General features: G+C 67.1%; 56 protein-coding genes and 2 pseudogenes (1 of these 58 running past the window's edge). 22 read left to right on the forward strand and 36 right to left on the reverse strand.

Going from position 1 to position 55,649, the window contains the following annotated elements; all coding sequences use genetic code 11:
- From QZM72_RS19795 to QZM72_RS19820, 6 genes are all read right to left on the reverse strand, one after another.
- Positions 1 to 28 carry the start of a molybdenum cofactor biosynthesis protein MoaE gene (locus QZM72_RS19795; protein WP_089467602.1) on the reverse strand. Its footprint begins 449 nt before the window's first position, so the window shows 28 of its 477 coding nt (coding positions 1–28); its start codon is at positions 26 to 28; the stop codon falls past the left edge of the window.
- A 10-nt stretch (positions 29 to 38) separates the two neighbouring features.
- Positions 39 to 296 carry a molybdopterin converting factor subunit 1 gene (gene moaD, locus QZM72_RS19800; RefSeq protein ID WP_011352296.1) on the reverse strand — a complete coding sequence of 86 codons (258 nt, stop codon included), beginning with the start codon at positions 294 to 296 and terminating at the stop codon, positions 39 to 41.
- A 19-nt stretch (positions 297 to 315) separates the two neighbouring features.
- Entirely contained in the window at positions 316 to 1,563 is a 1,248-nt protein-coding gene (gene glp, locus QZM72_RS19805) for a gephyrin-like molybdotransferase Glp (RefSeq protein WP_301738997.1), read from the reverse strand.
- Positions 1,564 to 1,810: 247 nt separating this feature from the next.
- Complete coding sequence (gene thrC, locus QZM72_RS19810) at positions 1,811 to 3,262, reverse strand: threonine synthase (RefSeq protein ID WP_089467604.1); 1,452 nt, start codon at positions 3,260 to 3,262, stop codon at positions 1,811 to 1,813.
- Positions 3,263 to 3,271: 9 nt separating this feature from the next.
- Positions 3,272 to 4,600, reverse strand: a complete 1,329-nt coding sequence (locus QZM72_RS19815; RefSeq protein WP_089467605.1) for a homoserine dehydrogenase — start codon at positions 4,598 to 4,600, stop codon at positions 3,272 to 3,274.
- 53 nt (positions 4,601 to 4,653) lie between these two features.
- Complete coding sequence (locus QZM72_RS19820) at positions 4,654 to 5,892, reverse strand: pyridoxal phosphate-dependent aminotransferase (RefSeq protein ID WP_089467606.1); 1,239 nt, start codon at positions 5,890 to 5,892, stop codon at positions 4,654 to 4,656.
- A gap of 316 nt (positions 5,893 to 6,208) precedes the next feature.
- Here QZM72_RS19820 and QZM72_RS19825 point away from each other — a divergent pair, with 316 nt between their 5' ends.
- From QZM72_RS19825 to QZM72_RS19865, 9 genes are all read left to right on the forward strand, one after another.
- Positions 6,209 to 6,583 carry an Mth938-like domain-containing protein gene (locus QZM72_RS19825; RefSeq protein ID WP_012328660.1) on the forward strand — a complete coding sequence of 125 codons (375 nt, stop codon included), beginning with the start codon at positions 6,209 to 6,211 and terminating at the stop codon, positions 6,581 to 6,583.
- Positions 6,584 to 6,706: 123 nt separating this feature from the next.
- On the forward strand, positions 6,707 to 8,383 hold the full coding sequence (locus QZM72_RS19830) for a glycosyltransferase family 39 protein (protein WP_089467607.1): 1,677 nt from the start codon (positions 6,707 to 6,709) through the stop codon (positions 8,381 to 8,383).
- 13 nt (positions 8,384 to 8,396) lie between these two features.
- Entirely contained in the window at positions 8,397 to 8,768 is a 372-nt protein-coding gene (locus QZM72_RS19835) for an EamA family transporter (protein WP_050013231.1), read from the forward strand.
- A 129-nt stretch (positions 8,769 to 8,897) separates the two neighbouring features.
- Positions 8,898 to 10,049, forward strand: a complete 1,152-nt coding sequence (locus QZM72_RS19840; protein WP_301738998.1) for a DegT/DnrJ/EryC1/StrS aminotransferase family protein — start codon at positions 8,898 to 8,900, stop codon at positions 10,047 to 10,049.
- Positions 10,050 to 10,055: 6 nt separating this feature from the next.
- Positions 10,056 to 11,114 carry a glycosyltransferase gene (locus QZM72_RS19845; protein WP_179233393.1) on the forward strand — a complete coding sequence of 353 codons (1,059 nt, stop codon included), beginning with the start codon at positions 10,056 to 10,058 and terminating at the stop codon, positions 11,112 to 11,114.
- Positions 11,111 to 12,058, forward strand: a complete 948-nt coding sequence (locus QZM72_RS19850) for a formyltransferase (RefSeq protein WP_301738999.1) — start codon at positions 11,111 to 11,113, stop codon at positions 12,056 to 12,058. The genes QZM72_RS19845 and QZM72_RS19850 overlap by 4 nt, the downstream gene beginning before the upstream one ends.
- On the forward strand, positions 12,055 to 13,110 hold the full coding sequence (locus tag QZM72_RS19855) for a bifunctional UDP-4-keto-pentose/UDP-xylose synthase (RefSeq protein ID WP_301739000.1): 1,056 nt from the start codon (positions 12,055 to 12,057) through the stop codon (positions 13,108 to 13,110). The genes QZM72_RS19850 and QZM72_RS19855 overlap by 4 nt, the downstream gene beginning before the upstream one ends.
- 13 nt (positions 13,111 to 13,123) lie before the next feature.
- Positions 13,124 to 14,020, forward strand: a complete 897-nt coding sequence (locus tag QZM72_RS19860; protein ID WP_301739001.1) for a polysaccharide deacetylase family protein — start codon at positions 13,124 to 13,126, stop codon at positions 14,018 to 14,020.
- A gap of 109 nt (positions 14,021 to 14,129) precedes the next feature.
- The gene (locus QZM72_RS19865) at positions 14,130 to 14,591 is read left to right on the forward strand and encodes a peroxiredoxin (RefSeq protein ID WP_089467611.1); all 462 of its coding nucleotides are present in this window, start codon (positions 14,130 to 14,132) and stop codon (positions 14,589 to 14,591) included.
- Positions 14,592 to 14,804: 213 nt separating this feature from the next.
- On the opposite strand, the pseudogene QZM72_RS19870 reads toward QZM72_RS19865, so the two are convergent.
- A pseudogene (locus tag QZM72_RS19870) lies at positions 14,805 to 15,031 on the reverse strand (hypothetical protein); the annotation flags it as partial.
- Here QZM72_RS19870 and QZM72_RS19875 point away from each other — a divergent pair.
- On the forward strand, positions 14,927 to 16,729 hold the full coding sequence (locus QZM72_RS19875) for a PhoH family protein (RefSeq protein WP_301739002.1): 1,803 nt from the start codon (positions 14,927 to 14,929) through the stop codon (positions 16,727 to 16,729). The pseudogene QZM72_RS19870 and the gene QZM72_RS19875 sit on opposite strands and share 105 nt — an antisense overlap.
- Before the next feature lie 236 nt (positions 16,730 to 16,965).
- On the forward strand, positions 16,966 to 18,054 hold the full coding sequence (locus QZM72_RS19880) for a C40 family peptidase (RefSeq protein WP_301739003.1): 1,089 nt from the start codon (positions 16,966 to 16,968) through the stop codon (positions 18,052 to 18,054).
- Positions 18,055 to 18,186: 132 nt separating this feature from the next.
- Here the strand turns inward: QZM72_RS19880 and QZM72_RS19885 are convergent, their stop codons facing one another.
- The 10 genes from QZM72_RS19885 to QZM72_RS19930 all read right to left on the reverse strand — a co-directional run bounded on the left by QZM72_RS19885 (position 18,187) and on the right by QZM72_RS19930 (position 25,805).
- On the reverse strand, positions 18,187 to 19,197 hold the full coding sequence (locus QZM72_RS19885; protein ID WP_050013240.1) for an inorganic phosphate transporter: 1,011 nt from the start codon (positions 19,195 to 19,197) through the stop codon (positions 18,187 to 18,189).
- Between the two features lie 10 nt (positions 19,198 to 19,207).
- Positions 19,208 to 19,834 (reverse strand): DUF47 domain-containing protein, encoded by a 627-nt coding sequence (locus tag QZM72_RS19890; protein ID WP_089467615.1) that lies wholly within the window; start codon positions 19,832 to 19,834, stop codon positions 19,208 to 19,210.
- Between the two features lie 138 nt (positions 19,835 to 19,972).
- The gene (locus tag QZM72_RS19895; RefSeq protein ID WP_006486249.1) at positions 19,973 to 21,355 is read right to left on the reverse strand and encodes a replicative DNA helicase; all 1,383 of its coding nucleotides are present in this window, start codon (positions 21,353 to 21,355) and stop codon (positions 19,973 to 19,975) included.
- Positions 21,356 to 21,497: 142 nt separating this feature from the next.
- On the reverse strand, positions 21,498 to 21,950 hold the full coding sequence (gene rplI, locus QZM72_RS19900) for a 50S ribosomal protein L9 (RefSeq protein WP_006486256.1): 453 nt from the start codon (positions 21,948 to 21,950) through the stop codon (positions 21,498 to 21,500).
- A 27-nt stretch (positions 21,951 to 21,977) separates the two neighbouring features.
- Positions 21,978 to 22,253, reverse strand: a complete 276-nt coding sequence (gene rpsR, locus QZM72_RS19905; protein WP_004193360.1) for a 30S ribosomal protein S18 — start codon at positions 22,251 to 22,253, stop codon at positions 21,978 to 21,980.
- Positions 22,254 to 22,257: 4 nt separating this feature from the next.
- Complete coding sequence (gene priB / locus QZM72_RS19910; RefSeq protein ID WP_011549649.1) at positions 22,258 to 22,557, reverse strand: primosomal replication protein N; 300 nt, start codon at positions 22,555 to 22,557, stop codon at positions 22,258 to 22,260.
- A gap of 40 nt (positions 22,558 to 22,597) precedes the next feature.
- Positions 22,598 to 22,972, reverse strand: coding sequence for a 30S ribosomal protein S6 (gene rpsF, locus QZM72_RS19915; protein WP_006486255.1), 375 nt, complete (start codon positions 22,970 to 22,972; stop codon positions 22,598 to 22,600).
- Between the two features lie 232 nt (positions 22,973 to 23,204).
- Complete coding sequence (locus QZM72_RS19920) at positions 23,205 to 24,095, reverse strand: anti-sigma factor (RefSeq protein WP_301739004.1); 891 nt, start codon at positions 24,093 to 24,095, stop codon at positions 23,205 to 23,207.
- Positions 24,085 to 24,726: an RNA polymerase sigma factor gene (locus QZM72_RS19925; protein ID WP_301739005.1), complete on the reverse strand. Its 642-nt coding sequence runs from the start codon at positions 24,724 to 24,726 to the stop codon at positions 24,085 to 24,087. Before QZM72_RS19925 ends, QZM72_RS19920 begins: the two co-directional genes overlap by 11 nt.
- 167 nt (positions 24,727 to 24,893) lie before the next feature.
- On the reverse strand, positions 24,894 to 25,805 hold the full coding sequence (locus QZM72_RS19930) for a LysR family transcriptional regulator (RefSeq protein ID WP_089467618.1): 912 nt from the start codon (positions 25,803 to 25,805) through the stop codon (positions 24,894 to 24,896).
- A gap of 170 nt (positions 25,806 to 25,975) precedes the next feature.
- On the opposite strand from QZM72_RS19930, the gene gcl reads away from it, so the two are divergent.
- The 4 genes from gcl (at position 25,976) to lysM (ending at position 30,473) form a co-directional block, all read left to right on the forward strand.
- A complete protein-coding gene (gcl, locus tag QZM72_RS19935; protein ID WP_301739006.1) occupies positions 25,976 to 27,751 on the forward strand; it encodes a glyoxylate carboligase in 1,776 nt (591 codons plus the stop codon).
- A 44-nt stretch (positions 27,752 to 27,795) separates the two neighbouring features.
- Positions 27,796 to 28,605 (forward strand): hydroxypyruvate isomerase, encoded by an 810-nt coding sequence (gene hyi, locus QZM72_RS19940; RefSeq protein WP_301739007.1) that lies wholly within the window; start codon positions 27,796 to 27,798, stop codon positions 28,603 to 28,605.
- Positions 28,606 to 28,646: 41 nt separating this feature from the next.
- Positions 28,647 to 29,540, forward strand: coding sequence for a 2-hydroxy-3-oxopropionate reductase (locus tag QZM72_RS19945; protein ID WP_027813618.1), 894 nt, complete (start codon positions 28,647 to 28,649; stop codon positions 29,538 to 29,540).
- A 462-nt stretch (positions 29,541 to 30,002) separates the two neighbouring features.
- A complete protein-coding gene (gene lysM / locus QZM72_RS19950; RefSeq protein ID WP_089467972.1) occupies positions 30,003 to 30,473 on the forward strand; it encodes a peptidoglycan-binding protein LysM in 471 nt (156 codons plus the stop codon).
- Positions 30,474 to 30,561: 88 nt separating this feature from the next.
- Here lysM and QZM72_RS19955 read toward each other — a convergent pair whose 3' ends face one another.
- The gene (locus tag QZM72_RS19955) at positions 30,562 to 31,584 is read right to left on the reverse strand and encodes an asparaginase (RefSeq protein WP_301739008.1); all 1,023 of its coding nucleotides are present in this window, start codon (positions 31,582 to 31,584) and stop codon (positions 30,562 to 30,564) included.
- A gap of 270 nt (positions 31,585 to 31,854) precedes the next feature.
- Here QZM72_RS19955 and QZM72_RS19960 point away from each other — a divergent pair, with 270 nt between their 5' ends.
- From QZM72_RS19960 to QZM72_RS19970, 3 genes are all read left to right on the forward strand, one after another.
- A complete protein-coding gene (locus tag QZM72_RS19960) occupies positions 31,855 to 32,145 on the forward strand; it encodes a PsiF family protein (protein WP_059233960.1) in 291 nt (96 codons plus the stop codon).
- 258 nt (positions 32,146 to 32,403) lie between these two features.
- Positions 32,404 to 32,853, forward strand: a complete 450-nt coding sequence (locus tag QZM72_RS19965) for a hypothetical protein (protein WP_089467623.1) — start codon at positions 32,404 to 32,406, stop codon at positions 32,851 to 32,853.
- Between the two features lie 252 nt (positions 32,854 to 33,105).
- Positions 33,106 to 33,693: a YSC84-related protein gene (locus QZM72_RS19970; RefSeq protein WP_050013250.1), complete on the forward strand. Its 588-nt coding sequence runs from the start codon at positions 33,106 to 33,108 to the stop codon at positions 33,691 to 33,693.
- A gap of 113 nt (positions 33,694 to 33,806) precedes the next feature.
- Here QZM72_RS19970 and QZM72_RS19975 read toward each other — a convergent pair whose 3' ends face one another.
- The 9 genes from QZM72_RS19975 to mltG all read right to left on the reverse strand — a co-directional run bounded on the left by QZM72_RS19975 (position 33,807) and on the right by mltG (position 42,455).
- Positions 33,807 to 34,871 carry a glycosyltransferase family 4 protein gene (locus QZM72_RS19975; RefSeq protein WP_089467624.1) on the reverse strand — a complete coding sequence of 355 codons (1,065 nt, stop codon included), beginning with the start codon at positions 34,869 to 34,871 and terminating at the stop codon, positions 33,807 to 33,809.
- A gap of 288 nt (positions 34,872 to 35,159) precedes the next feature.
- A complete protein-coding gene (locus tag QZM72_RS19980) occupies positions 35,160 to 36,335 on the reverse strand; it encodes an AAA family ATPase (RefSeq protein WP_301739009.1) in 1,176 nt (391 codons plus the stop codon).
- 31 nt (positions 36,336 to 36,366) lie between these two features.
- Positions 36,367 to 37,539, reverse strand: coding sequence for a mechanosensitive ion channel family protein (locus tag QZM72_RS19985; RefSeq protein ID WP_089467626.1), 1,173 nt, complete (start codon positions 37,537 to 37,539; stop codon positions 36,367 to 36,369).
- Between the two features lie 89 nt (positions 37,540 to 37,628).
- Positions 37,629 to 37,985, reverse strand: coding sequence for a Rap1a/Tai family immunity protein (locus tag QZM72_RS19990; RefSeq protein ID WP_006485939.1), 357 nt, complete (start codon positions 37,983 to 37,985; stop codon positions 37,629 to 37,631).
- 121 nt (positions 37,986 to 38,106) lie between these two features.
- Complete coding sequence (locus QZM72_RS19995) at positions 38,107 to 38,817, reverse strand: ankyrin repeat domain-containing protein (protein WP_089467627.1); 711 nt, start codon at positions 38,815 to 38,817, stop codon at positions 38,107 to 38,109.
- A gap of 43 nt (positions 38,818 to 38,860) precedes the next feature.
- Positions 38,861 to 39,640 carry a TatD family hydrolase gene (locus QZM72_RS20000; protein ID WP_089467628.1) on the reverse strand — a complete coding sequence of 260 codons (780 nt, stop codon included), beginning with the start codon at positions 39,638 to 39,640 and terminating at the stop codon, positions 38,861 to 38,863.
- Between the two features lie 126 nt (positions 39,641 to 39,766).
- The gene (locus QZM72_RS20005) at positions 39,767 to 40,795 is read right to left on the reverse strand and encodes a DNA polymerase III subunit delta' (protein ID WP_089467629.1); all 1,029 of its coding nucleotides are present in this window, start codon (positions 40,793 to 40,795) and stop codon (positions 39,767 to 39,769) included.
- A 19-nt stretch (positions 40,796 to 40,814) separates the two neighbouring features.
- On the reverse strand, positions 40,815 to 41,435 hold the full coding sequence (gene tmk, locus QZM72_RS20010; RefSeq protein WP_089467630.1) for a dTMP kinase: 621 nt from the start codon (positions 41,433 to 41,435) through the stop codon (positions 40,815 to 40,817).
- Positions 41,436 to 42,455 carry an endolytic transglycosylase MltG gene (gene mltG, locus QZM72_RS20015; protein ID WP_089467631.1) on the reverse strand — a complete coding sequence of 340 codons (1,020 nt, stop codon included), beginning with the start codon at positions 42,453 to 42,455 and terminating at the stop codon, positions 41,436 to 41,438.
- 77 nt (positions 42,456 to 42,532) lie between these two features.
- Between mltG and QZM72_RS20020 the strand changes: the two genes are divergently transcribed.
- Positions 42,533 to 43,567, forward strand: a complete 1,035-nt coding sequence (locus tag QZM72_RS20020; protein ID WP_089467632.1) for a folate-binding protein YgfZ — start codon at positions 42,533 to 42,535, stop codon at positions 43,565 to 43,567.
- A gap of 76 nt (positions 43,568 to 43,643) precedes the next feature.
- On the forward strand, positions 43,644 to 44,489 hold the full coding sequence (locus tag QZM72_RS20025) for an NRDE family protein (protein ID WP_301739010.1): 846 nt from the start codon (positions 43,644 to 43,646) through the stop codon (positions 44,487 to 44,489).
- Between the two features lie 16 nt (positions 44,490 to 44,505).
- Here the strand turns inward: QZM72_RS20025 and QZM72_RS20030 are convergent, their stop codons facing one another.
- From QZM72_RS20030 to QZM72_RS20045, 4 genes are all read right to left on the reverse strand, one after another.
- On the reverse strand, positions 44,506 to 44,952 hold the full coding sequence (locus QZM72_RS20030) for a GNAT family N-acetyltransferase (protein ID WP_124554591.1): 447 nt from the start codon (positions 44,950 to 44,952) through the stop codon (positions 44,506 to 44,508).
- 41 nt (positions 44,953 to 44,993) lie between these two features.
- Positions 44,994 to 45,953, reverse strand: a complete 960-nt coding sequence (locus QZM72_RS20035) for an alpha/beta hydrolase (protein ID WP_089467635.1) — start codon at positions 45,951 to 45,953, stop codon at positions 44,994 to 44,996.
- Between the two features lie 163 nt (positions 45,954 to 46,116).
- Positions 46,117 to 46,596, reverse strand: coding sequence for a PaaI family thioesterase (locus QZM72_RS20040; RefSeq protein ID WP_089467636.1), 480 nt, complete (start codon positions 46,594 to 46,596; stop codon positions 46,117 to 46,119).
- The gene (locus tag QZM72_RS20045; protein ID WP_012328683.1) at positions 46,593 to 46,907 is read right to left on the reverse strand and encodes a Dabb family protein; all 315 of its coding nucleotides are present in this window, start codon (positions 46,905 to 46,907) and stop codon (positions 46,593 to 46,595) included. The genes QZM72_RS20040 and QZM72_RS20045 overlap by 4 nt, the downstream gene beginning before the upstream one ends.
- A 115-nt stretch (positions 46,908 to 47,022) precedes the next feature.
- On the opposite strand from QZM72_RS20045, the gene QZM72_RS35680 reads away from it, so the two are divergent.
- On the forward strand, positions 47,023 to 47,391 hold the full coding sequence (locus tag QZM72_RS35680; protein ID WP_367620038.1) for an Arm DNA-binding domain-containing protein: 369 nt from the start codon (positions 47,023 to 47,025) through the stop codon (positions 47,389 to 47,391).
- On the opposite strand, the gene QZM72_RS20050 is transcribed toward QZM72_RS35680, so the two are convergent.
- Positions 47,337 to 48,815 (reverse strand): sensor domain-containing diguanylate cyclase, encoded by a 1,479-nt coding sequence (locus QZM72_RS20050; RefSeq protein WP_089467652.1) that lies wholly within the window; start codon positions 48,813 to 48,815, stop codon positions 47,337 to 47,339. The genes QZM72_RS35680 and QZM72_RS20050 overlap by 55 nt on opposite strands.
- Before the next feature lie 178 nt (positions 48,816 to 48,993).
- Positions 48,994 to 49,272: pseudogene (locus QZM72_RS20055) on the reverse strand (IS3 family transposase); the annotation flags it as partial.
- Positions 49,273 to 49,864: 592 nt separating this feature from the next.
- On the opposite strand from QZM72_RS20055, the gene QZM72_RS20060 reads away from it, so the two are divergent.
- Positions 49,865 to 52,006 (forward strand): hypothetical protein, encoded by a 2,142-nt coding sequence (locus tag QZM72_RS20060; protein WP_089467653.1) that lies wholly within the window; start codon positions 49,865 to 49,867, stop codon positions 52,004 to 52,006.
- A gap of 97 nt (positions 52,007 to 52,103) precedes the next feature.
- On the opposite strand, the gene QZM72_RS20065 is transcribed toward QZM72_RS20060, so the two are convergent.
- The 3 genes from QZM72_RS20065 to pncA form a co-directional block, all read right to left on the reverse strand.
- A complete protein-coding gene (locus tag QZM72_RS20065; RefSeq protein ID WP_089467654.1) occupies positions 52,104 to 53,504 on the reverse strand; it encodes a sensor domain-containing diguanylate cyclase in 1,401 nt (466 codons plus the stop codon).
- A 262-nt stretch (positions 53,505 to 53,766) separates the two neighbouring features.
- Positions 53,767 to 54,945 carry an acetyl-CoA C-acyltransferase gene (locus QZM72_RS20070; protein WP_089467655.1) on the reverse strand — a complete coding sequence of 393 codons (1,179 nt, stop codon included), beginning with the start codon at positions 54,943 to 54,945 and terminating at the stop codon, positions 53,767 to 53,769.
- A gap of 39 nt (positions 54,946 to 54,984) precedes the next feature.
- Positions 54,985 to 55,617: a bifunctional nicotinamidase/pyrazinamidase gene (pncA, locus tag QZM72_RS20075; RefSeq protein WP_023475610.1), complete on the reverse strand. Its 633-nt coding sequence runs from the start codon at positions 55,615 to 55,617 to the stop codon at positions 54,985 to 54,987.
- Between the last annotated feature and the right edge of the window lie 32 nt (positions 55,618 to 55,649).

Consider the following 55,649-nt stretch of genomic DNA (forward strand, 5'->3'; position numbering starts at 1 on the left):
CGTCGGTCTGGACTCGTATCGTCGCCATCACGCCCGCCTCAACCGCCCGTCACCGGCGGGAAGAACGCGACCTCGCAGCCTTCGGTGAGCCGCGTGTCGGGATCGGTCATCTCGTGGTTGCACGCCATGCGCAACGCGCGCCCTTCGGCGAGCGTCTCGGCCCACGCACCGCCGCGCACGCGCAGCCACGCGCGCACGTCGCCGACGGTCGTCACGCTGTCTGGCACGTCGGCCTGTTCGTCGGCGACGCCCAGTGCCTCGCGCACGCTTGCAAAAAACTTCAGCTGAATCTTCATGGTTCGGGGAGCCGCCGCGTTACGACAGCAATTCGGAAAACGGAATGAAACGCACGGTCTCGCCTGCACTGATCGCGTGCTGCGGCGGATTGTCGATCAGCCCGTCACCCCAGACCGTCGACGTGAGCACGGCCGAGCTCTGGTTCGGGAACAGGTCGAGACCGCCGGCCGCATTGACGCGCGCGCGCAGGAATTCGTTGCGCCGGTCGCCCTTGCTCTGCGAAAAATCGGCACGCAGCGACAACGCGCGCGGCGCGACGTCGCGCACGCCGGACAGGCGCAGCAGGAACGGCCGCACGAACAGCAGGAACGTGACGAAACTCGAGACGGGATTGCCGGGCAGCCCGATGAAGTGCGCGTCGGCGCGCTCGTCGCCGCGGCGCACCGCGCCGTACGCGAGCGGCTTGCCGGGCTTCATCGCGATCTGCCACAGCGCGAGCCGCCCTTCGGCCTCGACGGCCGGCTTCACGTGATCCTCGTCGCCGACCGACACGCCGCCGCTCGTCACGATCACGTCGTGGTCGCGGGCGGCCTCGCGCAACGTGTCGCGCGTCGCGGCGAGCGAGTCGGGCACGATCCCGTAGTCGGTCACGTGGCAGCCGAGTCGCTCGAGCAGCCCGCGCAGCGTGAAGCGGTTCGAGTTGTAGATCGCACCGGGCTTCAGCGGCTCGCCCGGCATCGTCAGTTCGTCGCCGGTGAAGAACACCGCCACGCGAATCCGCCGCGCGACCGACAACTGCGCGCAGCCGACCGATGCGGCAAGACCCAGCGCCTGCGGCGTGAGCCGCGTGCCGGCCGGCAGGATCACCGAACCCTGGCGGATGTCAGCGCCCTGCGCGGTGATCCATTCGCCGGCCTTCGGCGTGTGCAGGATCTCGACCGCGTCGCCGTCTGCCGACGTCTGCTCCTGCATCACGACGGCGTCGGCACCGGGCGGCACCGTCGCGCCGGTGAAGATCCGCGCGGCCGTGCCGGCTGCCAGCGGCGCGGCCGGATGCCCGGCCGGAATGCGCTGCGACACCGGCAAGCGCCGATCGCCGTGCAGCAGGTCGGCGACGCGCACCGCGTAGCCGTCCATCGCGCTCGTATGCATCGGCGGCACGTCGAGCGGCGAGCTCACGTCGGCCGCCAGCACGCGGCCCAGCGCGTCGAGCGTGGCGACGGTTTCCGCGCCGGGCAGCGGCTTCGCGGCGTCGAGCAACGCGGCGAGCGCCTCGGCGGTCGACAGCATCGGCGCGCGCGGCGCCGCGGGATTCGGGTTCGACATCGATGGCATCGGGAATCGTTGGAGTCAGTACGTCATTGTAGCGACGCCGCCACGCGTACGCGCGATATGGCGAGCATGCGAAGACTGTGATCGGCGCGCACCTTCAGGTCTGGCACTTGTTTCGCACCGAATGCGATGTCCGCGGGCCAAACCCGCGGGCCAAACGAAACGGCCGGAACCCCGATCCGTTCGACGAATCGGCATTCCGGCCGTCGTGCGCCGCCGGGCCCGCAGGCCCGGCCATGCGTCATGCGCGCGTATGGGCGGCGATGAAGTCCTTTACCTGCTGCGCGTCGGCCTTCACGACCTCGAAACGCTGCGGCAGCGCCTCGAGCCCGTCGAAGGCGGCCGGCCGCTCGGCTTCGCGATCGAGCGCTTCGCGGATCGTCTCGCCGAACTTGATCGGCTGTGCCGTCTCGAGCACGACCATCGGCACGCCGGCCTCCAGATGCTCGCGCGCGACCTTCACGCCGTCGGCCGTATGCGTATCGATCATCGTGTCGTAGCGCGAGAATACGTCGCGGATCGTCGCGATGCGGTCGGCATGGCTGCTGCGGCCCGACACGAAGCCGAATTCGGCGACGCGCGCGAAATCGCCGCTCGCCGCGAGATCGAAGCCGCCCTTCTCCTCGACGTCGCGGAACAGTTGCATCACGCGGGCCGGATCGCGGCCGAGCAGGTCGAACACGAAGCGCTCGAAGTTCGATGCCTTCGAGATGTCCATGCTCGGGCTGCTCGTGTGATAGGTGTTCTCGGCGCTGCGCACGCGGTAGGCGCCGGTGCGGAAGAACTCGTCGAGCACGTCGTTCTCGTTGGTCGCGACCACCAGCTTCGCGATCGGCAGCCCCATCATCCGTGCGATGTGACCGGCGCAGACGTTGCCGAAGTTGCCCGACGGCACCGTGAACGACACGCGCTCGTCGTTGGACTGCGTCGCCGCGAAATAGCCCTTGAAGTAGTACACGACCTGCGCGACGACGCGCGCCCAGTTGATCGAGTTGACCGTGCCGATCTTCTGCTGCGCCTTGAACGCGTGATCGTTCGACACGGCCTTCACGATGTCCTGGCAGTCGTCGAACACGCCTTCGACCGCGAGGTTGAAGATGTTCGGATCCTGCAGACTGAACATCTGCGCCGTCTGGAACGCGCTCATCTTCTTGTGCGGCGACAGCATGAACACGCGCACGCCGGCCTTGCCGCGCATCGCGTATTCGGCCGCGCTGCCGGTGTCGCCCGACGTCGCGCCGAGGATGTTCAGCGCTTCGCCGTGCTTCGCGAGCGTGTACTCGAACAGGTTGCCGAGCAACTGCATCGCCATGTCCTTGAACGCGAGCGTCGGGCCGTTCGACAGTTCGAGCAGCGACAGCGCCGTGCCGTGCTCGGTGCCGAGCGTCTTCAGCGGCGTGATGTCGGACGCGTTCTCGCCGTGGCGCGTGTTGCTGTACACGGCGGCCGTGTACGTGCGGCGCGTGATCGCGCGCAGGTCGTCGGCCGGCACGTCATCGCAGAACTTCGACAGGATCTCGAACGCGAGATCCGCATACGGCAACGTGCGCCAGCGCGCGAGCTCGTCGGCCGACACCTTCGGATAGTCGGCCGGCAGGTAAAGCCCGCCGTCCTTCGCGAGACCGCCGAGCAGGATGTCGGAGAACGTATGGCGCTCGCCGATGCCGGCGCCGCGCGTGGAAATGTAGTTCATGTCGTCACCTCAGTTCAGCGCTTCCATGCGCAGCTTCGTCACCTTCGACACGACGGTCGCGAGGCTCTCGATTTGCGCGATCGCCGCATTGACGTTCTTCTCGACCGTCTCGTGCGTGATCAGGATGATGTCGGTTTCGCCGTTCGCGCCGTCGATCTGCTCCGATTCCTTCTGCAGCAGCGCGTCGATCGAGATCCCCGATTCGGCGAGGATGCGCGTGATCGCGGCGAGCACGCCGGTTTGATCCGCGACGCGCAGGCGCAGGTAGTAGCCGCTCGTCACTTCCTCGATCGGCAGGATCGGCGTGTTCGACAGGCTGTCCGGCTGGAATGCGAGGTGCGGCACGCGGTGCTCGGGGTCGGCCGTATGCAGGCGCGTGACGTCGACGAGATCCGCGACGACCGCCGACGCGGTCGGCTCCGCACCCGCGCCCTTGCCGTAGTACAGCGTCGTGCCGACCGCATCGCCGTGCACGACGACCGCGTTCATCGCGCCCTCGACGTTCGCGAGCAGCCGCTTTTCCGGGATCAGCGTCGGGTGCACGCGCAGCTCGATGCCGTTTGCGGCGCGGCGCGCGATGCCGAGCAGCTTGATCCGGTAGCCGAGCTCTTCCGCGTAGCGGATGTCGGTCGCGTCGAGCTTGCTGATGCCCTCGACGTACGCGCGGTCGAACTGCACCGGCACGCCGAACGCGATCGCGCTCATGATCGTCGCCTTGTGCGCGGCGTCGACGCCCTCGATGTCGAAGGTCGGATCGGCTTCCGCGTAGCCGAGCTCCTGCGCGGCCTTCAGCGCGGTCGCGAAGTCGAGCCCGCGGTCGCGCATTTCCGACAGGATGTAGTTCGTCGTGCCGTTGATGATGCCGGCGATGTACTGGATGCGGTTCGCGGTCAGGCCTTCGCGCAGCGCCTTGATGATCGGGATGCCGCCGGCGACGGCCGCCTCGAACGCGACCATCACGCCTTTCTCGCGCGCGGCCTCGAAGATCTCCGTGCCATGCACCGCGAGCAGCGCCTTGTTCGCCGTCACGACGTGCTTGCCGTTCGCGATCGCGCGCAGCACGAGCTCGCGTGCGATGCCCGTGCCGCCGATCATCTCGGCGATGATCGAAATCGACGGGTCGTCGACGACCGCATTGAAATCGTCGGTGATCTGCGCGGTGCCGGCGTCAGCGCCGAGCGCCGCCTGCGCCTTGGCCGGGTTGCGCACGGCAATGCGCGCGACCTCGATGCCGCGCCCCGCGCGTCGTTTGATTTCTTCCTGGTTGCGGTGCAACACCGTGAAGGTGCCGCTGCCGACGGTGCCGAAGCCCAACAGGCCAACTTTGATCGGTTCCATGCTGCGTGTGATCGATGAGTAAGAAGTAGTGAGTTCCGTGTGACGCTGCCCGCTCAGACCGAATGGCGCTTGCGGTAGCCGTCGAGGAAGCGTGCGATCCGGTTGATCGAATCGGTCAGGTCGTCGAGGTTCGGCAGGAAGACCACGCGGAAGTGGTCCGGCGCCCCCCAGTTGAAACCCGTGCCCTGCACCAGCAGCACGCGCTCCTCGAGCAACAGGTCGAGAATGAACTGCTGGTCGTTCTGGATCGGGTAGAGCTTCGGGTCGAGGCGCGGGAACATGTACAGCGCGGCCTGCGGCTTCACGCAGGTCACGCCCGGGATCGACGTCAGCATGTCATACGCGAGTTCGCGCTGCTTGTACAGGCGCCCGCTCGGCACGATCAGCTCGTTGATGCTCTGGTAGCCGCCGAGCGCCGTCTGGATCGCGAACTGGCCGGGCACGTTCGCGCACAGGCGCATCGACGACAGGATGCCAAGCCCTTCCAGGTAATCCTTCGCGCGCCGGCGGTTGTCGCCGCCGAGGCCCGACACGGCCATCCAGCCCGCGCGATAGCCGCACGACCGATAGCTCTTCGACAAACTGTTGAACGTGACGGTGATCACGTCCTCCGACAGCGAACCCAGCGCCGTGTGCTCGAGGCCGTCGTAGACGATCTTGTCGTAGACCTCGTCGGCGAACACGATCAGCCCGTGCTGGCGCGCGATCTCGAGCAGCTCCAGCAGCAATTCGTCGGAATAAAGCGCGCCGGTCGGGTTGTTCGGGTTGATCACGACGATCGCCTTCGTGTTCGGCGTGATCTTGCTGCGGATGTCGTCGAGATCGGGCATCCACGCGTTCTGCTCGTCGCACACGTAGTGCACGGGCGTGCCGCCCGACAGGCTCACGGCCGCCGTCCACAGCGGATAGTCGGGCGCGGGCAGCAGCACTTCGTCGCCGTCGTTCAGGAGCGCCTGGGTCGCCATCACGATCAGCTCGGACGCGCCGTTGCCGATGTAGATGTCGTCGAGACCGACGCCGACGACGCCCTTTTCCTGCGTGTAGTGCATCACGGCCTTGCGCGCCGAGAACACGCCCTTCGAATCCGAATAGCCGGACGACGCCGGCAGGTTGCGGATCATGTCCTGGATGATTTCGTCCGGCGCGTCGAAACCGAACGGCGCGAGGTTGCCGATGTTCAGCTTGATGATGCGGTGGCCTTCTTCCTCGAGGCGCTTCGCATGCTCGAGCACCGGGCCACGGATGTCGTAGCAGACGTTGAGCAGCTTGTTCGACTTCTGAATCGGTTTCACGACGACACGGTTCCTGGGTTGGCCTTGCGGCCGGGGGGACGGGATCAAAACTGGAAAGCGGCCGGTCTGTGCGCGCTGTCTAGACTGGGAAAAAGCGGCGGTCGGACGCGGCTTGTGGCGACGCACGACGCAAGTGGCGCCCGCAGGCGACCAAAAAGTTATAATTTAGCGGATTTTGGCCGACTTTCGCAATGCACCATAGCCGCGCCGGGCCCGCGCCGTCGGGCGTCCGCGCGTGCCGGGGCGCGCGAAACCGGCCCGCCGGGCCCCTGCGGCCCGGCCAATCCATTCCCCTACGGAACCGCGGAATACCGATTTGAAACTGCACCAGGACACGAGCGGCGCGCTCAACACCGTTACGGGCTACGGCCCCGATTATGTCGACGTCAACCTCGAACGCCATGAAACGAGCGTCATCGTGCTGCCCGGCGCGCCGGTCCAGGCGTGGCCCGTGTCGTCGTTCGACGCGCTCGCGCCCGAGCATTTCGCGATGCTGCTCGACCCGACGCCCGAACTCGTGATCTTCGGCAGCGGCGCGCGGCTGCGCTTCCCGCACCCGCGGCTCGTCGCGGCGCTCACCGCGAAGCGCATCGGCGTCGAGACGATGGATTTCCAGGCCGCTTGCCGCACCTACAACATCCTGATGGCCGAAGGCCGCAAAGTCGCCGCCGCGCTCTTGATTGAACGTTAATCCCCGATGCGGTAAAACACGGGCCGGCGCAGCGGGTCGATCCCCCGATCGCCCCGGCCAGACCGCCCGCCCCCGGCGCACCCCGCCGGCGGCCCGTCACACCAACCAACAGGCTGAAAACCCATGAACGATACGCCGTCGAGGCTACCGCTCAATCGCATCACGCTCGTCCTCCTGCTCGTCGCGTTCGCGATCGTCTGGTTCGCGCCGCTCGGGCTGCGCCACCTGATCCCGAGCGACGAAGGCCGCTACGCGGAAATGGCGCGCGAGATGTTCGTCACCGGCGACTGGATCACGCCGCGCTACAACGGCTACAAGTACTTCGAGAAGCCGCCGCTGCAGACCTGGCTGAACGCGCTGACGTTCGCGTGGTTCGGCATCGGCGAATGGCAGGCGCGCCTGTACACCGCCGTTGCGAGCTTCGCCGGCGTGCTGCTCGTCGGCTACACCGGCGCGCGCCTGTTCAATCCGCTGTCGGGCTTCCTCGCGGCCGTCGTGCTGGCCAGCGCGCCGTACTGGAACCTGATGGGCCACTTCAACGCGCTCGATATGGGGCTCGCGTTCTGGATGGCGCTGTCGCTGTGCTCGCTGCTGCTCGCGCAGCGGCCCGGGCTACGCCCCGCCGCGGTGCGCGGCTGGATGTGGGCGTGCTGGGCCGCGATGGCGTTCGCGGTGCTGTCCAAGGGCCTCGTCGGGCTGATCCTGCCGGGCGCCGTGCTCGTGCTGTATACGCTGATCGCGCGCGACTGGGCGCTGTGGAAGCGCCTGTACCTCGTCAGCGGCCTCGTGATCTTCTTCGCGATCGTCACGCCGTGGTTCGTGCTCGTCCAGCAGCGCAACCCCGAATTCTTCAATTTCTTCTTCGTCGTCCAGCAATTCCGCCGGTACCTGACCCCGGAGCAGAACCGCCCGGGCCCGCTGTACTACTTCGTGCCCGTGCTGCTGGTCGGCTTCCTGCCGTGGCTGTCGGTCGCGTGGCAGAGCATCCGCCACGCGCTGCGCATGCCGCGCCAGCCGAACGGTTTCGCGCCGATGCTCGTGCTGCTGATCTGGAGCGCGTTCATCTTCCTGTTCTTCAGCGCGTCGCATTCGAAGCTGATCTCGTACGTGCTGCCGGTCGCGCCGGCGCTCGCGCTGATCATCGGCGCGTACCTGCCGCTGATGACGGCCGACCGCTTCCGCCGCCACCTGCTCGGCTATCTCGTGTTCTTCGTCGCCGCGGCGTTCGGGATCATCTTCCTCGCGTACCAGGGCGACGCCCGCACGCCGAACGCGCTGTACCGCGCGTTCCAGATGTGGCTGTACGCGGGTCTCGCGGTGTCGGCCGCGCTGACGCTCGCGGCCGCATGGCTGAACCGCCGCGCGGGCGTAGCCGCCGCCCTGGCCGCGTTCGGCGCCGCATGGCTCGCGTTCGGGACGATCGGCGGCACCGGGCACGACGAGTTCGGCCGCTACAGCTCGGGCGCGCTGCTCGCGCCGGCCGTGCGTGCCGAACTGGCGAAACTGCCGCCCGACACGCCGTTCTACTCGATCGAAATGCTCGATCACACGTTCCCGTTCTACGTGGGCCACACGACGATCATGGTGCAGCGCCAGGACGAGCTGGCGTTCGGGATCTCGGTCGAGCCGAACAAATGGATCCCGACCGTCGGCGAATGGGTCACGCGCTGGAAGCAAGACGCCCATGCGCTCGCGATCATGCCGCCCGGCCAGTACGACGCGCTGGTCAAGGAAGGCGTGCCGATGCGCGTGATCGCGCGCGACAACCGCCGCGTGATCGTCGAGAAACCGCAATCGTAAGGACGTCCTTCGCATGAATCCCGTTTCGTTCGTCTGCATCATCACCGGCGTGATGCTCAACGCCTGTGCGCAACTTCTGCTGAAAGCCGGCGTCAACGCCGTTGGACACTTCGAATTCAGCCGTGCGAACATCATCCCGGTCGGGTTCAAGATCGCGACCCAGTTGCCGATCATCGGCGGGCTCGGCTGCTACGTGCTGAGCGTCGTCGTATGGATCGTCGGGCTGTCGCGGGTCGACGTGTCGATCGCGTACCCGATGCTGTCGCTCGGCTACGTCGTCAACGCGTTCGCGGCGTGGTACCTGTTCGGCGAGGTGCTGTCGATCCAGAAGTTCGTCGGCATCGGCATCATCCTGATCGGCGTGCTCGTGCTCGCGCGCAGTTGAGCACGGCCGCGGCGTTAAGCGTCCGCCTACAAAAAATCACGGTGCGAATCGGCCAACCGGTGTTTAATGCCGGTTTCGGACGGATCGCCCGACCCTTTTATTACACGCCATTACAGGCCCAACGCGTTCATGAGCCAGACTACCGCTCCGTTTCTGCCGTTCACCCGCCCCGAGATCGATGAGGAAACCATCCAGGGCGTCGTCGACGTGCTGCGCTCGGGCTGGATCACCACCGGCCCGCAGTGCCAGAAATTCGAAGCCGCGCTGTCCGAGTACTGCGGCGGCCGTCCGGTCCGCGCGTTCAATTCGGGCACCTGCACGCTCGAGATCGGCCTGCGCATCGCGGGCGTCGGCCCCGGCGACGAGGTGATCACGACACCGGCGTCGTGGGTCTCGACCAGCAACGTGATCATCGAAACCGGCGCGACGCCCGTGTTCGCGGACATCGATCCCGTCACGCGCAACACCGACCTCGACAAGCTCGAGCAGGCGATCACGCCGCGTACGAAGGCGATCATCCCCGTGTACCTGTCCGGCCTGCCGGTCGACATGGACCGCCTGTACGCGATCGCCCGCGCGCACAACCTGCGCGTGATCGAGGATGCCGCGCAGGCGTTCGGCTCGACGTGGAACGGCAAGCGCATCGGCGCGATCGGCGACATCGTGTCGTTCAGCTTCCACGCGAACAAGAACCTGACGACGATCGAAGGCGGCGCGCTCGTGCTGAACAACGAGGACGAAGCCGTGCTCGCGCAGAAGTACCGGCTGCAGGGCATCACGCGCACCGGCTTCGACGGGATGGACTGCGACGTGCTCGGCGGCAAGTACAACCTGACCGACGTCGCCGCGCGCGTCGGCCTCGGCCAACTGCCGCACATCGAGCGCTTCACCGCGCAGCGCCGCGCGCTCGCCCGCGCGTATTTCGCCGCGTTCGACGGCGGCGCGGCCGTGAAGCTCGGCCTCGGCCTGCCGGTCGCCGAATTCGAGAACGGCAACTGGCACATGTTCCTGGTCACGCTGCCGCTCGAGCGGCTGACGATCACGCGCGCCGAATTCATGGCGCAACTGAAGGAACGCGGCATCGGCACGGGCATCCACTACCCGGCGATCCATCTTTTCACGCTGTACCGTGCGCGCGGTTTCAAGGAGGGCATGTTCCCCCACGCCGAACGGTACGGTGCGTCGACCGTCACGCTGCCGCTGTTTACGCAGATGACGGAAGGCGACGTGCGTCGCGTGGCCGACGCCGTCAATCAGATTTGCGAACAATACGGAAAATAAGCGTACATGAGTCACCTTGAAGCACGCGCCGGGCATCCGGGCGCCGGGCACCCGGGCGCCGCGCACCTGGACGCCGGCCGGCCCGAAGTATCGGTCATCATCCCCGTGTACAACGAGGAAGACGGCCTCGCCGCGCTGTTCGCGCGACTGTATCCGGCGCTCGACGCACTCGACACGTCGTACGAAGTGATCCTGATCAACGACGGCAGCCGCGACCGCTCGGCGGCGATGCTCGCCGATCAGTTCCACGTACGGCCCGACACGACGCGCGTCGTGCTGCTCAACGGCAACTACGGCCAGCACATGGCGATCCTCGCGGGCTTCGCGCAGTCGCGCGGCGAGATCGTGATCACGCTCGACGCCGACCTGCAGAACCCGCCGGAGGAAATCGGCAAGCTGATCGCGAAGATGCGCGAGGGCTACGACTACGTCGGCTCGATCCGCAAGCAGCGCCAGGACAGCCTGTGGCGGCGCAAGGCGTCGCAGATGATGAACCGGCTGCGCGAGCGCATCACGCGCATCAAGATGACCGACCAGGGCTGCATGCTGCGCGCGTACAGCCGCCGCATCATCGACACGATCAACGTGTGCGGCGAAGTCAACACGTTCATCCCCGCGCTCGCGTACACGTTCGCGCAGAACCCGACCGAGATCGAGGTCGCGCACGAGGAGCGCTTCGCGGGCGAATCGAAGTATTCGCTGTACAGCCTGATCCGGCTGAACTTCGACCTCGTGACGGGCTTCTCGGTCGTGCCGCTGCAGTGGCTGTCGTTCATCGGCGTGATCCTGTCGCTCGGCTCCGCGGCGCTGTTCGTGCTGCTGCTCGTGCGCCGCTTCATCGTCGGCGCGGAAGTGCAAGGCGTGTTCACGCTGTTCGCGATCACGTTCTTCCTGCTCGGCGTGATCATCTTCGCGCTCGGCCTGCTCGGCGAATACGTCGGCCGCATCTACCAGCAGGTGCGCGCGCGCCCCCGCTACCTGATCCAGGCCGTGCTCGAGCAGCACGACGGCATGCCGCCGGTGCCGGCCGCCGCGAATCGCCCGGGCCCGGGAGCCGCGCAATGAAGCCGCGCGCGGTCGTCTTCGCATATCACAACGTCGGCGTGCGTTGCCTTCAGGTGCTGCTCGCGCGCGGCGTCGACGTCGCGCTGGTCGTCACGCACGAGGACAATCCGAACGAGAACATCTGGTTCGGCAGCGTCGCGTCCGTCGCGGCCGAGCACGGCATTCCGGTGCTCACGCCGGCCGACCCCGCCGATCCGGCGCTGCGCCGCGCGGTGGCCGACGCGCGGCCCGATTTCATCTTCTCGTTCTACTACCGTCACATGTTGCCGGTGGACCTGCTCGCGATCGCGCCGCGCGGCGCGTACAACATGCACGGTTCGCTGCTGCCGAAATACCGGGGTCGGGTACCGACCAACTGGGCCGTGCTGAACGGCGAGACCGAGACCGGCGCGACGCTGCACGAGATGGCCGCCAAGCCCGACGCGGGCGCGATCGTCGCGCAGACCGCGGTGCCGATCCTGCCGGACGATACGGCCGCGCAGGTGTTCGACAAGGTCACGGTGGCCGCCGAACAGACGCTGTGGCGCGTGCTGCCCGCGCTGCTCGCGGGCGAGGCGCCGCACCTGCCGAACGATCTCGCGACCGGCAGCTACTACGGCGGGCGCAAGCCCGAGGACGGCCGCGTCGACTGGTCGAAGCCGGCCGCGCAGGTTTACAACCTGGTGCGCGCGGTCGCGCCCCCGTATCCGGGCGCCTTCACGGACATCGACGGCGCGCGCTTCATCATCGCGCGTGCGCGCCTCGCGGCGCCCGGCAGCGCGGCAGCGGCCGCCGCGGCAGATTTGCCGCCCGGCCTGCACGTAAGCGATAATGCGCTATTCGGCGTCTGCGGCGACAGCCGCGCCCTATCCATTCTCGAACTCCGGCAGCAGCGCGACGGCAGCGAAACCGTCGTGACGCCCGCGGAATTCGCGCAGTTCATTCATTCTTCCCGTCATTCATGAAAGCAAAAAAAGTCCTGATCCTGGGTGTGAACGGCTTCATCGGCCATCACCTGTCGAAGCGCATTCTTGAAACCACCGATTGGGAAGTGTTCGGCATGGACATGCAGACCGACCGGCTGGGCGACCTCGTCAACCACGAGCGGATGCATTTCTTCGAAGGCGACATCACGATCAACAAGGAGTGGGTCGAGTATCACGTGAAGAAGTGCGACGTGATCCTGCCGCTCGTCGCGATCGCCACGCCGGCCACCTACGTCCAGCAGCCGCTGCGCGTGTTCGAACTCGACTTCGAGGCGAACCTGCCGATCGTGCGTTCGGCCGTCAAGTACGGCAAGCACCTCGTGTTCCCGTCGACCTCCGAGGTCTACGGCATGTGCTCGGACGAGCAGTTCGACCCGGACGCGTCGGCGCTCACCTACGGCCCGATCAACAAGCCGCGCTGGATCTACGCGTGCTCGAAGCAGCTGATGGACCGCGTGATCTGGGGCTACGGGATGGAAGGCCTGAACTTCACGCTGTTCCGTCCGTTCAACTGGATCGGCCCGGGCCTCGACTCGATCTACACGCCGAAGGAAGGCAGCTCGCGCGTGGTCACGCAGTTCCTCGGCCACATCGTGCGCGGCGAGAACATCAGCCTCGTCGACGGCGGCTCGCAGAAGCGCGCGTTCACCGATATCGGCGACGGCATCAGCGCGCTGATGAAGATCATCGACAACAAGGACGGCGTCGCGTCGGGCAAGATCTACAACATCGGGAATCCGAAGAACAACTTCTCGGTTCGCGAACTCGCGCACAAGATGCTCGAACTGGCGGCGGAATTCCCCGAGTACGCCGATTCGGCCAAGCAGGTGAAGCTCGTCGAAACGACGTCCGGCGCCTACTACGGCAACGGCTACCAGGACGTGCAGAACCGCGTGCCGAAGATCGAGAACACGATGCAGGAACTCGGCTGGGCGCCGCAAGCGACGTTCGACGACGCGCTGCGCAACATCTTCGAAGCGTATCGCGGCCACGTCGCCGACGCGCGCGCGCTCGTCGAACAGCAAGGCTGATCGGGACGTTCGCTTGGCTCGCATCGTCCTCAAGATCGACGTCGACACGCTGCGCGGCACGCGCGAAGGCGTGCCGAACCTCGCGCGCATCTTCGACCGCTTCAACGCGCGCGCGACTTTCCTCTTCAGTCTCGGGCCCGATCACACGGGCTGGGCGCTGCGACGCGTGTTCCGCCCGGGCTTCCTGAAGAAGGTGTCGCGCACGTCGGTGGTCGAACACTACGGCGTGAAGCAGCTGATGTACGGCGTGCTGCTGCCCGGCCCCGACATCGGCCGCCGCGCGATCGCCGACATGCGCGCGATTCACGAGGCCGGCTTCGAATGCGGGATCCACACGTGGGATCACGTGGTCTGGCAGGACAACGTGCGCGCACGCGATCGCGACTGGACCGCGCGTGAAATGCAGAAGAGTCACGCGCGCTTCGTCGAGATCTTCGGCGCGCCGCCCGTCACGCACGGCGCGGCCGGCTGGCAGATGAACGACGCCGCGTTCGAGCAGATCGACGCATGGGGGATGCGCTACGCGTCCGACGGTCGCGGCCATTCGCCGTACCTGCCCGTCGTCGGCGGCCGCACGCTGTCGCACGTGCAGATGCCGACCACGCTGCCGACGCTCGACGAAGTGCTCGGCGTCGACGGCATCGACACGCACAACGTCGCCGCGCACATCCTCCAGTTCACCGAAACCAATCCGCACGACCAGGTGTTCACGCTGCATGCGGAGCTGGAAGGCCAGAAGCTCGCGCCCGTGTTCGAGCAACTGCTCGCCGGCTGGCGCGCGCAAGGCCATACGTTCGCGACGATGGGCGACTACCACGCGACGCTGGACCGCGGCTCGCTGCCATCGTACCCTGTCGCGTGGGGCGAAATCCCCGGTCGCTCCGGCGAACTGGTCGTCCAGCCCGACTGAGTCCGCGCGCGAGCCGGCGTCGCCGCTCCGCCCTTGCGGCGCGCTGCCGCGACGCCCCGCCGAACCGCGCCGCCGCAGCGGCGCCATTCCATAACAACAGGAGAAACACGTGTCCGTCGAAGTTGACCGTCAAGTTCCCGATTTCACCGCACCGGCCACGGGCGGCGACATTTCGCTGTCCGGCCTGAAGGGCAAGAAGCTCGTGCTGTACTTCTATCCGAAGGACAACACGCCCGGCTGCACGACCGAAGGGCTGCAGTTCCGCGATCTCTATCCGAAGTTCAAGAAAGCCGGCGCGGAAGTCATCGGCGTGTCGCGCGACAGCCTGCGCTCGCACGACAATTTCAAGGCCAAGCTCGAGCTGCCGTTCCCGCTGATCTCCGATGCCGACGAAGCGCTGTGCGCGTTGTTCGATGTCATCAAGATGAAGAAAATGTATGGCAAGGAAGTACGCGGAATCGAGCGCTCGACGTTCCTGCTCGACGCCGACGGCGTGCTCCGCCAGGCATGGCGCGGCATCAAGGTACCGGGTCACGTGGACGACGTGCTAAAGGCTGTACAAGCGCTTTGAGGCGCGTTATATTGGGCCGCAATGAATGCCCGTTCGCCCCATATTTCTCGTAGCTGCGCCGGTGCCCGTTGCATTGTCTCCCGGCACCTGACGCGCATCACGACGGCATCAGCCGAGCCGCATGTCCCTGTCGACGGGGCAGCGGCTTTTTTTATGGAACGCGCGCCGGCCCTCCCCGGTCCGGCCTTTACCGCATCGAGGAGCTGATCGACACTTAGGCGAACCGGCTAGACGAAATTCCTGTGCGCCACCGCGCGCAAACTGCATGCGTCTACGTCACGCAGGATGCGATCAGCGGCGCACGCCATGCGACACGATTCCTCCCGAGGGACACCATGCCTTTGCCTACTCCCCCCAGCAAGCTCGGCAGCCTGCTGCCGCCCGACGAATACAAGGCGAAAGCGCGGCCCGCGAAAGCCGCGAAGAAATCCGCCGAAGGGGACGCATCCACAGCCGGTGACTATGGTCCGGCCAGCGTGGCCCAACCGATGATCGAAGCCGCGAACACGGCCGCGCCGCTGCGCGCCGTCGCGTCTTCGGCGCCCGACGCCGCGAGCACACCCGCGCGCGGCCGCAAGACCAAACAAACGGCCGCGCTGCTGCAGCCGCTGCAGGCGCCCGCCGAAACCGCGGCGCCGGTCGTCGCACGCAACGACAAGCCGGCCGCCGGCAAACCGGCCGCCGCGCCCGCGCGCGATGCCGGCGCCGCGACGAAGTCGCGCAGCCGCAAGCCCGCCGAAACCGAACAGCAGAAACTGTTCGTGCTCGACACCAACGTGCTGATGCACGACCCGAGCAGCCTCTTCCGCTTCGAGGAACACGACGTCTATCTGCCGATGATGACGCTCGAGGAACTCGACAACCACAAGAAGGGGATGTCCGAAGTCGCGCGCAACGCCCGCCAGGTCAGCCGCACGCTCGACGCGCTCGTCGCCGACGGCGGCCCGATCACGGGCGGTATTCCGCTGTCGCGCCTCGGCAGCCGCGACGCGCTCGGCCGCCTGTACTTCCAGACGAAGCTCGCCGACATCGCGCCCGTCGAAGGCCTGCCCGAAGGCAAGGCCGACAACCAGATCCTCGGCGTCGTGCGCGCGCTGCAGCGCGACCGGCCCGACCGTCAGGTCGTGCTGGTGTCGAAAGACATCAACATGCGGATCAAGGCGCACGCACTCGGCCTGCCCGCGGAGGACTACTTCAACGACCAGGTGCTCGAGGATTCGGATCTCCTGTACAACGGCGTGCGCGAACTGCCGCAGGATTTCTGGACCAGGCATGCGAAGGGCATGGAGAGCTGGCAGGACACGAAGACGGGCACCACGTACTACCGCGTGACCGGCCCGCTCGTCGCGTCGATGCTCGTCAACGAGTTCGTCTATCTCGAGCCGCAGAACGGCGAACCGACGTTCCATGCGATCGTCCGCGAGTTGAACGGCAAGACGGCGCTGTTGCAGACGCTGCGCGACTACAGCCACCACAAGAACAACGTGTGGGGCATCACCGCGCGCAATCGCGAGCAGAATTTCGCGCTGAACCTGCTGATGAACCCCGAGATCGACTTCGTCACGCTGCTCGGCCAGGCCGGCACCGGCAAGACGCTCGTCGCGCTCGCGGCCGGCCTCGCCCAGGTGCTCGACGACAAGCGCTACAACGAGATCATCGTGACGCGCGCGACCGTGCCCGTCGGCGAGGACATCGGTTTCCTGCCCGGCACCGAGGAAGAGAAGATGCAGCCGTGGATGGGCGCATTCGACGACAACCTCGAAGTGCTGCAGAAGACCGACGACGCGGCCGGCGAATGGGGCCGTGCCGCGACGCAGGAGCTGATCCGCTCGCGTCTGAAGGTGAAGAGCATGAACTTCATGCGCGGCCGCACGTTCGTCGACAAGTATCTGATCATCGACGAGGCGCAGAACCTGACGCCGAAGCAGATGAAGACGCTCGTCACGCGCGCGGGCCCCGGCACGAAGATCGTGTGCCTCGGCAACATCGCGCAGATCGACACGCCTTATCTGACCGAAGGCAGCTCGGGCCTGACCTACGTCGTCGACCGCTTCAAGGGCTGGGGCCATAGCGGCCACGTGACCCTCGCACGCGGCGAACGCTCGCGGCTCGCCGACTACGCGTCGGACATTCTGTAACGCGCCCGCCGGCCGATCGGCCGGCTTTCGACGCCACGCGGCGCTCCATTTTCGGAGCGCCGTTTTTATTTGGGGTCGAATACCGAGGTAACACTTCGTCACGCAACAACCCCGTTTACGCGCGAAACTTCAAGTAAATTCTCAAGAATGGTTGCTTAAGCCCCGCCGGAGCGTCTACCATCGGGTCTGTCTGTTGTCATACGATTCGCGAGCGCGTCGCGCTCGCCCGCCTTGCCATGCTTCGAATCTGGGTTCCCGTCGCCGTCGTCTCCCTGCTTGCGGCCTGTTCCAGCGTGCCGCCGCAGTCGGCATCGCGTTCCGCGTCGGGCATGAAGATCACGACGCCGCGTGCGTTCCCGGCGCCCGCCAATTTCCCGAAATTCGTCGACCACAGCGTCGGTCAGGAAGAAATCTCGATCCAGGCGATGAGCCTCGTCGGCGTCCCGTATCGCTGGGGCGGCAACACGCCGACGAGCGGCTTCGACTGCAGCGGGCTCGTGCGCTACGTGATCGGACGCGCGGCCGACGTGAACCTGCCGCGCACGACCGCCGACATGAGCGGCCGCGGCGTGTCGGTCGAACCCGACGAGATCGCGCCGGGCGACCTGATTTTCTTCAATACGACCGGGCGGCCGCATTCGCACGTCGGTATCTATGTCGGCAAGCTGCGCTTCGTCAACGCGCCGTCGACAGGCGGCACCGTGCGGCTCGACTATCTGACGAACCCGTACTGGGCCAAGCGATTCGACGGCATTCGCCGCGTCGCGCCGCCGCGCTCGGCCCCGACGCCGTTCGATGCACCGACCTACGAGGCCAAGCGCGACGCGCCGCGCAATGCGCCGGCGGTCGCGGCCGCTCCGGTGGTCGTGACGGCCGCGGCCACGCCGCGACAGTCGGCGACCGTGCCGTCGCAAGCGAGAGCGACGCAGGCGCAGGCATTCGCGCCGAGCACGCCCGTCGTGACGGCTGCCGCAACTGCCCCGGCAGCCCAGACCGCCGATCCGTACGAACCGCCGCCACCGCGGATGCGGACGGCCCAGCAGCAGGCCACGTCGGCAAATGACGACGCGACCGCGATGACGGCCAATGCCGCACCGGCCGCGCCGGCGGAAGTCGGCACGCAGATTCCGACGACCGCGCTGACGGCCGCCCAGGCCGCCGCGTTCGATGCCGAACCGCCGCCCGCTGCCGCGTCGGCGCCCCCACGCAGTATCGAGCCCACGCCCGTTCAGGTGTGGCGTGCGTCGACGCAATCCGCGCCCGTCAGCCCGCGTACGAGTACGGCTGACGATCCAATCGCGCGGTTCGCGAACGGCAGTTACTGAGCGGTTGCCCGAACCCCAACCGCCGCGACGTTGGCGGCATCCCCCCCTCCATCTCGGCGCCGCCCCCAAAGAAAATGCGCCGCAGCCTTTCGGCTTGCGGCGCATTTCAGGTCGATCCGGCAGCGTCGGCGCTCAGAAGATCTGATGCCCGAGCCACCACCCGCCGGCCGCGAACAGCGCGGCCGCCGGCAGCGTCAGCACCCACGCCCACACGATGTTGCCGGCGACGCCCCAGCGCACGGCCGACAACTTCTGCGTCGCGCCGACCCCGACGATCGCGCCGGTAATTGTGTGCGTGGTCGACACCGGAATGCCGAGGAACGACGCGACGAACAGCGTGATCGCACCGCCGCTTTCCGCGCAGAAGCCGCCAACCGGCTTGAGCTTCGTGATCTTCTGGCCCATCGTGCGCACGATGCGCCAGCCGCCGAACAGCGTGCCGAGGCCCATCGACAGGTAGCATGCGCCGATCACCCATGCCGGCGGCGCATCGGCGGTGGCCGACGCGTAGCCGCTCGCGATCAGCAGCATCCAGATGATACCGATCGTCTTCTGTGCGTCGTTGCCGCCATGGCCCAGGCTGTACAGGCCGGCCGACAGCAGCTGCAGCCGGCGGAAGCGCCGGTCGACCTTGCTGGGCGCGGTACGGAAATACAGCCACGACACGCCGAGCATGAACAGCGAACCGAGGATGAAACCGAGCAGCGGCGAAATGAAGATGAACGCGATCGTCTTCAACAGACCGTCGACGTTCAGCGCACCCCAGCCGGACTTCGCGAGCGCCGCGCCGACGAGGCCGCCGATCAGTGCGTGCGACGAGCTCGACGGAATCCCGTAGTACCAGGTAATCACGTTCCAGCCGATCGCACCGACCAGCGCGCCGAACACGACGTAATGGTCGACGATCTCGGGATCGATCGTGCCTTTACCGACGGTCTGCGCGACTTTCAGGTGGAAGATGAAGTACGCGATCACGTTGAACGCGGCCGCGAACACCACGGCCTGCTGGGGCTTCAGCACCCCGGTCGACACGACGGTGGCGATCGAGTTCGCCGCGTCGTGAAAGCCGTTCATGAAGTCGAATACGAGCGCGACGAGCACCAGCGTCGCGACCATCCATAGGGCGAGTTGTATCGAATGCATCGTGGTCCGCTCAGGCGTTTTCCAGCACGATGCCTTCGATGATGTTCGCGACGTCCTCGCACTTGTCGGTGATCTCCTCGAGCAGCTCGTAGATCGCCTTCAGCTTGATGAGCGTCTTCACGTCGTCTTCCTCGCGGAACAGCTTCGACATGGCCGAGCGCAGCACGCGGTCGGCCTCCGACTCCCAGCGGTCGATTTCCTCGCACTGCTTGAGGATCTGCGCCGACTGCTTCATGTCGGACAGCAGGCCGACGGCCTGCTGCACGTGTTGCGCCGACTGCGTGACGATGTGCGCGAGCTGGCTCGCCTCCGACGTGACGGACTGCACGTCGTACAGCGACACGGCCGTCGCGACGTCTTCCATCAGGTCGAGGATGTCGTCCATCGTCGTGATCAGCTTGTGGATCTCGTCGCGATCGAGCGGCGTGATGAAGGTCTTGTGCAGCAGATCGATCGCCTCGTGCGTGAGCTTGTCGGCGGCCTTCTCGGCGATTTGCACGTTTTGCTTGTGAATCTCGGCGTCGGCGAGATTGTCGATCAGCAGTTCGAGCTCGCGGCCACCGGAAACGATGTGCTTCGCGTGCGCGTTGAAGAGTTCAAAGAACTTGCCCTCGGTGGGCATGAATCGACCGAACATGGGATTCCTGAGAGATTGTCAAACTACTGTCACGAAAACGGGCGACATTGTACCGGTTTCGGTCGCGACGCGACGTGCGCATATGCGCACGCCGGGATGGGATACAACAATTGGCGAAATAGATGTTTACAACCGGCGTTACTCGCCGTAGAAAGTTTGCGCCCCGGCAAAATTGTCGAACTTCGTGTATTGCCCCAGGAACGTGAGCCGAACGGGCCCGATCGGGCCGTTACGCTGCTTGCCGATGATGATTTCGGCCGTCCCCTTGTCAGGGCTGTCCGGATTGTAGACCTCATCGCGATAAATGAACAGGATCACGTCCGCATCCTGTTCGATTGCGCCCGATTCGCGCAAATCCGACATCACCGGACGCTTGTTCGGGCGCTGTTCGAGGCCGCGGTTCAGCTGCGACAGCGCGATCACCGGCACGTCGAGTTCCTTCGCGAGACTCTTCAGCGATCGCGATATTTCCGAAATTTCGGTCGCGCGGTTCTCGCCCTGCGACGAACCCGACATCAGTTGCAGGTAGTCGACGATGATCAGGCCGAGCTTGCCGCACTGCCGCGCCAGGCGCCGCGCGCGCGAGCGCAGTTCCATCGGGTTCAACCCGCCCGTCTCGTCGATGAACAGCTGCGCCTCGCTCATCTTCTGCACCGCGTGCGTCAGTTTCGGCCAGTCCTCGTCGGTCAGGCGGCCGGTACGCATCCGGTGCTGGTCGAGCCGGCCGATCGAGCCGAGCATACGCATCACGAGCTGGGTGCCCGGCATTTCCATCGAGAACACCGCGACCGGCAACCCGTACTCGACCGCGACGTATTCGCCGATGTTCATCGAGAAGGCCGTCTTACCCATCGACGGTCTTCCGGCCACGATGATCAGCTCGCCGCCATGCATCCCCGACGTCATCCGGTCGAGGTCGACGAAGCCGGTCGGCGTGCCGGTGACGTCGCTCGGGTTCGCGGTGTGATACAGCGTGTCGATGCGCTCGACCACCTGCGTGAGCAGCGGGCCGATCTCGAGGAAGCCCTGGTTGCCGCGCGCGCCCTCTTCGGCGATCGAGAACACCTTCGATTCGGCTTCGTCGAGCAGCTGGCGGACTTCCTTGCCCTGCGGATTGAAGGCGTCGGCCGAGATCTCGTCGGCGACCGACACCAGCCGGCGCAGCACCGCGCGGTCGCGCACGATTTCCGCGTAGCGGCGGATGTTCGCCGCGCTCGGCGTGTTCTGCGCGAGCGCGTTCAAGTACGCGAGCCCGCCGACGTCGTCGGCCTTGCCGGACGTGGTCAGCGCTTCGTACACGGTCACGACGTCGGCCGGGCGCGTCGACGCGATCAGGCGGCCGATGTGCTCGTAGATGATCCGGTGGTCGTAGCGGTAGAAGTCGCCCTGCGACAGGAAATCGGCAATCCGGTCCCATGCCGCGTTGTCGAGCAACAGGCCGCCGAGCACCGACTGCTCGGCTTCCACCGAATGCGGCGGGACTTTCAGCGATTCGATTTGGGGATCTTGCGGCGCGTTCATGGGTTGGGATTATCGCGAATAGATGGCGGCAGCGCTACCACCGCTTGCCGGCGAGCGGGCAACAAAAAAGGCAGGCCCCGGTTACCCGGGCGCCTGCCCTTGTCCGGACGGCGGAAGCCGCCCGGCAAGCTTGCGTCTGCGCTTACGCGTGGTCGCCGATCACGTTGATCGTGACGTCGACGACGACGTCCGTGTGCAGCGCGACTTGCACGTTGTGCTCGCCGATCATCTTCAGCGGGCCTTCCGGCATGCGCACTTGCAGCTTCTCGACTTCGTAGCCTGCCTTCTTCAGCAGTTCCGCGACGTCGCCGTTCGTGACCGAGCCGAACAGACGGCCGTCGACGCCCGACTTCTGCGTGATTTCGAACGACTGGCCGTTCAGCTTCTCGCCGACCGCCTGCGATGCCGCCAGCTTTTCAGCGGCGATCTTTTCGAGTTCAGCGCGGCGCACTTCGAATTCGGCGATCGCTTCCTTCGTTGCACGGCGAGCCTTGCGGTTCGGGATCAGGAAGTTGCGGGCGTAACCGTCCTTGACCTTGACGATGTCGCCGAGGTTGCCCAGATTGGCGACTTTTTCCAACAGAATGATTTGCATTCGAATTCTCCTTATTGCGTCGCCTGATTACGCCTTGTGCTGATCGGTGTACGGCAGCAGCGCGAGGAAACGCGCACGCTTGATCGCCGTATCCAGCTGACGCTGATAGTGCGCCTTCGTACCCGTCAGGCGAGCCGGCGTGATCTTGCCGTTTTCGCCGATGAAGTCCTTCAGCGTTTCCGTGTCCTTGTAGTCGATCTGCTCGACGCCGGCAGCCGTGAAACGGCAGAACTTCTTGCGCTTGAAGAGCGGGTTTTGTTGCTGACGACGCTTGTCGAATTTCTTACCAGTCGGGCGGGCCATGATTTCAGTCCTTTCCTGTGTCCTGCAATGCAGTGATGTGAAACACCAAGGTTCTCGCGTTGCGGCTTTTCTTGGCCAGGAAGCCCGTGAACAGCGTTTCGACGCCCATTTCACGACTTTCCAGCTTGCCGCTCGCCTCACCGGCCGCCACCGCCTCGATCGTCATTTCGACCTGACGGGGAATGCCTGCTTCGACGACTTCCGTGCGGTGATGCAACGTGGCGCTTGCGATCGGAACACCAGCCGGCGTATATCGCACCGGTGCGCGTTCGACGACGCTCGCCGTCAATTGCAACCTGTTCACGTGAGTGGCGCGCTCCTTGATGGCTTAATAAGTGACGAACTTAAGCCTGCGCTTCGGCCGGCTGAGCAGCAGCCGCCTTCTTGGCTTCTTCGCGCTGAACTTCCTTCATCATCGGCGACGGGCCGGTTTCGGCCTTCTTCATCTTGACGATGAGGTGACGCAGCACGGCGTCGTTGAACTTGAACGCGTGTTCGAGTTCGTCGAGCGTCGTCTGGTCGCACTCGATGTTCATGCAGACGTAGTGAGCCTTCGCGAGTTTCTCGATCATGTAGGCCAGCTGGCGACGGCCCCAGTCTTCGACACGGTGGATCTGGCCGCCGTGCGACGTGATCGTGGACTTGTAGCGCTCGATCATCGCGGGCACCTGCTCGCTTTGATCCGGGTGCACGATGAATACGATTTCGTAATGACGCATTACACACTCCTTGTGGATTAAAGCCACCCGGGCGTCTGAACCGGTGTGGCAAGTGAGAAGCCGAAGATTTTAACCCGGTTACGGGGCACATGCAAGGCCAATCGACGATTCGCCACCGGATTCGGCCGTGTTTTCAAAGACTTGAGCAGGTATTGCCCCGGCAAGCGGCGATGGCACGGCCTCGCGAGGGCCGGGGTCGGAACGTCAATGCGCCCGCCCGCCGCCGCCACGGTCATTCGTCAGGCGCGCCGGCAAGCCGCGCATCGAGCGCCGTGCGGAACGCCGCGAGCGCCGACGGCTCGGCGTCGGTCACGGCCCACCACGTCATGCCGGCCGCGTTCCAGCGATCCAGCGCATAGCCCTGCGACACGGTCGCGTAAGGGGCCGCCGGCCGTTCGCCCGCCGGCTGCACGTAGACGTCGACCACGTGCTGCCGGTGGCGATAGACGAGCACCGCGACACGGCGCCGCCCGACGTAATCGAGCCGGCCGCCGACCAGTGCGAAACCGTCCTTGGCGAGATCCTCGACCGGCGGCGCGTAATCGAGCCGGCCGTTGAACCACGGCTTGACCGTGTGCTGGTCGGTCGAGATCACGTCGATGTCGCGCGCCGACAGGTCGGCCCGCACGTGGCTTGCGACCAGTTCGTCGACCGTTCGGTCGGTGTCCGCGTGGCGGGCGGACCACGCCATGCCGCCCGCCGCCGCGACCGCCATCAGCAACGCGACGCCCCAGCCGAGGCCCGGCCACGCGGCCACGCGCGGGCCGGCGCCGACCGGGCCCGGTCGTGCCGGCCCGCCCCGCCCGGCCAGCCACGAGAACCATTCGCGTCCGGGCGGCGGCCGCCGCGGCGACGGGGGCTCGGGCCGCGGCTCGGATCGCGACGGTTCGTGAACAGGCGCGACCGCTGCCGGCAGGCTCGCGAGAATGCTCGCCCGCAGTGCGTCCGGCGCGCGGTGATAATCGGCCTGCCGCACCGCCTGCACCAGCGTGACGATCCGCGCGCGTTCGCGCCGGCACGCCTCGCACCCTTCGACATGCTGCTGGACCCGCAACGCATCGGGCGCCGACAGCTCGCGGTCGACGTCCGCGTCCAGCAACGCTCGCGCTTCGTTACAGTCCATCGATCGCCTCCGATGCGGTTCCGCCCGCCGACGCACGGCCCGGCCGGCCTTCGGTCGTCGGCGCCGGCTCGCCGCCCAGCAGCGCGGCGAGCTTGCGCCGGCCGCGTGCGAGCCGCGACATCACCGTGCCGACCGGCACGTCCGCGATCGCCGCGATCTCGCGGTAGCTCAGGTCTTCCATTTCGCGCAGCACGAGCACCTCGCGGTATTCGGTCGGCAGCTTCGCGAGCGCCGCGTTCACGAGCCGCACGTTCTCGCCGCGCAGCAGGTGCGCGAGCGGGTCCTCCGTCGCCGGCTGCCAGTCGTCGGGCACGTCGGCGTCGTCGAGCGTGTCGGGCAGCGCGACCTCGTGCGCATGCGTGCGCCGCCGCCATTCGGTGTACCAGGTGTGGCGCACGATCATCAGCAGCCACGGCCGCGCGTTGTCGCCGCGACACGAATCGACGAAGCGCAGCGCGCGCATGCACGCGTCTTGCACGACGTCGTCCGCGTCGCCGGCGCTGCCGCTCAGCCAGCGCGCGAGGTTGTAAGCGGCGTCGAGATGCGGCAGCACGAGCGCGCGAAACCGCTCGCCGCGCGCGAGCGCATCGTCCGCCGCCCGTTCATCGACCGCCTGTCCGGCTTGCCCCACATGGCCTCCCTGGTCCCGGCGGCCGACGCCGCGCCCGTTCCGCGCACGGCGCCCGGACAGACCGGCAACGTGCGCGCTCGATGACCTTACCGCTGCTGCGTCGAGTTTATTCCCGCGCCGCGTGCATGAAGCGTAAAAAATCGCCGGGCGGCCGGGCGGGCCGCCCGTTACGGCGTGGTGCTCCAGTAGCCGGGGCGCGCGTACGCTTCGCGCAGGTAGTCGATGAAGTAGCGCACGCGCGCCGGCACGTAGCGCTGCTGCGGGTAGACCGCGAGGATGTCGTAGTCGGGCAGCGCGTAGTCGTCGAGCACGGTCTCGAGTTCGCCCGTCTCGAGCTGCGCGGCGATTTCCCACGTCGAGCGCCAGCCGAGCCCGAGCCCTTCGGCCACCCAGCGGTGCAGCAGCTCGCCGTCGTTGCAGTCGAGATTGCCGGTCACGCGCATCGTCGCGATCTTGCCGTGGCGCTGGAAATACCAGCCGCGGTTCTGCCCGCCCTGCAGGTTGAACGCGAGACAGTTGTGCTTGAGCAGGTCGTCGAGCGACTTCGGGCGGCCGTGCTGACGGAAATAGTCGGGCGTGCCGCACACGACGCGCCGGTTCGACGCGAGCTTCACCGCGACGAAGTTCGGATCGACCGCGCCGCCGATCCGGATCGACAGGTCGTAGCCTTCGCGCACCAGGTCGACGACGCGGTCGGTCAGGTTGAACGACAGCTGCATCTCCGGCTTGTCGGCCAGGAAGCCAGGCGCGTGCGGCGCGACGTGCTTGCGCCCGAACGCGGCCGGCGCCGACACGATCAGGTGCCCGCTGACCGCGCGCCGCCCGGCGGCCAGCTCGTTCTCGGCCTGATCCCATTCGGACAGCAGCCCGCGGCAACGCTCGAGAAACGCGGCGCCCTCCTCGCTGACCACCAGCCGCCGCGTCGAGCGGTACATCAGCTTCACGCCGAGGCGCTTCTCCAGCGCGTCGATGCGCCGCCCGAGCACCACCGGCGACACACCCTCCTCGAGCGCCGCCGCCGCGAGGCTGCCTGCATCGGCCACCCGCACGAACGTCTCGATCTGCTTGAAACGATCCATCTGCTGTCTCCATCCGGCTCCGGCACCGGCGGGAAGCCCCGTCCGGCCGTCATTCCATACTTTTAGTTTCGAAATAAGCGACTTCGGCTGATCTTATCAAACCTTTCCTGCATCCCTAAAGTGTCCTCAACAGATCGATTCGCAAGATTCCACCATTCAAGGAGACATTCATGGCCAAGATGAGAGCCGTCGACGCTGCCGTACTCGTGCTGGAGAAGGAAGGCATCCAGACCGCGTTCGGCGTGCCGGGCGCCGCGATCAACCCGTTCTACTCGGCCATGCGCAATTCGGGCGGCATCAGCCACGTGCTGGCGCGCCACGTCGAAGGCGCATCGCACATGGCCGAAGGCTTCACGCGGGCGGCGCCGGGCAACATCGGCGTGTGCATCGGCACGTCGGGCCCCGCCGGTACCGACATGATCACCGGCCTCTACTCCGCGTCCGCCGACTCGATTCCGATCCTCGCGATCACGGGCCAGGCGCCGCGCGCACGTCTCTACAAGGAAGACTTCCAGGCCGTCGACATCGAATCGATCGCGAAGCCGGTCACGAAGTGGGCCGTCACCGTGCGCGAACCGGCGCTCGTGCCGCGCGTGTTCCAGCAGGCGTTTCACCTGATGCGCTCGGGCCGTCCGGGCCCGGTGCTGGTCGACCTGCCGATCGACGTGCAGCTCGCCGAAATCGAATTCGACATCGACACGTACGAACCGCTGCCGGTCTACAAGCCCGCGGCCACCCGCGCGCAGATCGAGAAGGCGCTCGCGATGCTCAACGACGCGGACAAGCCGTTGATCGTGTCGGGCGGCGGCGTGCTCAACGCGGCGGCCGAGGACCTGCTCGTGCAGTTCGCGGAAACGGTCGGCGTGCCGGTCATCCCGACGCTGATGTCGTGGGGCGCGATTGCCGACGACCACCCGCTGATGGCCGGCATGGTCGGCCTGCAGACGTCGCACCGCTACGGCAACGCGACGATGCTCGCATCCGACTTCGTGCTCGGCATCGGCAACCGCTGGGCGAACCGCCACACGGGCAGCGTCGAGGTCTACACGAAGGGCCGCAAGTTCGTGCACGTCGACATCGAGCCGACGCAGATCGGCCGCGTGTTCGGCCCGGATCTCGGCATCGTGTCCGACGCGAAGGCCGCCCTCGAGCTGTTCGTCGCGGTCGCGCAGGAATGGAAGGCCACCGGCAAGCTGAAGGATCGCAGCGCGTGGGTCGCCGACTGCCAGGCACGCAAGCGCACGCTGCAGCGCAAGACGCACTTCGACAACGTGCCGGTCAAGCCGCAGCGCGTGTACGAGGAGATGAACAAGGTGTTCGGCCGCGATACCTGCTACGTCAGCACGATCGGCCTGTCGCAGATCGCCGCCGCGCAGTTCCTGCACGTGTTCAAGGCGCGCAACTGGATCAACTGCGGCCAGGCGGGCCCCCTCGGCTGGACGATCCCCGCCGCGCTCGGCGTGCGCGCGGCCGACCCGAGCCGCCCGATCGTCGCGCTGTCCGGCGACTACGACTTCCAGTTCATGATCGAGGAGCTCGCCGCCGGCGCGCAATTCAAGCTGCCGTACGTGCACGTCGTCGTGAACAACTCGTACCTCGGGCTGATCCGCCAGGCGCAGCGCGCGTTCGACATGGACTACTGCGTGCAGCTCGCGTTCGACAACGTGAACGCGCCGGAGCTGAACGGGTATGGCGTCGACCACGTGGCGGTGGCCGAAGGCCTCGGCTGCAAGGCGCTGCGCGTGTTCAAGCCGGAAGAGATCGAACCGGCGCTGCGCCAGGCGCAAACGCTCGCGGAAGAATTCAGCGTGCCGGTGGTCGTCGAGGTGATCCTCGAGCGCGTGACGAACATCTCGATGGGCACCGAAATCGACGCGATCAACGAATTCGAGGATCTCGCCGAAAAGGCCGAGCACGCACCGACCGCGATCTCGACGCTCGACTGAACCGCACGCCATTTTTTGACTGACCGACCGAAGAGGCTTAGCTCATGCCGAAGTTTGCTGCAAACCTGACCATGCTGTTCAACGAAGTGCCGTTCCTCGACCGCTTCAAGGCGGCCGCGGACGCGGGCTTCGACGCCGTCGAATTCCTGTTCCCGTACCCGTACACGAAAGAGGAACTCGCCGAACGGCTCGAGACGCACCGCCTGCGCCTCGTGCTGCACAACCTGCCCGCCGGCAACTGGGATCAGGGCGAGCGCGGCATCGCGTGCCTGCCCGATCGCGTCGGCGAGTTCCAGGAAGGCGTCGGCCGTGCGATCGAGTATGCGAAGGCGCTGAAGGCGCCGCAACTGAACTGCCTCGTCGGCATCCCGTCGGCGAGCACCGCGCGCGACAAGACGTTCGTGACGATCGTCGACAACCTGCGCTTCGCCGCCGATGCGCTCAAGCGCGAAGGCATCCGCCTGCTCGTCGAACCGTGCAACCGCTTCGACATCCCGGGCTTCGCGCTGAACCGCTCGTCGGAAGGCCTCGACGTGATCCGCGCGGTCGGCTCGGACAACCTGTTCCTGCAGTACGACATCTATCACATGCAACGCATGGAAGGCGAACTGGCCGCGACGATCGAACGCAACCTCGCGTCGATCGGCCACGTCCAGCTCGCGGACAACCCGGGCCGCAACGAGCCGGGCACCGGCGAGATCAACTATGCGTTCCTGTTCGCGCTGCTCGACCGGCTCGGCTATGCCGGCTACGTCGGCTGCGAATACAAGCCCCGCACCACCACGACGGAAGGCCTCGGCTGGCTGCAAAGCGTGGCCGGCTGCGCACCGGCCTCGGCGCGTCGCGCCGCCTGAGTCGCGCCCTTCCCGTTTTCAGCCCCACAGGAGACTTTCACATGGCAACCATCGGTTTCATCGGCCTCGGCATCATGGGCGCGCACATGGCGCGCAACCTGCTCAAGGGCGATCATCAGCTCGTCGTGAACGGCGCGTTCCCGGTGCCGGACGATCTGCGCGCGAGCGCGAAGGTCGTCGCGAACTCGACCGAAGTCGCGCAGCACGCGGACATCATCATCTCGATGGTGCCGGACACGCCCGACGTGCGTAACGTGCTGTTCGCCGACGACGGCGTCGCGAAGGGCCTGACAGCCGGCAAGCTCGTGATCGACATGAGCTCGATCTCGCCGCTCGACACGCAGGCATTCGCGAAGCAGATCAACGCGCTCGGCTGCGACTACCTCGACGCGCCGGTGTCCGGCGGCGAAGTGGGCGCACGCGAAGCGACGCTGACGATCATGGTCGGCGGCCCGGAAAAGGCGTTCGAGCGCGCGAAGCCACTGTTCGAGAAGATGGGCAAGAACATCACGCTCGTCGGCGACAATGGCGCGGGCCAGACCTGCAAGGTCGCGAACCAGATCATCGTCGCGCTGAACATCGAAGCCGTTGGCGAAGCGCTGCTGTTCGCCGCCCGCTCGGGCGCCGATCCGGAGCGCGTGCGCCAGGCGCTGATGGGCGGCTTCGCCGCGTCGCGCATCCTCGAAGTGCACGGCGCGCGGATGACCAAGCGCACGTTCGATCCGGGCTTCCGCATCGAGCTGCACCAGAAGGACCTGAACCTCGCGCTCGACGGCGCACGCAAGCTCGGCCTCGCGCTGCCGCACACCGCGAGCGCGCAGCAGTTGTTCAGCGTGTGCGCCTCGCACGGCGGCAAGGCATGGGATCACTCGGCCCTCGTGCGCGCACTCGAGATCATGTCGAACTTCGAGATCGGCCAGACGCCGGCCGCGTAACGCGGATGCAACAGCGCGCGTTTCGCTGCAACGGCAAACGCGCGCGACGAACACACGCGAGCCGGCCGCGGCCGGTCGCATCGATGCGCGATGCACGCGCGCATCACGGTGGGGCGCCCCGCCGCGCATCGCAAAAACGCGTGCGCGACGGGGCGAAAAAACGCCGCTCTGGGCTGAGAGCGGCGTGGTGGGGTCCGCAGCGGCACCCGGCGGCGCCGGGGAAGCCTTGGTCGGTCAGACGTCGTCGTCGGGTGTCCGCCTGTCGGATTTCGCGTATTACATTTCTTTACGTTCGAGCGAGCGATTTTTCATGCATTCGTCGCGTCGAACGCCTACACTTTCGCCACGCCTTTCGAGAAAACCGCCGCGCCCGCGCGCCCCTTCCGGGGCCCGCACCCAGCGCGGTGTTTTTTTCGCCACTTCACGGCGCGTTTTCTTTTCAACCACCTAAGGAGTGCAACGATGGGTCTTCTTTCGTTTATCAAGGAGGCGGGTGAAAAACTGCTGGGTCACGCCGATGCACAGGCAGCGGAAGATCCGAATGCCGCGAACCAGACCGCGGCCGATGCGATCAAGCATTACATCAACTCGCAAGGGCTCGACACGTCGAACCTGACCGTCGCGTTCGACGGCGCATCGCGCACCGTCACGCTGTCGGGCAGCGTCGCCGATCTCGACACCAAGGCGAAGGTCAAGGTCGCGGCCGGCAACGTGCAGGGTGTCGCGGGCGTCAACGACGACGATCTGCAGCCGGACGATCCGGAAGTGCAGTACCACGACGTGAAGCCGGGCGACACGCTGTCGGCGATCGCCAAGGAAGTGTACGGCGACGCGAACAAGTATCCGGTGATCTTCGAGGCGAACAAGCCGATGCTGTCGAGCCCGGACCGGATCTACCCGGGCCAGAAGCTCGTGATTCCGCCGCAGTCCTGAGCATTCGCGCAGCACTGACGCAAAAATGGCAGGCCATTGGCCTGCCATTTTTTTATGCTCTACGCGCCGCCCGAGCGGCGGCCATCGGTCACAGCGTGTCGAATGCGCGTTGCAGTGCGTCGCGATCGTGAATGCCGTTCGCGAGCGCGAGCATCAGCAGCACGCGCGCCTTGAACGGGTGCAGCGAGCCCGCGCTCACGAAACCGAGCGCATCGTCGCTCGCGGCGCCGTTGCGCATCACGTGCCCCGACCCGACGCGCGACGCACGGACCACGGCCACGCCCGCGCTCGCCGCCTCGGCGAGTGCCGCCTGCAGCGTCGCATGGATCGACCCGTTGCCGGTGCCCGCGACGACGAGGCCGCGCACGCCGGCCGCGACGAGCGCGTCGACGGCCGTGCGCGTCACGCCCGCATAGCTCGCGACGACTTCGACCGGCGGCCAGGTCGCCGCGATCGCCAGTTGCGCGTCGCGCGTGCGCGTGACGCGGCGGGCGAATTCGACGCGGCCGTCCTGCACCCAGCCGAGCGCACCGAGCTCCGGCGACTGGAACGCGTCGACCGCGTACGTGCTCGTCTTCACGACCTCGCGCGCGCCATGGATCCGGTTGTTGAACGCGACCAGCACGCCCTGCCCGCGCGCGGCCGGATGGGCGGCCACCGTCACCGCGTTCAACAGGTTCAGCGGGCCGTCGGACGACAGCGCGGTTGCCGGCCGCATCGCGGCCGTCAGCACGACGGGCTTGTCGCCCCGGACGACCAGATGCAGAGCATACGCGGTTTCCTCGAGCGTATCGGTGCCGTGGGTGATCACGATGCCGTCGATGGCCGGATCGGCCATCAGCGCGTCGATCCGCGCGGCGAGCGTGTTCCACAGCGGCAGCGCGAGATCCTTGCTGTCGATGCTGGCGACCTGCTCGGCGTCGATGCGTGCGACCGATGCGAGCGCCGGCACGGCGTCGACCAGAAAATTGACGCCGAGCGCGCCGGCCTGATAGCCGGCCGTGCTGGCCGCGTCGGGCGCGGCGCCGGCGATCGTGCCGCCGGTGGCGAGTACGGCGATGCGCGGCAGCGCCGCCGCGGACGGAGAAGATGCGGAGTTCGGAGTATTCATGGCCGCGATTGTAATGGCTCGCGGCCGCGAGCCGGCAGGTTCCCGCGCGGCGGCCGTGGCCGGCCGTCGCGCGTCATGGTTTGTCCCGATCTCCGGCACGCGCGCGCCGTCAACGGCCGTGGCGTCCGCAACGTTATAGAAAGTGCCGTTTTGGTGTTTTCACATTGATTTGCCATAATCGGAACGCGTGGTGCGATGTGGCCCCGTCCTCATCGCGTCGTGCTTCGTGACGCGTCGATCACACGCAATTCACCCCATGGGAGTGTCGAAATGAAAATTCAATCGCTCGTAGCCGCAGTGCTTCTCGGCGGCATGCTGGCTTCCCCCGCATTCGCGGCGAACAGCCAGCAGGACAAGATGAAGGCCTGTAACACGCAGGCCACCGGCAAGACGGGCGATGAACGCAAGGCGTTCATGAAGGACTGCCTGTCGGCGAAGCCCGCGAAGGCGATGACGCAGCAGGAAAAGATGAAGGCGTGCAACACGCAGGCCACCGGCAAGAAAGGCGACGATCGCAAGGCGTTCATGAAGAGCTGCCTGAGCAACCAGCCGGCCGCCTGAGTTCCGGCGCTCCCGTCTCGAATGCCGCGCACCGCTTCGGCGGGCGCGGCATTTTCGTTTTCGTTGCACGCGCATCGACCCCCGCATTCCCGCCCTTCCCACCCCGTTTTTCCGGCCCGCCGCCGCGGCGTCGCCACATGGTGCGGCAATTCGCCGCGTTTTCTTCTATGATGGCTGCAACGCGGCCCACCCAAGACCAAGAAGCGCCATCGGGCCGCCCTCGAGACGGACGCGCACGCGCGTCAAACGGAGGCTTGGATGGCATGGAGACAACACCGCTGGTTCCGCCGCTGGCTGATCGTGATCGTGTTCTGGGCCGTGCCCGTCGCGATCGTCGCCGTGCGCGAGATCCGCGAGGAAATGGCGTACAACAAGACGGACCTGCAGCTTGCGCTGACCACCTGGCAGCTCACCGACGCGCAGCAGGCCGCCGGCGCCACCGCGAAGTGCCACGGGGATCCTGACGAGGCGCGCGCGGCCGGCTGCCCCGCCGACGTGCTCGCCGCCAACGCGCCGCGCCAGCAGGCGGCCCGCGACGAATACGTGGTGCGCCGCAACACGCTCGCCGGTTACCTGTGGCATGCGTTCGTCGGCTACTGGGTCGTCCCGGCCGCGTTCCTGTTCGCGTGCGGCGTCGTGATCGCGCTGATCCGCCGCGCGCTGCGCCGCCCGCCGATCAAGCCGCCCGTTCCGCCCGTCACGCACTGACACCGGCGCGCGCCGCCGCCCTTTGTTCGACCTTCGCGTTCGACCTTCGCGTTCGCCGCCAGCCGGTCACGCGCCGGGCGCGCCTTGCGCGTCGGCGTCGATGCGTCGTTGGCGCGCCGCGACACCGCCGCGCGATTTGACGCTTTTTCACACGGCAACGAAAAAAGGCGCCAATCCGCTGTGATATAACTGCCGACGTGATCCGCTCCTTGAGCGAGACTCACTCCGAACATCATCCGATGGAGAACAACGATGCAAAAACGGACTCTTGTGCTCAAAGCCGCCGCCGCGCTGATCGTCGGTAGCCTCGCGCTCACCGGTTGCACCACCACCCCGGACAAGCCGGACAACGCCGCGACCAACGCGTCGAAGCGTCAGTCGATCGACGCGAGCGTCGACGCCACGCTGTCGCGCATGTACTCCACCGTCAAGGGTTCGCGCGAGCTCGTCGCGAAATCGCGCGGCGTGCTGGTCTTCCCCGAAGTGCTGCAGGCCGGCTTCATCGTCGGCGCCCAGTCCGGCAACGGCGCGCTGCGCGTGGGCGGCAGCACCGTCGGCTACTACAACACGTCGTCGCTGTCGGTCGGCCTGCAGGCCGGCGCGCAATCGAAGGCGGTCGTGTTCCTGTTCATGACGCAGCAGGCGCTCGACGAATTCCGCAACTCGGACGGCTGGGCAGCCGGCGCCGGCGCATCGGTCGCACTCGTGAAGATGGGCGCGAACGGTGCGGTCGACTCCAACACGGCCACGGCGCCGATCCAGGTCGTCGTGCTGACCAACGCGGGCCTGATGGGCGACGTGTCGATCAACGGCACGAAGGTCACGAAGCTCAAGATCTGACGTCGACGCACGCCCGCGCGCATGGCGCGCGGGGCATGCGCAAACGGCGATGTCCTTGCGGGCATCGCCGTTTTTTTATCCGCCTGCGCCGCGCGCCGGATCGGTCTGGTGGATCAGGTCGTCGAGTCGATCACCTTGAAGCGCGAGCGCTTCTGCGCGCGGATCACCGACTGGTACACGTCGACGTACTCTTGCGCCATCCGGCGCGACGTGAAGCGCTCCTCGAAGCGCTGCCGCACGCGCGCACGCGGCAGCAGGTGCAGCCGGTTCACGGCGGCCACCGCGCTGATTTCATCCTCGACGATGAAACCCGATACGCCCTCGTCCACCACTTCGGGCACCGCGCCGCGGTTGAATGCGATCACCGGCGTGCCGCACGACATCGCCTCGATCATCACCAGGCCGAACGGCTCCGGCCAGTCGATCGGAAACAGCAGCGCATGCGCGCCCGACAGGAATTCGGCCTTCTCGTGATCGGCGATCTCGCCGATGTATTCGACGTGCGGCAACGCGAAGAGCGGCTTGATCTCGCGGTCGAAGTATTCCTGGTCGGCCGTGTCGATCTTCGCGGCGATCCGGATCGGCAGCCCGCACTGGCGGGCAATGCGGATCGCGGTGTCGACGCGTTTTTCCGGCGAGATGCGGCCCAGGAACGCGAGATAGCGCGGCTCGACGGGCTGCGGCATGTACAGCGTATCGGGCAGCCCGTGATAGACGGTCGTCAGCCATTTCGCCTGCGGCAACGGCTGGCGCTGCGAATTCGAAATCGAGATCACCGGCGCCGTGTTGAACGTGTCGAACACCGGTTGCTGCTCGGGCAGGTCGAGCCGGCCGTGCAGCGTCGTCACGTAAGGCGTTTCCTGCCGGTTGAAGACCGAGAACGAGTAGTAGTCCATGTGGAAATGGAGTACGTCGAAATCCTTCGCGCGGCGCGCGACCGTCTCCATCAGCAGCATGTGCGGCGCGACGCGGTCGCGGATCGACGAATCGAGCCGCAGCGCGCGCGGCCACACGGGCTCGAGTTTCGCCCGCGTCGTCGAATCCCCGCTCGCGAACAGCGTCACATCGTGGCCGAGCTCGACGAGCGCCTCGGTGATGTAGGACACGACGCGCTCCGTGCCGCCGTACAGCTTCGGCGGCACGGATTCGGTCAGCGGGGCGATCTGGGCAATTCTCATGGTCGACGTCTCCTGTGTCCTGTCCGTTGCGGCACGGCCGGCGGAGCACTCGCTCATGCGATCCCGCCCTGCGTCCATTCAGCGCGGGCCGGCATGGCACCGGCCTGATATCTCATTATTATTGGCGATCCCGAGGAGCGGAACCGCAGGTCTTGCATTTTTTGGGGGTTGTTACAGACCGGATACATTCGGCCGCCCGGGCCCGGGACCTACCTCGCATCAGGCCCCGGCCGGGCCGATCCGGCGCCGCCGGCTGCCGATCTCGCCTCCAGGCACACGATCGGGCCGTCAACGCGACGGCCACTTCCATGCCGGCAGGTCGCGTGAATCGGCATCGACGAGCGTGGTCGCGCCGAGCCGCTTGTCGAGCACCAGCGATTCGCAGCCGGCCTCGCGCTCGAGCGTCGCGATGAGCCGCGCCGCGTGCGACACGACCAGCACCTGCGAGTGCCGGGCCGCCCGCGCGATCAGGCGGCCGAGCGCCGGCAGCAGATCGGGATGCAGGCTCGTCTCCGGCTCGTTCAGCACCATCAACGCGGGCGGCCGCGGCGTCAGCAGCGCGGCCGCGAGCAGCAGGTAGCGCAGCGTGCCGTCGGACAGCTCGGCCGCCGCCAGCGGCCGCAGCAGCCCCGGCTGGCGCATCAGCACGTCGAAGCGGCCGCGGCCGCCCGGATTGTCGATCTCGACCGACGCGCCGGGAAACGCGTCGTCGATCGCCGTGTCGAGCGCCGCCGCGTCGCCGATTTCGCGAATCGTCTGCAGCGCGGCGGCCAGATCGGCCCCGTCGTCCGCGAGCACCGGCGTATGGGTGCCGATGTGCGACTGGCGCGCCGGCGCCTGCGCATCGGTCCGGAAATGGTCGTAGAAGCGCCACGAGCGGATCCGTTCGCGCACTGCGATCATCTCGGGCGCGCCGGTCGGGTCGGCGAACTCGGTCATCATGCTGTCGAAGCTCGCGACCGGCTGCGGAATCGTCTGCCAGTCTCCCGATGCGGTGCGCGCCCGGATCTGCGCGCCCTGCCGGTCGACCAGCAGCGTGGACGGGCGCGGCACCGCGCCGCCCCAGATGCATTCGCGCTTGACCATCGGATCGAGCGCGAACTGCGAATGGCTCGGCACCGGCAGGCCCAGATCGATCGAATAGCCGAAATCGTCGCACGCGAAGCCGAGCCTCAAGCTCACCGGGCCATTGCGCACGGTGCCCGTCACCGACACCTCGCCGGCCAGCATCGCGCGCGAGAAGCGCTCGGGGCCGGCCCACAACGTCGACGGCAAGCCGCCTTCGCGCGCGAGCGATGGGATCACGCGGCCCTGCGCGGTATCGGCGAGCAGACGCAGCGCGCGGTACACGCTCGACTTGCCGCTACCGTTCGGCCCCGTGACGACGTTGAGCGCCGCGAGCGGCACGATCAGCTCGCGCAGCGAGCGGTAATTGGCGATGGCGAGCGTCTTCAGCGCGGTCATGGGAAATGGGCAATGAGCAGGCCGGGCGTATTCAGCGGCCGTCGACAGCCTGCGGATCGGCTGCGGTGTTGGCCGCCGTGCTGGCGGCGGGCGAGCGCACATGCGACCGTTCGGGATTCGGCGCGTCCGGCGCGGATTCGTGCGGGTACAGTTCCATCCGGCTGCGCGGCAGGCATTGCGGATAGCGGCTCTGCAGATAGGCGATCAGCCCTTCGCGCACGCGGCAGCGCAGATCCCAGCACGACGACGAATCGGCCGCGCTCACGAGCGCGCGCAACTGCATCGTGCGCTCCGTCGCGTCGGTCACCTGCAGCACCTGCACGCGGCCGTCCCACTCGGGCGCGGCCTGGACGAGCCGCGCGAGTTCCTCGCGCAGCGGCGCGAGCGGCGTGCGGTAGTCGACCGACAGATAGACGGTGCCGATGATTTCCGCGCTGCTGCGCGTCCAGTTCGTGAACGGGTTCTCGATGATCCACTGCAGCGGCACGACGAGGCGCCTTTGGTCCCACAGCCGCACCGACACGAACGAACCGGTGATTTCCTCGATGCGCCCCCACTCGCCCTGGATCACGACCACGTCGTCGAGCCGGATCGGCTGCGTGAGCGCGATCTGCAACCCGGCGATCAGGTTGCCGAGCACCGGCCGCGCGGCGATACCGGCGACCAGCCCGGCCACGCCGGCCGATGCCAGCAGGCTCGCGCCGATCTGGCGCACGTTCGGAAACGTCATCAGCGCGGCGCCCGTGCCGATGATCACGATCAGCACCATCACGGTCCGCACGAGCACCTTGGCCTGCGTATGAACGCGCCGCGCCTGGAGGTTGTCGGCCGTATCGATCGGATGGGCCTGGATGATCGCGTCGCCGACGCCGGCCGCGAGCCGCACCAGCAGCCACGTGAGCGACACGATCGAGCCGACCGCGGCAGCGGTGCGCATGCCGCGCACGAACGACATGCCGTCGTCCGCCTGGACCCACAGGAACTCGAGCGCCAGCAGCGCCAGCACGACGAGCGACGGTTTGTCGATGTAGCGCAGGATCGCGCTCATCAGCGGATACGGCTGCGCGATGCGCTTGACGATGCGTGCGCCGAGGCGGTGCACGACCGTGACGACCAGTATGACGATGACCGACACGCCCAGCGTGCCGAGCCACGAATGCAACGGCGCATCGGCGATGCGCTGCAGTTCCTCGATTGAAATCATCGGCGCCCTCGAGTGATGAAGCGCACAGGCTTCGTCCTGGATGCGTCGGCGACGTCCGGGCCACGCACGCGCCCGGACACGGCGTCAGATCAGTTGCCGCTCCTGCAGGGAAACGCCTTGCCGAGACCGAGCGACACCGCGGTGCTCGCGTTGTAGTCGGCCAGCTTCGGATTTTCCGCGATGTACTTGCGCACCGCGTCCGTCATCTGTTGCGCCCGGATGTCGGGCGGCAGGCAGAAGTACTGGCCGACGCGCGGCCCCGTGGTGCCGCCGATCGCATCGATCGTGTTGTAGACGCCGTCGGCGGCGCCTTCGATATAGGCCGCGCACGACGCCCGCGACTTGACGTCCGTCTTCGCGCACAGCCGGTCGAGATCCGCGCCCGTGAAAGCCGCCGCCGACAACGGCACGGCAAACGCCGCGGCACAAAACATTGCGCGCAACATGGTGTTCCTTCTTATGTCAATGCGGCCGGAGACCGCCTGCTGCCTTGGCCGGTGCGGCGCCGGACGCGCTGCTCCGGCCGGAAGCCGGCCGGGCGGACACGCGCCGCCGCACCAAAAACCGTTATTTTGCACTCTTTTGAGCATCTGCCGGCGTCGCCGCACCGATACGCGTCGTCCGCTTGCTCAGGATCTCGATCGCGTCCGGCGCGTTGTAGTGCTTCGCGAACTCGAGCGCGGTGATGCCGAGCTGGTTCTTCACCTGCGGATCGGCGCCCTGGTCGAGCAGCAGTGTGACCGTCGACGCATGGTTGCCGCGCGCGGCCATCATCAGCGGCGTCGTGCCGTTCGGCGACGCGGTGTCGATGTACGCGTCGTGGTCGAGCAGCACCTTGACGACCGCGTCCTGGCCGTTGGTCGCCGCGTAGTGCAGCGGCGCCCAGCCCTTCTTGCTCACTTCCGCGCCCTTGTCGATCAGCAGCTTGACGAGGTTGAGGTCGCCGTTCAGCGACGCGAGCATCAGCGCGTTCTCGCCGGCCTTGTCTTCCTTCTCGAGATCGACGTTCGGCGTCGTGGCGATCGCCGCCGCGACCTTGTCGGACTTCTCGCGCGCGGCGATCACGAGGATCGGGTCGCCGTTCGGCGCGACCGTGTTCGGATCGAGCTTGCCGCTCTTGAGCTGCTTGCCGATATCGGCGATGTCGTCGAACTTGACGGCCTTGACGACCGCGTCGAGCGACTCGGCATGCGCGCCGGCGGCGGCGAACAGGCCGCTCGCGACGAATGCGGCGGCAACGAGTACGCGTTTGGACAGATGGTTGGTCGGCTTCGTCATTGTTGTGGGCTCCTTCCCTGGGTTGTCGGCTGCGCGCACGTCGTTAGCGGGCGATCTTGAACAGCCGGAAAAAGTTCTGCGTCGTCGCATCGGCGAGCGCCTCGACGGCGACACCGCGCTCGGATGCGATAAAGCGTCCGACATGGCTGACGTACGCAGGTTCATTCGGCTTGCCGCGATACGGCACCGGCGCGAGGTACGGCGAGTCGGTCTCGATCAGCAACCGGTCGAGCGGCACGCGCCGCGCGACGTCCTGCACGTCGGTCGCGTTCTTGAACGTGACGATGCCCGACAGCGAGATATGGAAGTTCTGCGCGAGCGCCTGCTCCGCGACCGGCCACGGCTCGGTGAAGCAGTGCATCACGCCGCCCGGCACGTCCGCGCGCTCCTCGGCCATGATCCGCAGCGTGTCTTCCGACGACGAACGCGTGTGGACGATCAGCGGCTTCATCGTCGCGGTCGCCGCGCGGATGTGCGTGCGAAAGCGGTCGCGCTGCCATTCCATGTCGGCGATCGAGCGGCCTTCGAGACGGTAGTAGTCGAGGCCGGTTTCGCCGATCGCGACGACCTTCGGGTGCGCGGCCAGCTCGACCAGCTCCGCGAGCGTCGGCTCGCGCGCGTCCTCGTGATCGGGATGCACGCCGACCGACGCGTACACGTTGTCGTGCGCTTCGGCGATCGCGAGCACGTCGGGCAGCGTCTCGAAATCGACCGACACGCACAGCGCGTGCGTGACCTCGTGCTCGCGCATGTTCGCGAGAACGGCCGGCAGGCGGTCGGCCAGGCCCTTGAAATTGATGTGGCAGTGAGAGTCGACGAACATCGTGTTTCCTGAATACGTAAGACGGGCGCTCATGCGCCCGCCGGCATGCGGCACCGGGCGACGTGCGCGGCCCGGCCGCCGCGTGATCCGTTCATCGTTTCGCAACTCATCGGAAACAATACCGGATCAACCGAATATTTCCCGATATCCGAGAAACAATTCCTCGAATACGAGCCGCGCGTTGAGCGGATGGTTCTCGACCGTCCGCTGCCGCGTCACGGCCTTCATGAAGCGCGCGAATGCATTCGCGTCGACCGCTTCCGCGCAGCGCGCCAGGGCTGCCGCATGCGTGGGGAAGTAGCGCGGCGCGCCGGCCATCCGCTGCGCGAGCAGATCGTACAGCCAGCGCTGCAGCCAGCCGAGCACCAGCGGCACCGGCAGCTTCTGCAGCGCCTCGCCGCAGGCGAAAGGATCGCAGCCCGCGCCGGCGGCCAGCTGCCCCAGCGTGTAGTCGCGCAGCGGGCGGTTCTCGTCGCTCGCGAGCGCCAGCGCGGCGAGCGGCGCGCCGCCGGCCTCGGCGAGCAGCGCGCTGGCATGGTCCACGCCCTGCGCCGCGAGCCACGCAGAGGCAGCCTCCGGCGCCGGCACGGTCATCGGCCACTGCCGGCAGCGGCTGATGATGGTCGGCAGCAGGCGGTCGATGCGCGCCGACACGAGCAGGAACACGACGCCCGGCGGCGGCTCCTCCAGCGTCTTCAGCAGCGCGTTCGACGCGGCGACATTGAGCGCCTCGGCCGGATACAGCACGACGACGCGCGCGCCGCCGCGGTGTGAGCCGACCCCGCAGAAGTCGAGCAGCGCGCGCACCTGCTCGATCTTGATTTCCTTGCTCGGCGCACGCGTCTTCTTGCCGCCTTCGTCCGCGTCGGCCGGCTTCGCGTCGTCGGCGGCGCCCGGCGCCTCGCCCGCCAGCGCCTCGGGCAGCACGATCCGGTAGTCCGGATGGTTGCCCTGCGAGAACCAGTTGCACGCCGCGCAGGCGCCGCACGGCTCGCCGTTCGGCTGCGGCGATTCGCACAGGAAACCCTGCGCGAGATGCTGCGCGAACTGCAGCTTGCCGATCCCGGCCTGACCGTGCAGCAGCAGCGCATGCGGCCATTGCGCACGCAGTTGCTGCAGGCGGTTCCAGTCGTCGGTTTGCCACGGATAAATCATGGGGTGCGTTCCTTGCGGGTTACAGCGCGGCGAGCACGCGTTCGAGCTGCCGGCGGATCTCCGGAATCGGTTGCGTCGCGTCGACGATCGCGAAGCGGTGCGGCGCCTCTTCCGCCCGACGCAGGTATTCGGTGCGCGTGCGCGAGAAGAACGCGTCGGATTCGCTTTCGAACTTGTCGGGCATGCGCGCGGCGCCGCGACGCTCGCTCGCGACTTGCGGCGCGACGTCGAACAGCACCGTGAGGTCGGGCTGGAAACCGCCTTGCACCCAGCGCTCGAGCGTCTCGAGCTTGTCGCGCGGCAGCCCGCGGCCGCCGCCCTGGTATGCGAACGTCGCGTCGGTGAAGCGATCCGACACGACCCAGTCGCCGCGCGCGAGCGCCGGCTCGATCACGAGCGCGAGGTGCTCGCGACGCGCGGCGAACATCAGCAGCGCTTCCGTCTCGAGATTCATCGGCTGGTTCAGCAGGATGTCGCGCAGTTTCTCGCCGAGCTGCGTGCCGCCCGGCTCGCGCGTCAGGACGACCTGCCGGCCGGCCGCGGCCAGCCGGCCCCGGAGGCGTTCGCAGAACCATTGCAGGTGGGTGGTCTTCCCCGCCCCGTCGATACCTTCGAACGTGATGAATTTACCGCTCGCCATTTATTGACCTCGTATGTACTTGTCCACGGCCTTGTTGTGATCGCCGAGCGTGTCCGAGAACACGCTCGTGCCGTCGCCCTTCGCGACGAAATAGAGCGCGCTCGTCGGCGCCGGATTGATCGCCGCCTGCAGCGCGGCGACACCCGGCAACGCGATCGGCGTGGGCGGCAGCCCGCGTCGGGTGTAGGTATTGTAGGGAGTGTCGGTCTGCAGGTCGCGCTTGCGCAGCCGGCCGTCGTACGCGTCGCCGAGCCCGTAGATCACCGACGGATCGGTCTGCAGCGGCATGCCGATGCGCAGCCGGTTCGCGAACACGGCCGCGACGAACGCGCGGTCGGCCGCGTGTCCCGTTTCCTTCTCGACGATCGACGCAATCGTCAGCATTTCGTAAGGCGTCTTGTACGGCAGCCCCGGCGTGCGCGCGGCCCAGGCCTCGTCGATGCGCGTCTGCATCAGGCGGTACGCGCGCCGGTAGATGTTCAGGTCGCTCGTGCCCTTGTCGAACAGGTAGGTATCGGGGAAGAACAGCCCCTCGCCGCTGCCGCGCCGCACCGCGCTGTCCGATGCGTCGATCGCGCGCAGCAGCTCGGCGTCGCTCATGCCGGCCGTCGTGTGCACCAGATCGGGGTTCGCATCGAGCTCCGCGCGCATCCGCTTGAAGGTCCAACCCTCGATGACCGTCGCGACATACTCGTTCACGTCGCCGCGCGCGATCTTCTGCAGCACGTCGTAAGGCGTGATGCCGGTCTTGAATTCGTAGTTGCCCGATTTGAGGCGGCTCGACAGCCCGAGCACGCGCGTCATCGCGACGAACGCGAACGGCTCGACCGGCACGCCGCCGCGCTTGAGCTGCAGCGCGACGCTCTTCACGCTGCTGCGCGGCTTGATCGTGACGTCGATCGATGCCGCGCCCAGCAACAGCGGCCGGGTTGCCCAGTAATACCCGCCGCCCGCGCCGGCAGCGGCCACAACGACGGCCAGCGCCACCATCGTCGCGGCGCATTTCTTCAGTAGGGACATGGAAACGTGACTCAGGTAAGACCCATATAATACTTGCTCGCCTCCGTCAAAGTCAGGGTTGACTGTTCCCTCATTCCATGAGCACACCGTTCGCTTCACCGGCTGCCCAGGCCGCATCTGCCTCGCTCCCCGTTTTCCCCCGCCCGTCCGCCGCCGATTTCGATGCGCCGGGCGCCTGCATGCCGCTGCCGCAGTTCGGCGTGATCGACGTGGCCGGCGACGACGCCGCGACGTTCCTGCACAGCCAGCTCACCAACGACATCGAGCATCTCGATGCCGGTAGCGCTCGGCTGTCCGGGTACTGCTCGCCGAAAGGCCGCCTGCTCGCGTCGTTCCTCACGTGGCGCGCCGGCCACGACGTGCGCCTGCTCGTCTCGAAGGACGTGCAGCCGGCCGTGCAGAAGCGGCTGTCGATGTTCGTGCTGCGCGCGAAGGCGAAGCTGACCGACGCGAACGACGCGCTCGCGGTGGCCGGCTTCGCGGGCGACGTACGCGACGCGCTGTCGGGCATCTTCGATGCGCTGCCCGACGGCGTGCACGTGAAGGTCGACGGCCCGGCCGGCGCGCTGATCCGCGTGCCCGATGCGGCCGGCCGCAAGCGGTATCTGTGGATCGGCTCGCGCGCCGAGGTCGACGCGCGCCTCGCCGCGCTGGCCGGCACGCTGCCCGTCGTGTCGCCCGCCGTGTGGGACTGGCTCGACGTTCGCGCGGGCGAGCCGCGCATCACGCAGCCGGCCGTCGAACAGTTCGTGCCGCAAATGGTCAACTTCGACGTGATCGGTGCCGTTAACTTCAGAAAAGGGTGCTACCCGGGCCAGGAAGTGGTGGCGCGCAGCCAGTACCGCGGCACGATCAAGCGCCGCACCGCGCTCGCGCACGTCGCCGGCGAGACCGATACCGTGCATGCCGGCGTCGAGCTGTTCCACAGCGACGACCCGGGCCAGCCGTGCGGGATGATCGTCAACGCGGCGGCCGCGCCGGCGGGCGGCGTCGACGCGCTCGTCGAGATCAAGCTCGCCGCGCTCGACAGCGGCACGGTGCACCTCGGTTCGGCCGACGGCCCGGCGCTCTCGTTCGACGCGCTGCCGTACGCGTGGCCGACCGAAGCGTGATGCACTGACAACCCGTTCGCGCGCCGGCTCGCGAGTCGCAGCCGGCGCACGACGTTTCCTGCGAGAGATTCGCCCGATGTGTCTGATTGCCTTCGACTGGCAGCCCGATGCCGCCGCCGGTCCCGTCTTTACCCTCGCCGCCAATCGCGACGAGTTCTTTCGCCGGACCAGCGCGCCGCTCTCGTGGTGGGAGGACGTGCCGGGCGTACTGGCCGGCCGCGATCTCGAAGCGGGCGGCACGTGGCTCGGCGTCTCGCGCGACGGCCGCTTCGCCGCGCTGACCAACTACCGCGCGCCGTTCGACATCCGCGCGGGCGCGCCGACCCGCGGCAAGCTGGTCTCCGACTTTCTCGGCGGCACGTCCGTCGCGCCGCTCGACTATCTCGCGCAGCTTGCCGAGCATGCGGCCGTGTACAACGGCTTCAACCTGCTCGTCGGCGACTGGCGCCGGCGCGAGCTCGCGTGGTTCTGCAATCGCGCGCCCGAAGGCGAAAGCCGTGTCGCCGCGCCCGTCGCGATCGCGCCGGGCGTGCATGCGCTGTCGAATGCACGGCTCGATACGCCCTGGCCCAAAGTGGTGCGCAAGCGCGCGGAGCTCGGCACGCTGCTCACCGACAACCCGACCCCGTCGCTCGACGAGCTGATCGCGCTGATGCGCGACCCGCACGTCGCGGACGACGACGCGCTGCCGCACACGGGCATTCCGATCGAGCGCGAGCGCGCGCTGTCGGCCGCGTTCATCGAGACGCCCGAATACGGCACGCGCGGCACGACCGCGCTGCGCGTCACGATGAAGGAAGGCGTGCGACTGACGGTCGAGGTCAAGGAACGCTGCGACGACGACGGCTCGCACCGCACCGTCCGCCCCGGCGCATTCGAACGCGCGTTTACGTTCGATATCGACGCGGCACGGCCGCGCTGAGCGCACACGCGGCGCGCTACGGCGCGCGCGCCATCTCGACGTGCGGCACGCCGGCTTCGACGAACGGTTCGCCGACCGCCGCGAAGCCATGCCGCAGATAGAACGACACCGCCGAATCCTGCGCGTACAGCCGCACGACGGCTTCGCCGCGGCGCCGCGCGGCGTCCAGCAGCGCATTCAGCACGGCCGACCCGACACCCTGTCCGCGCATGTCGGCCAGCACCGCGACACGGCCGATCGTGCCGGACGGCAGCAGCCGCCCTGTCGCGACCGCGCGGCGCAGCCCGGTCGCCGCGTCGGTCCGGTATGCGACCGCATGCAGCGACAGCGGATCGTCGTCGTCGAGCTCCCATTCCGGCGGAATCTGCTGCTCGCGCACGAACACCGCATCGCGGATGCGTGCGGCGTCGCCGCCCAGCACCGTCCAGTCGCCCGTTTCCACCCCACCCACGCCGTTCGTCATCGCAGCCCTCCCGCGGCGCGCGCGCCTTCCGGCGCTCGCCGTCAAACCTCGTCGAATGCAGCCTTCAGCACCGCGACCGCATCGGCATGCGCGGTCCGCACCTCCGGCACGTAGCCGCCCATCTTGAAGAATTCGTGGATCATCCCCGGATAGCAGACCAGCGTGACCGCGTTGCCGGCCGCGCGCAACTTGTCCGCGTAGGCGGCGCCCTCGTCGCTCAGCGGATCGTATTCGGCCGTCGCGATCCACGCCGGTGCGACGCCCGCGAACGACGGCGCATCGCGCGTGCCGTCGAGCGGCGCGAAACGCCAGTCGTCGCGATCCGCCCGATCGCGCACGTATTGCGTGAAAAACCACTGGATCGTCTCCTGCGTCAGCAGGTGGCCGCTGGCGAGCCGCGCGTGCGATTCGGTGTCCTGGTTCCGCGTCACACCCGGATAGATCAGCAGCTGCAGCGCAAGACGAATGCCCGCGTCGCGCGCGAGCACCGCGCAGACCGTCGCGAGCGTCCCGCCCGCGCTGTCGCCGCCAACCGCCAGCCGCGCGGCGTCGATGCCGAACGCGGCGGCCTCGCGATGCAGCCACTGCAGCGCGTCGTCCGCGTCGTTCACCGCGGTCGGAAATTTGTGTTCGGGCGCGAGCCGGTAGCCGACCGACAGCACCGCGCATTGCGCATCGTGCGCGAACATCCGACACAGCGCATCGTGCGTGTCGACGCTGCCGACCGTGAAGCCGCCGCCGTGGTAGTACACGAGCGCGGGCAGCGGCTCCGCCAGGCTCGGCGCGACCGGCAGATACAGCCGCGCGCCGATCGTGCGGCCGTCGCGCGTCGGCACCACGCACTCCTCCACCGAATGCATCGGGGCCGGCGCGACGTCGAGGATCGGCGCGCTTTTCTCGTACGCGGCGCGCGCCTGCTGCGGCGTCTGATGGTGATACGACGGGCGTTTCGCGCGCTCGATCATGTCGAGCACCTGGGCGATCTTCGGATTCAGCGGCATCGGTGTGGACGGCGCCGGCGTGGCGCCGTGAACGGACAAGCGTGACATGATGCCACGCGGAGGCCGGGCCGGCGTGCGCGCAGCGCCGTGTGCCGGCATTCCGCGCCGCCAAAACGAAACGGCCCTGCCGCATCGAAGAGACAGGGCCGTGCGGGGCGGATGCTTACGCGTCGCTCGGGCCGGGGTGGGCGTCCGGCGCCGTGCGCGAGCGTTGCCGCTTGATGTCGCGGCCGACCGCGAGCCGCCGCATGTATTTGAACGTACCGAGCGCCTTCGCGACGAAATTGCCGTCGCTGTCGCGCACTTCTCCTTCGCAGTAGGCCATCGTCGTCGAGCGGTGCATCACGCGCCCGTAAGCGCGCAGCTCGCCGCGGCCCGGCTGCATGAAGTTCACCTTCATCTCGACCGTGACGACGCCGATGCCATCGTCGGTCAGGCTGCGCGCCGCCATCGCGAGCGCGATATCGGCGAGCGTCATCGTCACGCCGCCGTGCGCGATGCTCCACGTGTTCATGTGGCGCTCCTCGAGCGACAGCACGATCTCGCTCGCACCATCCTTCGCGGACACAAGCTGCACGCCGAGCAGATCGACGAACGGGCTTTCGATCGACGGGCCTTCCGCCGGGGTTGCCGCGTCGCTCATCGTGCGACGTCGACGATGTAGTCGACACACTCGCGCGATTCGGCCACCGCGACGACGAATTTCTTCACTTCCTGGTGAACCGGATGCACCTGGTACGCGTCGAGCGCTGCCTTGTCGGTGAAATCGGAGACGAGCACGATGTCGGCGGTCGCGTCGAGGCCAGGGGTCGCCAGGCCGACGTCGATCTGTAACGTGCCCGGCACGAGGTCGCGGCAGCCTTCGAGCTTTTCCTTCAGCTTCAGCGCGTTCTGCGCGCGCGTGGCGCCTTCCGCCGATTCCTTCAACTTCCACATGACGATATGTCTGATCACTTCGTTCGCTCCTGTTCGTGTTGGTTCGGCGATTGGCCGGGAACCCTTGCCAGCGGGCACCTGACGCCCGTCCGCCGTTCGCGCTCGTTCGCTCGAGATCTCGCCCGGTCGAAAAATGCGGGTATTACGCGAAATCTTCACGGACGATACCCGCTTTTTCACCGTATCACTTACCGACATCGAGATCCGCCAAGCGAAGGCAGGCGACAAGCCTACCAAACTTACCGACGGCAATGGACGGTATCTGGCAGCGCATCCGTCAAGTTCGGCGCGCAGGCGATCCCGATACAGGACGGCTCCGAAGGAGAACGTATTCTCGATCGGCGAATACGCGACGGTCAGTCCGCAAGACGCTTGCGAATCCGCGCGCAAACAGCTTCGGTCACCGCCAACATGCATCCGACGAGCGGCGCAATGCAGCTCTCTCCGTCACTCCCCCCGCTGCAGCGCGGCAACCTTGTTCCGCCCGGTCGCCTTCGCGTAGTACAGCGCCTCGTCAGCGGCCTTGATCACCGCATCCGGCTGCCCTTCCTGATCCGGCATCCAGCACGCCAGGCCAATGCTCGCCGTCACACGTCCGTATTCGCTGCCCGCGTGCTCGAGGGCCAACGCATCGATCGACGCACGGATCCGCTCGGCAATCTGCGCCGCTCCGTTCTGCGGCGTGTCAGGAAGCAGCACGACGAACTCCTCTCCGCCATAACGAGCCGCCGTATCGGCCGGCCGGCGAATATTGTCGCCGATGCACCGCGCGACCGCCGCCAACGCATCGTCCCCGGCCTGATGACCGTACGTGTCGTTGTAAGCCTTGAACCGGTCCACGTCCACGAACAGCAGCGAGAAGACGGAATGCGCACGTCGCGCGCGACGCCACTCCTGGTCCAGTACCTCGCCAAAGCTGCGGCGATTGTTCAGGCCGGTGAGACCGTCCGTCCGGGCGAGCAGCACGAGTTCCGACTCGGCCCGCATACGGCGCCGTAGCTGCGAACCGAGCAGCAGGGACAGCGCGATGAACGCCGCCCCGAACGTCGCGACCAATCCGCCGATCTTGATCGCACGTTGCCGCCATGCGGCGTATATGTCCTGCTCGGCCTCTGCCACCATGATGATCAGCGGCAGTTTCGGCAAATGTTTGAAGTAGTACAGGCGGCGCACGCCGTCGATCGACGATGTTTCGGAGAAGGTGCCCTCTCTCGCGGTCTGGAACCGCCGGAACGTCGCGGCTTTGCTGATGTCGCGGCCGATAGTATGCACATCGTACGGCTGCCGCATCACCATCTTGCCGTCTTCGCCGATCAGCGAAATCGAGCCATGCTTGCCAAGCGAAAGCCCGACGAAGAGTTGATGGAAATAATCAAGATTGACCGCGATAACGACGATGCCGCCAAACGATCCATCGGGGTTCGAAATCCGCCGCGTGAGTGCGATACTGAGCTTTCCTCCACGCAAACGGGAGACGAACGGGTCACTGATATAGAGTCCGACGTTCGGATTGTCGCGGTGGACTGTGAAGTATCGGCGATCGGCGAAATTGCCCTTGCGCGGCTCGTCGTAGCCTGAATCCAGAACGATATTGCCGCCTGCATCCATCACGAGCATCGAACCGAGAAATTCCGCGGTCATCGCGTGATCGAACAGCACCGACCGGCGCAGAGCGGGCGCAGCGTCCATCACATCGCGGCGCTGCAACCCATGGATGACCGCTTGCAAAGACAGGTCGTACAACTCGATATTGCGTTCGATGTCGCGTTCCGCGATCAGTCCGAGGTTGCGTGACGTTTCCTTTGCCCGCTCCATCGCGTCGTCGCGGCTCTGCAAGAGTTGCAGCACGCATAGCGCCACGAGCGCGCATGCGATCACGGAAGCAATCGCCACGATGATGTAAGGGGCAGTCTTACGGGGATGCATGTGTCTCCTCGCCGCGAATGCGCGCCGCTCCCGTCGAGCGCGGATTGCTCATACTAAATCAGTTGGGCCAGTATTCGCGCCCAGCGCGAACGGAAAGGCTCAGCCGCGGGCGATTATAAATACCCGGCACGAAAAACTGCCCGCTCGTAGCGGGCTTCCGCCTCCTGACACACCCGTTCACGCGCCGCTCCAGCGCGCTTCGATCCCGCGCGATCGACTCGTGACGGTAGACCGTACGGGACGGTTGCAACAACGCGCAACCCCTGTCGCCGGCTTGCGCCGAAACGCTGCTTCGAGTCAGTGATCCGTTCATGGGGCCGGGAGCGCGTCAGCGTTTTTTGAAGGCACCTCCTGCAACATGACCGTGTCCGACGACAAATCGGCCACGAACGAGCCCCTCGAGCTTCACCCTCTCGTCCTCGTGCCGCTTCAGCCGGCGAAGCGTCGACGGCGGTGATGCGGCGTCGTGCGGGCATGCGCGGGAACGCGGATTGCTGAGCGGCGTTCCGGAACGGTTGCAGCGCACGTCGGCCGGTCACGACACCGACCGACACAATACGGCGATTCGTTTCCCGTCCGGCATCAATCGCCGGTGCGATAGAGTATTGCCGATCGTTTTTCAACCGATACATTAATCCGCCCTGTTGAATCGCATATTTTACCGACGTATCGAGTAATAATTGCAACCGGTTTTCGATTCAATATTGGAAAACAAAAACATTATTGACTTCGACTTTCCCATAAATTTAGAATCGCCTACGACGGCTTACGTATCGTTTTCCTCGCCGCTCCGGATTCGCCACTCACCTGTGCGAAGGTCCGTCGCATAGACCTTCTGCGACGCATCGACGCGCGCCCCTGTCGCTTTCAGCTTTCGGCATTTATCGGCCATCGGTTATTTGCCAACCCATTTTCCTTTCAAATAAACGCAACGCCCCATTCATTCCAGTCATTCTCGACAATGAATGCAAAGCAGCACCCAACGGACCCAAGATCCGCCGATTAGATATCCAGATAAAAAATCGCCAGTCATCAGGAGGGACATCAACATGCATCGCCTTGCGAAGTCGCTGTGTCTCGGGCTCGTCTGCGCCGGCCTGCTGTCGGCCTGCAACGACGACGACGTCCAGTCGACCACCCCGCCGTCGAACACCGCCGCGTTGTCGTTCCGCATGGATACCGGCGGCCAGATCAACGCGTTCTACCGGCAGGACAAGGTCGCCGCGCACCTGCTGGTGCGCTCGTCGACGAAACCGCGCCTGCTGGTGGTCTTCCCCGCCGGCAACAGCGGCACCGGGCTGTGGTTCGACGACACCGCGCAGCCGGTGAACTGGAGCCTCGACACGCCGCCGTCCGCGCTGTCGGCGCCGGACCCACACGGCCGCCCGCTGTACGGCATCGGTGCCGACGTGTCGGTCGACACCGCTACGCTGACGATCCGCCAGGGCGTGCTCAGCAACGTGCGCTTCCTGCGCGACTTCAACGGCGGCGCGACGATTCCGCAGCAGATCCTCACCGCGCCGACGGTGCAGGGCAGCACCGCGCAATGGCAACGCGATCGGCTCGACGGCGCGCCCGGCTATGCGCTGCGCATCACGCTGCGCGACGGCGGCAGCATCGCGCCGGCAGCGGGCGGCAAGCTCGTGCTGAATGCGCCGGCGGGCTCGCATACGCTGAAGCTGCACATCGATGCGCTGACGGGCGAGACACCGCTGTCGCCGATCACGCACGCCGACCTGTTCGCCCCGTCCGTGAATCCCGACCCGGTCAGCCAGAACGTGCTCGAATTCCTGAGCTTCAACGACAAGCTGCTGGCCGGCTCGTGGCAGTACGACACGTATTTCGGCCGCGATACGCTGATCTCGGTCCGCATGCTGATGCCCGTACTCGAACCGGCCGCGATCGAGGCCGGGCTGTCGTCGGTGCTGAGCCGCCTGTCGGCCGACGGCAAGGTCGCGCACGAGGAAGGCATCGGCGAATTCGCACTGGTCGACAACCAGAAGAACGGGCGGCCGAACGATGCGACACCGACCTACGACTACAAGATGATCGACAGCGACTACCTGCTCGCGCCGATCGCGGCCGCGTGGCTGATCGACGATACGCGCGGCCAGGCGCGTGCGGCCGCGTATCTGGCGCAGCGCGGCAGCGACGGGCAGACCAACGGCAGCCGCCTCGTCGTCAATCTACTGCACGTCGCGACGACCGCGCAGCCGTTCGCGCAGCAGCCGTCGGTCGCCAACCTGATTCACCTGCGGCCCGGCGAAATCGTCGGCAACTGGCGCGACAGTACCGACGGCCTCGGCGGCGGCGTGTACCCGTACGACGTGAACGCGGTGCTCGTGCCGGCCGCGCTGCGCGCGGCGAACGCGTTCCTCGCCCGCGGGCTGCTCGATCCCTATCTCGATGCCGGGCAGCGCGCGACGCTCGCCAACACCGCGAACGAAGCGGCCACGTGGGAAACGCAGGCGCCGCCGCTGTTCCAGGTCAGCGTGCCGGCCGCGCAGGCGGCCACCGACGTGTCGGCCTATGCGCCGTCCGCCGGCGTGCCGGCCGGCGCCGCGCCCAACGCGCCGCTGGCCTTCTACGCGCTGTCACTCGACCAGCAGGGCAACCCGATCCCGGTGATGAATTCGGACGGCGGCTTCGCGCTGCTGTTCGGCACGCCGCCGGACGATCAGCTCCAGCGGATCGTCGCCGACGTCACGCGGCCGTTCCCGACCGGGCTCGTGACCGATGTCGGGATGCTGATCGCGAACCCCGCATATGCGAACCCGTCGCTGTGGCCGAAATTCACGAGTTCCGCGTATCACGGCACGGTGATCTGGTCGTGGCAGCAGGCGATGTGGGTGGCCGGGCTCGATCGGCAACTGGCGCGCCAGGATTTGTCGGCCGCGACACGCACGCTGCTCGCGCAGGCGCGGCAGACGATCTGGCAGGTGATCTCGAACGGACGCGACATGCGCACGTCGGAAATGTGGACGTGGTCCTACGTGAACGGCAAGTACCAGACCGACGCATTCGGCACGCGCAGCGCCGATGCGACCGAAGCCAACGCGGCGCAGCTCTGGAGTACGACGTATCTCGCGATCCGCGATCCGCAGCAGCGCGCGGGCAAGTACTGGTGGCAGGCGTCGCAGTCGATGCAGGACGGGCAACCGAAGCAGGCGACGGCGGTGGCGACGCGCTAGCGCATCGCCGCGCGCGTGCCGGCCGGGAGCGGCGCGGGCACCGGCCTGCAAAAGCCCCGGGGGCACGCCCGCCGCCGGGGCGTCGGCGAAAGGCGGATCATCGCGCCACCACGCGGTTGCGCCCTTCCCGCTTCGCCTGGTACAGCCGCTCGTCGACCGCCCGCAGCAGCGCATCGACCGTGCCGCCGTCGACGCCGTATTGCGCGACGCCGACGCTGACCGTCACCTGCACGCGCTTGAAGTCCAGCCCGAACGGCGCACTCGCGATCGACGAACGCACGCGCTCGGCCGTCATCCGCGCGCCTTCGAGCGGCATCTCGGGCAGGAGCGCCATGAATTCCTCGCCGCCGACCCGCGCGAGCGCGCCCGCCGGACGGATCGCCTCGAGGCACTGGCGCACGACGCCGCGCAGCACCTCGTCGCCGATCTGGTGCCCGTAGGCATCGTTGATGTTCTTGAAATTGTCGAGATCGAGCGCGAGCAGGCAGAACGGCGTGCCGTCGCGCTCGGCCCGCACGATTTCGCGCTCGACCTGCGCGATGAACTGACGGCGGTTCGACGCGCCCGTCATCGGGTCGGTCGCGGCCATGTACTCGAGTTTCTGGTTCGTGCGCCGCAGCTCCTGCAGCGCGCTTTCGGTGCGCGCCATCGATTCCGACAGCCGGCTCATTAGGTCTTCCTGGCTGTAGATCGCCGAGAACGAACGCGTCGTCTGCAGCGCCTGCACGACGCCGTAGCTCAGCAGGAAGAACCCGCCCGCGAAGATCGCGTGCGCGAGCCACCACATGTGATTCCACGGCTTGCCGAGGATGAACGCAAGCGACGACAGCGCGAACGCCATGATCGACATGCCGTAGATCACCATCAGCGGCGAGCGGATCCGCCGTGCGAGCAGCAGGCACACGTTCAGCAGCGAGAACACCAGCGCGCCGCCTTCCATCGACAGCCGCGTGCCGAGCGCCCCCGCGACCGGCGAATACGCGATGTACGCGACCGCCACGTTGACGATCAGGAAGAACACGATCCACGGCAGCCACGTCCGCACGCTCGTGCGCTTGTCGAGCCGGTCGGGCGGACGCGAATACGACAGCAGCCCCGTGAGCAGCAGCGCCGACATCACGAACCGCGACGCGGGCCCGTACAGCAGGAACAGCCAGATATTGTGGTGCGCCATCCCGGTGAACGCGCCGTGCAGCGCGTAGATCATCGCGAAGCCGAGAAAGCCGAGCGTCAGCCAGCGCAGCAGCGGCTCGCCGGACGACCGGTAACACACCCACGTCACGTAGGTGACGAACGCGCCTTCGATCGTCGCCGCCGCGATCGCGATTTCATGGAAGGCGTGGTTCTCGAACACGACGCTCCGGTCGCTGAAGAACCACAGATAGGCAATCAGATAGGCCGGCAGCAACGCGAATCCGACCAGCAGGCATTTCGCGTAGAGCCTGGCGGCCGCGCTGACGACGCGCGGCGGTTCCCCGGCTGCATAGGTCGTACCCATTCGGTCCCCGGTCGGTCTGCTGCGTTGGTTCGAATCTTCGCGGCCCGGATCGCGCGACGCATGATCCGGCCCATCGTGCCGAAAGGCAAATGTCAGAGCAAGTATAGGAGGGGGAATTCGTTTGACAAGTCAGGGGAAACGGCACTGCCGGGCGCATGCCCTTTGCTTCCTGATCGTCGCGAATGGCGCGTCCACCGCGCCGATTCGCCGCGGCGGCGCGCGGTCACGCCGAAGCGCAACCGCGGCGGCCGCCGTTCAAAGATCAGAGGATTTCGAACAGGCCGGCCGCGCCCTGCCCGCCGCCGATGCACATCGTGACGACCACGTACTTCACGCCGCGCCGCTTGCCCTCGATCAGCGCATGGCCGGTCAGGCGCGCGCCCGACACGCCGTACGGATGGCCGACCGCGATCGCGCCGCCGTTCACGTTCAGGCGGTCCTCAGGAATCCCGAGCGTGTCGCGGCAGTACAGCACCTGCACCGCGAATGCCTCGTTCAGCTCCCACAGGCCGATGTCGTCGACTGTCAGCCCGGCCTGCTTCAGCAGCTTGGGCACGGCGAACACCGGGCCGATGCCCATTTCGTCCGGTTCGCAGCCGGCCACCGCGAAGCCGCGGAACGCGCCCAGCGGCTGCAGCCCTTCGCGCTGCGCGGCCTCGGCGCTCATCACGACGCATGCCGACGCGCCGTCCGAGAACTGGCTCGCATTGCCCGCGGTGATCACGCCGCCCGGCACGGCCGAACGGATCTTCGACACGCCTTCGAGCGTCGTGTCGGGGCGGATGCCTTCGTCGGCCGAGACCGTCACTTCCTGCGTGAACAGGCGGCCCGTGGCCTTGTCGGCGATGCCCGCGAGCACGGTGATCGGCACGATCTCGTCGCGGAAACGCCCGGCTTCCTGCGCGGCCGCGGCACGCAATTGCGACTGCACGCCGTACGCGTCCTGCCGCTCCTTCGAGATCCCGTAGCGCTTCGCGACGTTCTCGGCGGTCTGCAGCATGTTCCAGTAGATCTCGGGCTTGTGCTGGACGAGCCAGCCTTCCTGGACCATGTGCCGATTCATCTCGTTCTGCACGCACGAGATCGACTCGACGCCGCCGGCCACATAGATCTCGCCTTCGCCCGCGATGATCCGCTGCGCGGCCAGCGCGATGGTCTGCAGCCCCGACGAGCAGAAACGGTTCACCGTCATGCCCGGCACGCTCACCGGCAACCCGGCGCGCAGCGCGATCTGCCGCGCGATGTTCGCGCCGGTCGCGCCTTCGGGGTTCGCGCAGCCCATGATCACGTCCTCGACGCGCGCCGGGTCGAGCTTCGCGCGTTCGAGCGCGGCCGCGACCACGTGGCCGCCGAGCGTCGCGCCGTGCGTCATGTTGAAGGCGCCGCGCCAGGATTTCGCGAGCGGCGTGCGTGCGGTCGATACGATTACGGCTTCGGTCATGCGAGTCTCCTTCGGTCCTGCTTCATGTTGGGGTCCGCGCTACGCCGCCGGGCGTGCGCCCGCGGACGTCGCATGCACGACGCCCGCTGCCTGCATCTGCTGCCACGCGTGCGCGAGCGACCCGTTCAGGTCGATCGCCCGGCACGCATCGTTGATCACCGCGGCTTCGAAGCCGGCCGCGCGCGCATCGAGCGCCGACCACGCGACGCAATAGTCGGTCGCGAGCCCGCAGCACCACACGCGCTTCGCGCCGAGTTCGCGCAGATAGCCCGCGAGCCCCGTGCGCGTCGTGCGGTCGGCTTCGACGAACGCGGAATAGCTGTCGACCTGCGCGTCGCCGCCCTTGCGGATCACGAGCCGCGCGTGCGGGATGTCGAGGTCGCGATGCAGCGCCGCGCCGTCGGTGTCCTGCACGCAGTGCACGGGCCACAGCACCTGCTCGCCATACGGCAGCGCCAGCGTCGAGAACGGCTCGCGGCCCGGGTGGTTCGCCGCGAACGACACGTGCTCGCGCGGGTGCCAGTCCTGCGTGAGCACGACCTGGTCGAAGCGTTGCGCGAGCGCGTTGATCACCGGCACGACCGCATCGCCGTCCGGCACCGCGAGCGCGCCGCCGGGCATGAAGTCGTATTGCACGTCGATCACGAGCAGGACGTCGTCGGTGCGTTTCATTGCGTCTCTCCAGACAGAGGATCGGTCGCGCC

Source organism: Burkholderia sp. AU45388 (genome assembly GCF_030481585.1).
GTDB classification, from domain to species: Bacteria; Pseudomonadota; Gammaproteobacteria; order Burkholderiales; family Burkholderiaceae; genus Burkholderia; species Burkholderia sola.

Excerpts from the sequence above, each read along its gene's own strand:
- moaD (WP_011352296.1), bottom strand. The coding sequence starts at position 296 with ATGAAGATTCAGCTGAAGTTTTTTGCAAGCGTGCGCGAGGCACTGGGC.
- glp (WP_301738997.1), bottom strand. The coding sequence starts at position 1,563 with ATGTCGAACCCGAATCCCGCGGCGCCGCGCGCGCCGATGCTGTCGACC.
- thrC (WP_089467604.1), bottom strand. The coding sequence starts at position 3,262 with ATGAACTACATTTCCACGCGCGGCGCCGGCATCGGCGAGCGCCATACG.
- QZM72_RS19815 (WP_089467605.1), bottom strand. The coding sequence starts at position 4,600 with ATGGAACCGATCAAAGTTGGCCTGTTGGGCTTCGGCACCGTCGGCAGC.
- QZM72_RS19830 (WP_089467607.1), top strand. The coding sequence starts at position 6,707 with ATGAACGATACGCCGTCGAGGCTACCGCTCAATCGCATCACGCTCGTC.
- QZM72_RS19835 (WP_050013231.1), top strand. The coding sequence starts at position 8,397 with ATGAATCCCGTTTCGTTCGTCTGCATCATCACCGGCGTGATGCTCAAC.
- QZM72_RS19840 (WP_301738998.1), top strand. The coding sequence starts at position 8,898 with ATGAGCCAGACTACCGCTCCGTTTCTGCCGTTCACCCGCCCCGAGATC.
- QZM72_RS19845 (WP_179233393.1), top strand. The coding sequence starts at position 10,056 with ATGAGTCACCTTGAAGCACGCGCCGGGCATCCGGGCGCCGGGCACCCG.
- QZM72_RS19850 (WP_301738999.1), top strand. The coding sequence starts at position 11,111 with ATGAAGCCGCGCGCGGTCGTCTTCGCATATCACAACGTCGGCGTGCGT.
- QZM72_RS19855 (WP_301739000.1), top strand. The coding sequence starts at position 12,055 with ATGAAAGCAAAAAAAGTCCTGATCCTGGGTGTGAACGGCTTCATCGGC.
- QZM72_RS19875 (WP_301739002.1), top strand. The coding sequence starts at position 14,927 with ATGCCTTTGCCTACTCCCCCCAGCAAGCTCGGCAGCCTGCTGCCGCCC.
- QZM72_RS19880 (WP_301739003.1), top strand. The coding sequence starts at position 16,966 with ATGCTTCGAATCTGGGTTCCCGTCGCCGTCGTCTCCCTGCTTGCGGCC.
- QZM72_RS19885 (WP_050013240.1), bottom strand. The coding sequence starts at position 19,197 with ATGCATTCGATACAACTCGCCCTATGGATGGTCGCGACGCTGGTGCTC.
- QZM72_RS19890 (WP_089467615.1), bottom strand. The coding sequence starts at position 19,834 with ATGTTCGGTCGATTCATGCCCACCGAGGGCAAGTTCTTTGAACTCTTC.
- QZM72_RS19895 (WP_006486249.1), bottom strand. The coding sequence starts at position 21,355 with ATGAACGCGCCGCAAGATCCCCAAATCGAATCGCTGAAAGTCCCGCCG.
- rplI (WP_006486256.1), bottom strand. The coding sequence starts at position 21,950 with ATGCAAATCATTCTGTTGGAAAAAGTCGCCAATCTGGGCAACCTCGGC.
- rpsR (WP_004193360.1), bottom strand. The coding sequence starts at position 22,253 with ATGGCCCGCCCGACTGGTAAGAAATTCGACAAGCGTCGTCAGCAACAA.
- rpsF (WP_006486255.1), bottom strand. The coding sequence starts at position 22,972 with ATGCGTCATTACGAAATCGTATTCATCGTGCACCCGGATCAAAGCGAG.
- QZM72_RS19920 (WP_301739004.1), bottom strand. The coding sequence starts at position 24,095 with ATGGACTGTAACGAAGCGCGAGCGTTGCTGGACGCGGACGTCGACCGC.
- QZM72_RS19930 (WP_089467618.1), bottom strand. The coding sequence starts at position 25,805 with ATGGATCGTTTCAAGCAGATCGAGACGTTCGTGCGGGTGGCCGATGCA.
- gcl (WP_301739006.1), top strand. The coding sequence starts at position 25,976 with ATGGCCAAGATGAGAGCCGTCGACGCTGCCGTACTCGTGCTGGAGAAG.
- hyi (WP_301739007.1), top strand. The coding sequence starts at position 27,796 with ATGCCGAAGTTTGCTGCAAACCTGACCATGCTGTTCAACGAAGTGCCG.
- QZM72_RS19945 (WP_027813618.1), top strand. The coding sequence starts at position 28,647 with ATGGCAACCATCGGTTTCATCGGCCTCGGCATCATGGGCGCGCACATG.
- lysM (WP_089467972.1), top strand. The coding sequence starts at position 30,003 with ATGGGTCTTCTTTCGTTTATCAAGGAGGCGGGTGAAAAACTGCTGGGT.
- QZM72_RS19955 (WP_301739008.1), bottom strand. The coding sequence starts at position 31,584 with ATGAATACTCCGAACTCCGCATCTTCTCCGTCCGCGGCGGCGCTGCCG.
- QZM72_RS19960 (WP_059233960.1), top strand. The coding sequence starts at position 31,855 with ATGAAAATTCAATCGCTCGTAGCCGCAGTGCTTCTCGGCGGCATGCTG.
- QZM72_RS19965 (WP_089467623.1), top strand. The coding sequence starts at position 32,404 with ATGGCATGGAGACAACACCGCTGGTTCCGCCGCTGGCTGATCGTGATC.
- QZM72_RS19970 (WP_050013250.1), top strand. The coding sequence starts at position 33,106 with ATGCAAAAACGGACTCTTGTGCTCAAAGCCGCCGCCGCGCTGATCGTC.
- QZM72_RS19975 (WP_089467624.1), bottom strand. The coding sequence starts at position 34,871 with ATGAGAATTGCCCAGATCGCCCCGCTGACCGAATCCGTGCCGCCGAAG.
- QZM72_RS19980 (WP_301739009.1), bottom strand. The coding sequence starts at position 36,335 with ATGACCGCGCTGAAGACGCTCGCCATCGCCAATTACCGCTCGCTGCGC.
- QZM72_RS19985 (WP_089467626.1), bottom strand. The coding sequence starts at position 37,539 with ATGATTTCAATCGAGGAACTGCAGCGCATCGCCGATGCGCCGTTGCAT.
- QZM72_RS19990 (WP_006485939.1), bottom strand. The coding sequence starts at position 37,985 with ATGTTGCGCGCAATGTTTTGTGCCGCGGCGTTTGCCGTGCCGTTGTCG.
- QZM72_RS19995 (WP_089467627.1), bottom strand. The coding sequence starts at position 38,817 with ATGACGAAGCCGACCAACCATCTGTCCAAACGCGTACTCGTTGCCGCC.
- QZM72_RS20000 (WP_089467628.1), bottom strand. The coding sequence starts at position 39,640 with ATGTTCGTCGACTCTCACTGCCACATCAATTTCAAGGGCCTGGCCGAC.
- QZM72_RS20005 (WP_089467629.1), bottom strand. The coding sequence starts at position 40,795 with ATGATTTATCCGTGGCAAACCGACGACTGGAACCGCCTGCAGCAACTG.
- tmk (WP_089467630.1), bottom strand. The coding sequence starts at position 41,435 with ATGGCGAGCGGTAAATTCATCACGTTCGAAGGTATCGACGGGGCGGGG.
- mltG (WP_089467631.1), bottom strand. The coding sequence starts at position 42,455 with ATGTCCCTACTGAAGAAATGCGCCGCGACGATGGTGGCGCTGGCCGTC.
- QZM72_RS20020 (WP_089467632.1), top strand. The coding sequence starts at position 42,533 with ATGAGCACACCGTTCGCTTCACCGGCTGCCCAGGCCGCATCTGCCTCG.
- QZM72_RS20025 (WP_301739010.1), top strand. The coding sequence starts at position 43,644 with ATGTGTCTGATTGCCTTCGACTGGCAGCCCGATGCCGCCGCCGGTCCC.
- QZM72_RS20030 (WP_124554591.1), bottom strand. The coding sequence starts at position 44,952 with ATGACGAACGGCGTGGGTGGGGTGGAAACGGGCGACTGGACGGTGCTG.
- QZM72_RS20035 (WP_089467635.1), bottom strand. The coding sequence starts at position 45,953 with ATGCCGCTGAATCCGAAGATCGCCCAGGTGCTCGACATGATCGAGCGC.
- QZM72_RS20040 (WP_089467636.1), bottom strand. The coding sequence starts at position 46,596 with ATGAGCGACGCGGCAACCCCGGCGGAAGGCCCGTCGATCGAAAGCCCG.
- QZM72_RS35680 (WP_367620038.1), top strand. The coding sequence starts at position 47,023 with ATGCGGGTATTACGCGAAATCTTCACGGACGATACCCGCTTTTTCACC.
- QZM72_RS20050 (WP_089467652.1), bottom strand. The coding sequence starts at position 48,815 with ATGCATCCCCGTAAGACTGCCCCTTACATCATCGTGGCGATTGCTTCC.
- QZM72_RS20060 (WP_089467653.1), top strand. The coding sequence starts at position 49,865 with ATGCATCGCCTTGCGAAGTCGCTGTGTCTCGGGCTCGTCTGCGCCGGC.
- QZM72_RS20065 (WP_089467654.1), bottom strand. The coding sequence starts at position 53,504 with ATGGGTACGACCTATGCAGCCGGGGAACCGCCGCGCGTCGTCAGCGCG.
- QZM72_RS20070 (WP_089467655.1), bottom strand. The coding sequence starts at position 54,945 with ATGACCGAAGCCGTAATCGTATCGACCGCACGCACGCCGCTCGCGAAA.
- pncA (WP_023475610.1), bottom strand. The coding sequence starts at position 55,617 with ATGAAACGCACCGACGACGTCCTGCTCGTGATCGACGTGCAATACGAC.